The 57,671-nt window shown below is 50.3% G+C and carries 50 protein-coding genes (2 of these 50 only partly in view); 21 read left to right on the top strand and 29 right to left on the bottom strand.

The window, feature by feature from the left end:
• On the top strand, positions 1-147 hold the final stretch of the coding sequence (locus tag B5M13_RS09310; protein ID WP_080055421.1) for a hypothetical protein. It extends 294 nt beyond the left edge of the window; 147 of the gene's 441 nt are visible here — the last part of the coding sequence; its start codon lies beyond the left edge, outside the window; its stop codon occupies positions 145-147.
• Between the two features lie 37 nt (positions 148-184).
• Here B5M13_RS09310 and B5M13_RS09305 read toward each other — a convergent pair whose 3' ends face one another.
• The 6 genes from B5M13_RS09305 to B5M13_RS09280 all read right to left on the bottom strand — a co-directional run bounded on the left by B5M13_RS09305 (position 185) and on the right by B5M13_RS09280 (position 7,454).
• Positions 185-1,090 carry a hypothetical protein gene (locus B5M13_RS09305; protein WP_080055420.1) on the bottom strand — a complete coding sequence of 302 codons (906 nt, stop codon included), beginning with the start codon at positions 1,088-1,090 and terminating at the stop codon, positions 185-187.
• An 88-nt stretch (positions 1,091-1,178) separates the two neighbouring features.
• Positions 1,179-2,090 (bottom strand): hypothetical protein, encoded by a 912-nt coding sequence (locus tag B5M13_RS09300; protein ID WP_080055419.1) that lies wholly within the window; start codon positions 2,088-2,090, stop codon positions 1,179-1,181.
• A gap of 493 nt (positions 2,091-2,583) precedes the next feature.
• Complete coding sequence (locus B5M13_RS09295) at positions 2,584-3,012, bottom strand: hypothetical protein (RefSeq protein ID WP_080055418.1); 429 nt, start codon at positions 3,010-3,012, stop codon at positions 2,584-2,586.
• Between the two features lie 12 nt (positions 3,013-3,024).
• On the bottom strand, positions 3,025-4,014 hold the full coding sequence (locus tag B5M13_RS09290) for an NAD(P)-dependent oxidoreductase (RefSeq protein ID WP_080055417.1): 990 nt from the start codon (positions 4,012-4,014) through the stop codon (positions 3,025-3,027).
• A gap of 115 nt (positions 4,015-4,129) precedes the next feature.
• A complete protein-coding gene (locus B5M13_RS09285; protein ID WP_080055416.1) occupies positions 4,130-4,942 on the bottom strand; it encodes a universal stress protein in 813 nt (270 codons plus the stop codon).
• Between the two features lie 46 nt (positions 4,943-4,988).
• Positions 4,989-7,454, bottom strand: coding sequence for a phosphoketolase family protein (locus tag B5M13_RS09280; protein WP_245859901.1), 2,466 nt, complete (start codon positions 7,452-7,454; stop codon positions 4,989-4,991).
• 113 nt (positions 7,455-7,567) lie between these two features.
• Here B5M13_RS09280 and B5M13_RS09275 point away from each other — a divergent pair, with 113 nt between their 5' ends.
• Positions 7,568-10,084, top strand: coding sequence for a cation-translocating P-type ATPase (locus B5M13_RS09275; protein WP_245859899.1), 2,517 nt, complete (start codon positions 7,568-7,570; stop codon positions 10,082-10,084).
• Here the strand turns inward: B5M13_RS09275 and B5M13_RS09270 are convergent.
• A complete protein-coding gene (locus tag B5M13_RS09270) occupies positions 10,073-10,384 on the bottom strand; it encodes a thioredoxin family protein (RefSeq protein WP_080055413.1) in 312 nt (103 codons plus the stop codon). The genes B5M13_RS09275 and B5M13_RS09270 overlap by 12 nt on opposite strands.
• Positions 10,385-10,695: 311 nt before the next feature.
• Here B5M13_RS09270 and B5M13_RS09265 point away from each other — a divergent pair, with 311 nt between their 5' ends.
• Together B5M13_RS09265 and B5M13_RS09260 are read left to right on the top strand one after the other, a co-directional pair.
• Positions 10,696-12,300 (top strand): sensor histidine kinase, encoded by a 1,605-nt coding sequence (locus B5M13_RS09265; RefSeq protein WP_080055412.1) that lies wholly within the window; start codon positions 10,696-10,698, stop codon positions 12,298-12,300.
• Positions 12,278-13,324, top strand: coding sequence for a response regulator (locus B5M13_RS09260; protein ID WP_080055411.1), 1,047 nt, complete (start codon positions 12,278-12,280; stop codon positions 13,322-13,324). The genes B5M13_RS09265 and B5M13_RS09260 overlap by 23 nt, the downstream gene beginning before the upstream one ends.
• A gap of 17 nt (positions 13,325-13,341) precedes the next feature.
• Here B5M13_RS09260 and B5M13_RS09255 read toward each other — a convergent pair whose 3' ends face one another.
• Positions 13,342-14,544, bottom strand: coding sequence for an acetate/propionate family kinase (locus tag B5M13_RS09255; protein WP_245859897.1), 1,203 nt, complete (start codon positions 14,542-14,544; stop codon positions 13,342-13,344).
• A gap of 180 nt (positions 14,545-14,724) precedes the next feature.
• On the opposite strand from B5M13_RS09255, the gene glgP reads away from it, so the two are divergent.
• Together glgP and B5M13_RS09245 are read left to right on the top strand one after the other, a co-directional pair.
• A complete protein-coding gene (glgP, locus tag B5M13_RS09250) occupies positions 14,725-16,434 on the top strand; it encodes an alpha-glucan family phosphorylase (protein WP_245859896.1) in 1,710 nt (569 codons plus the stop codon).
• Positions 16,435-16,610: 176 nt separating this feature from the next.
• Positions 16,611-17,153 carry a hypothetical protein gene (locus B5M13_RS09245; protein WP_080055408.1) on the top strand — a complete coding sequence of 181 codons (543 nt, stop codon included), beginning with the start codon at positions 16,611-16,613 and terminating at the stop codon, positions 17,151-17,153.
• A gap of 24 nt (positions 17,154-17,177) precedes the next feature.
• On the opposite strand, the gene B5M13_RS09240 is transcribed toward B5M13_RS09245, so the two are convergent.
• The 5 genes from B5M13_RS09240 to B5M13_RS09220 all read right to left on the bottom strand — a co-directional run bounded on the left by B5M13_RS09240 (position 17,178) and on the right by B5M13_RS09220 (position 22,623).
• Entirely contained in the window at positions 17,178-18,461 is a 1,284-nt protein-coding gene (locus B5M13_RS09240) for an MFS transporter (RefSeq protein WP_080055407.1), read from the bottom strand.
• Positions 18,462-18,590: 129 nt separating this feature from the next.
• Entirely contained in the window at positions 18,591-19,232 is a 642-nt protein-coding gene (locus B5M13_RS09235) for a bifunctional 4-hydroxy-2-oxoglutarate aldolase/2-dehydro-3-deoxy-phosphogluconate aldolase (RefSeq protein ID WP_080055406.1), read from the bottom strand.
• Entirely contained in the window at positions 19,229-20,242 is a 1,014-nt protein-coding gene (locus B5M13_RS09230; protein WP_245859894.1) for a 2-dehydro-3-deoxygalactonokinase, read from the bottom strand. The genes B5M13_RS09235 and B5M13_RS09230 overlap by 4 nt, the downstream gene beginning before the upstream one ends.
• A gap of 10 nt (positions 20,243-20,252) precedes the next feature.
• Entirely contained in the window at positions 20,253-21,521 is a 1,269-nt protein-coding gene (locus B5M13_RS09225) for a mandelate racemase/muconate lactonizing enzyme family protein (RefSeq protein ID WP_080055404.1), read from the bottom strand.
• A gap of 67 nt (positions 21,522-21,588) precedes the next feature.
• Positions 21,589-22,623, bottom strand: coding sequence for a LacI family DNA-binding transcriptional regulator (locus B5M13_RS09220; protein ID WP_080055403.1), 1,035 nt, complete (start codon positions 22,621-22,623; stop codon positions 21,589-21,591).
• A gap of 550 nt (positions 22,624-23,173) precedes the next feature.
• Here B5M13_RS09220 and B5M13_RS09215 point away from each other — a divergent pair.
• Positions 23,174-23,884, top strand: coding sequence for a YciE/YciF ferroxidase family protein (locus tag B5M13_RS09215; protein ID WP_080055402.1), 711 nt, complete (start codon positions 23,174-23,176; stop codon positions 23,882-23,884).
• Positions 23,885-23,966: 82 nt separating this feature from the next.
• On the opposite strand, the gene B5M13_RS09210 is transcribed toward B5M13_RS09215, so the two are convergent.
• Entirely contained in the window at positions 23,967-24,656 is a 690-nt protein-coding gene (locus B5M13_RS09210; protein ID WP_080055401.1) for a DUF1963 domain-containing protein, read from the bottom strand.
• Between the two features lie 21 nt (positions 24,657-24,677).
• Positions 24,678-25,697: an ankyrin repeat domain-containing protein gene (locus B5M13_RS09205; RefSeq protein WP_080055400.1), complete on the bottom strand. Its 1,020-nt coding sequence runs from the start codon at positions 25,695-25,697 to the stop codon at positions 24,678-24,680.
• Positions 25,698-25,897: 200 nt separating this feature from the next.
• Here B5M13_RS09205 and B5M13_RS09200 point away from each other — a divergent pair, with 200 nt between their 5' ends.
• The 6 genes from B5M13_RS09200 (at position 25,898) to B5M13_RS09175 (ending at position 35,256) form a co-directional block, all read left to right on the top strand.
• Positions 25,898-27,475 (top strand): glycoside hydrolase family 32 protein, encoded by a 1,578-nt coding sequence (locus tag B5M13_RS09200; RefSeq protein WP_080055399.1) that lies wholly within the window; start codon positions 25,898-25,900, stop codon positions 27,473-27,475.
• 174 nt (positions 27,476-27,649) lie between these two features.
• Positions 27,650-28,069: a LytTR family DNA-binding domain-containing protein gene (locus tag B5M13_RS09195; protein WP_080055398.1), complete on the top strand. Its 420-nt coding sequence runs from the start codon at positions 27,650-27,652 to the stop codon at positions 28,067-28,069.
• A 179-nt stretch (positions 28,070-28,248) separates the two neighbouring features.
• Positions 28,249-28,635 carry a hypothetical protein gene (locus tag B5M13_RS09190; RefSeq protein WP_170061105.1) on the top strand — a complete coding sequence of 129 codons (387 nt, stop codon included), beginning with the start codon at positions 28,249-28,251 and terminating at the stop codon, positions 28,633-28,635.
• Between the two features lie 219 nt (positions 28,636-28,854).
• Positions 28,855-33,270 carry a CusA/CzcA family heavy metal efflux RND transporter gene (locus B5M13_RS09185; RefSeq protein WP_080055397.1) on the top strand — a complete coding sequence of 1,472 codons (4,416 nt, stop codon included), beginning with the start codon at positions 28,855-28,857 and terminating at the stop codon, positions 33,268-33,270.
• Positions 33,271-33,331: 61 nt separating this feature from the next.
• Complete coding sequence (locus B5M13_RS09180; RefSeq protein ID WP_080055396.1) at positions 33,332-34,552, top strand: efflux RND transporter periplasmic adaptor subunit; 1,221 nt, start codon at positions 33,332-33,334, stop codon at positions 34,550-34,552.
• A 2-nt stretch (positions 34,553-34,554) separates the two neighbouring features.
• Entirely contained in the window at positions 34,555-35,256 is a 702-nt protein-coding gene (locus tag B5M13_RS09175; protein ID WP_080055395.1) for a VIT1/CCC1 transporter family protein, read from the top strand.
• Between the two features lie 160 nt (positions 35,257-35,416).
• Here the strand turns inward: B5M13_RS09175 and B5M13_RS09170 are convergent, their stop codons facing one another.
• Together B5M13_RS09170 and B5M13_RS09165 are read right to left on the bottom strand one after the other, a co-directional pair.
• Positions 35,417-36,175 (bottom strand): hypothetical protein, encoded by a 759-nt coding sequence (locus B5M13_RS09170; protein ID WP_080055394.1) that lies wholly within the window; start codon positions 36,173-36,175, stop codon positions 35,417-35,419.
• Positions 36,176-36,314: 139 nt separating this feature from the next.
• A complete protein-coding gene (locus B5M13_RS09165; RefSeq protein WP_080055393.1) occupies positions 36,315-37,088 on the bottom strand; it encodes a M48 family metallopeptidase in 774 nt (257 codons plus the stop codon).
• Positions 37,089-37,270: 182 nt separating this feature from the next.
• On the opposite strand from B5M13_RS09165, the gene B5M13_RS09160 reads away from it, so the two are divergent.
• Positions 37,271-37,672, top strand: a complete 402-nt coding sequence (locus B5M13_RS09160) for a Dabb family protein (protein WP_080059855.1) — start codon at positions 37,271-37,273, stop codon at positions 37,670-37,672.
• Positions 37,673-37,749: 77 nt separating this feature from the next.
• On the opposite strand, the gene B5M13_RS09155 is transcribed toward B5M13_RS09160, so the two are convergent.
• Complete coding sequence (locus B5M13_RS09155; RefSeq protein ID WP_245859892.1) at positions 37,750-39,201, bottom strand: MFS transporter; 1,452 nt, start codon at positions 39,199-39,201, stop codon at positions 37,750-37,752.
• Positions 39,202-39,364: 163 nt separating this feature from the next.
• Here B5M13_RS09155 and B5M13_RS09150 point away from each other — a divergent pair, with 163 nt between their 5' ends.
• Positions 39,365-40,489 (top strand): acetamidase/formamidase family protein, encoded by a 1,125-nt coding sequence (locus B5M13_RS09150; protein ID WP_080055391.1) that lies wholly within the window; start codon positions 39,365-39,367, stop codon positions 40,487-40,489.
• A gap of 34 nt (positions 40,490-40,523) precedes the next feature.
• Positions 40,524-40,859 (top strand): YrdB family protein, encoded by a 336-nt coding sequence (locus tag B5M13_RS09145; RefSeq protein WP_080055390.1) that lies wholly within the window; start codon positions 40,524-40,526, stop codon positions 40,857-40,859.
• A 4-nt stretch (positions 40,860-40,863) separates the two neighbouring features.
• Here the strand turns inward: B5M13_RS09145 and B5M13_RS09140 are convergent, their stop codons facing one another.
• The 4 genes from B5M13_RS09140 to B5M13_RS09125 all read right to left on the bottom strand — a co-directional run bounded on the left by B5M13_RS09140 (position 40,864) and on the right by B5M13_RS09125 (position 44,534).
• Positions 40,864-41,586 carry a hypothetical protein gene (locus tag B5M13_RS09140; protein WP_080055389.1) on the bottom strand — a complete coding sequence of 241 codons (723 nt, stop codon included), beginning with the start codon at positions 41,584-41,586 and terminating at the stop codon, positions 40,864-40,866.
• A gap of 218 nt (positions 41,587-41,804) precedes the next feature.
• Positions 41,805-42,230 carry a hypothetical protein gene (locus B5M13_RS09135; protein ID WP_245859890.1) on the bottom strand — a complete coding sequence of 142 codons (426 nt, stop codon included), beginning with the start codon at positions 42,228-42,230 and terminating at the stop codon, positions 41,805-41,807.
• 44 nt (positions 42,231-42,274) lie between these two features.
• The gene (locus tag B5M13_RS09130) at positions 42,275-42,724 is read right to left on the bottom strand and encodes a DUF1569 domain-containing protein (protein WP_080055388.1); all 450 of its coding nucleotides are present in this window, start codon (positions 42,722-42,724) and stop codon (positions 42,275-42,277) included.
• Positions 42,725-42,869: 145 nt separating this feature from the next.
• Positions 42,870-44,534, bottom strand: coding sequence for an ArnT family glycosyltransferase (locus B5M13_RS09125; RefSeq protein ID WP_080055387.1), 1,665 nt, complete (start codon positions 44,532-44,534; stop codon positions 42,870-42,872).
• 209 nt (positions 44,535-44,743) lie between these two features.
• On the opposite strand from B5M13_RS09125, the gene pgi reads away from it, so the two are divergent.
• The 4 genes from pgi to B5M13_RS09105 all read left to right on the top strand — a co-directional run bounded on the left by pgi (position 44,744) and on the right by B5M13_RS09105 (position 48,729).
• The gene (pgi, locus tag B5M13_RS09120) at positions 44,744-46,402 is read left to right on the top strand and encodes a glucose-6-phosphate isomerase (RefSeq protein ID WP_080055386.1); all 1,659 of its coding nucleotides are present in this window, start codon (positions 44,744-44,746) and stop codon (positions 46,400-46,402) included.
• Between the two features lie 155 nt (positions 46,403-46,557).
• Complete coding sequence (locus tag B5M13_RS09115) at positions 46,558-47,481, top strand: porin family protein (protein ID WP_080055385.1); 924 nt, start codon at positions 46,558-46,560, stop codon at positions 47,479-47,481.
• A gap of 102 nt (positions 47,482-47,583) precedes the next feature.
• Positions 47,584-48,150, top strand: a complete 567-nt coding sequence (locus B5M13_RS09110; protein WP_080055384.1) for a precorrin-2 dehydrogenase/sirohydrochlorin ferrochelatase family protein — start codon at positions 47,584-47,586, stop codon at positions 48,148-48,150.
• A gap of 18 nt (positions 48,151-48,168) precedes the next feature.
• The gene (locus B5M13_RS09105; protein WP_080055383.1) at positions 48,169-48,729 is read left to right on the top strand and encodes an NADPH-dependent FMN reductase; all 561 of its coding nucleotides are present in this window, start codon (positions 48,169-48,171) and stop codon (positions 48,727-48,729) included.
• A 2-nt stretch (positions 48,730-48,731) separates the two neighbouring features.
• Here the strand turns inward: B5M13_RS09105 and B5M13_RS09100 are convergent, their stop codons facing one another.
• The 5 genes from B5M13_RS09100 to dtd form a co-directional block, all read right to left on the bottom strand.
• Entirely contained in the window at positions 48,732-49,064 is a 333-nt protein-coding gene (locus B5M13_RS09100) for an MGMT family protein (protein ID WP_080055382.1), read from the bottom strand.
• A 108-nt stretch (positions 49,065-49,172) separates the two neighbouring features.
• Entirely contained in the window at positions 49,173-49,745 is a 573-nt protein-coding gene (locus tag B5M13_RS09095) for a DUF3109 family protein (protein ID WP_080055381.1), read from the bottom strand.
• Between the two features lie 87 nt (positions 49,746-49,832).
• Positions 49,833-52,172, bottom strand: coding sequence for a LysM peptidoglycan-binding domain-containing protein (locus B5M13_RS09090; protein WP_449448529.1), 2,340 nt, complete (start codon positions 52,170-52,172; stop codon positions 49,833-49,835).
• Between the two features lie 49 nt (positions 52,173-52,221).
• Positions 52,222-52,863, bottom strand: coding sequence for an O-methyltransferase (locus B5M13_RS09085; RefSeq protein ID WP_080055379.1), 642 nt, complete (start codon positions 52,861-52,863; stop codon positions 52,222-52,224).
• Between the two features lie 95 nt (positions 52,864-52,958).
• Positions 52,959-53,411 carry a D-aminoacyl-tRNA deacylase gene (gene dtd / locus B5M13_RS09080; RefSeq protein WP_080055378.1) on the bottom strand — a complete coding sequence of 151 codons (453 nt, stop codon included), beginning with the start codon at positions 53,409-53,411 and terminating at the stop codon, positions 52,959-52,961.
• Positions 53,412-54,404: 993 nt separating this feature from the next.
• On the opposite strand from dtd, the gene B5M13_RS09070 reads away from it, so the two are divergent.
• Positions 54,405-55,787, top strand: a complete 1,383-nt coding sequence (locus B5M13_RS09070; protein WP_080055376.1) for a glycoside hydrolase family 88/105 protein — start codon at positions 54,405-54,407, stop codon at positions 55,785-55,787.
• A 261-nt stretch (positions 55,788-56,048) separates the two neighbouring features.
• Here B5M13_RS09070 and B5M13_RS09065 read toward each other — a convergent pair whose 3' ends face one another.
• Together B5M13_RS09065 and B5M13_RS09060 are read right to left on the bottom strand one after the other, a co-directional pair.
• A complete protein-coding gene (locus B5M13_RS09065; RefSeq protein WP_080055375.1) occupies positions 56,049-56,480 on the bottom strand; it encodes a nuclear transport factor 2 family protein in 432 nt (143 codons plus the stop codon).
• Positions 56,481-56,655: 175 nt separating this feature from the next.
• On the bottom strand, positions 56,656-57,671 hold the end of the coding sequence (locus tag B5M13_RS09060; protein ID WP_080055374.1) for a TonB-dependent receptor domain-containing protein. 1,402 nt of this gene lie beyond the right edge of the window; only the last 1,016 of its 2,418 coding nucleotides appear in the window; its start codon lies beyond the right edge, outside the window; the stop codon is at positions 56,656-56,658.

The raw sequence follows: 57,671 nt of genomic DNA, 5'->3' as shown, positions 1-57,671 counted from the left end.
CTAACGCCCAAGCCTACCAACACCAATGGGTTGATTGAATACTATATTCTGGCCGAGCCCGACGGCTCTACTTTATCCCTCGAACGCACCGCCGAAAGCCGCAAAACAGGCAATACCGTGAACCAGTACGCCTTAATTCCTGAATGACAGAAATAGTAGCGGGACACAGTAGCCGTAAAACGGATTAAAACCGAAAGACAAGCCCTGCACCGACGCCTATGCTGTTCATGGCGACGTTAAAGCTTAAGGCTTGATTTGGCTGGGAAGTGGTCGAGTTTACGATATTCCCTTCATTTTTGTACTCGGTTACAACGACACTCGAGACGGGTTTTCCGTTAATTACGTTGGCGTTGGTAACTTCGAGTCTTTTGGGTTTGAACGATTGGTTATAACCCACTACCTCCGCAAATCCCCGAATGGCTTCGCTCAACCGAAACTGAATCCCCAGCGCTGCCTGATACCCAAGCGCCAGCGAATTGTCGGTGTAGTTACTGGTAACATTATAGGTGCTGCTGGTGCCGTTTGTAGATTGGCTAATGGCGTTATCGACCGTCTTATAATCCAGTACGACTCCACCCACCAGCCCAAGCCGATTATAAATGTAATAGCTGGGTCGCGAAAGGGCTTTGAACGTAATGTTGGGGATAACCGATAAGACCTTCAACGTTATGGTCGATGCGTTTGTGTAGGTGTAAGTACCGTCGTCATAGCTATTCGTAATGTTTACCGGTGCCCCAAACAGGATATCCGCATCGAGTCCAATATTAATGAAATCACTAACAATCAAACCAATACCAACTCCAGCACGTGGACCGGCTCCTAAGCCTTTATTCGTCGTTTTAAATGGAAATGCAATGCCTGTCTGGCTTAGCGACTCACTATACCGGATTTGTACACCCGGCGTCAACAAGCCATACAGACCATATAGTTTCACATAAACGGGAGACTCAGCGGCTTTGGTTTTTTGAGGAGCAGCGGCTGCAACCGATCCAACCGACGGGTTCAGTGCGTTTAAGGAAAGGGTAGACTGAGCGTTTACGATTACAGCCTGCATGAGCAAGCCAATGAGCGGAGTGAGGTATCGATTCATAGGAGCAGATTAAATGATTTAGCTAAGCGTTATAGCTTAATTCTTTCAGGCTTTTCCGATCGCAAAAAACGAGTCGCTTTCGGGCTATTTAAAACCGAACGACCAGCCCGGCTCCCAGACCAACACTATTGATGGGCACGTTATAGACTGGCTGTTCGTAGGGGTTCATTTTATTGTAATCGCCCGCATCTTTAAACTGGGTAGCTGAATTCTGGACAGTTGTGGCTCCATTCGTTGTGCTGCTGTTGGTATTCTGCACCTCTCTGGGCTTGAAGGATTGGTTGTAAGCCACCACTTCGGCAAAACCCCGAATCGACTGACTTAACCGAAACTGAATGCCTAAAGCCGCCTGATATCCCAGAGCCAGTGAGTTTTTGGTATAGGTAGCCGTGTTCACAGATGTAGTGGTCGCTCCCCGCGTGGGCGTTTGAAGCGTATTGCTGAGCGTCTTATAATCCAGTACGACTCCGCCTACCAGCCCAAGTCGATTGTAAATGTAATAGCTGGGTCGTGAAAGGGCCTTGAATGTAATGTTGGGGATGACAGATAGGACCCTTAACGTTGTATTGGTGGAAATCTTGTAAAAACTAGCCGTGCTACCGCTACCCACGAAGACATCATAGGTAAGCTGTAGTGGGGTTCCGAATAGTAGATCAGCATCAACACCCACGTTGATAAAATCACTGACGATGAGGCCAACCCCAATACCAGCACGTGGTCCTGCTCCCAGATGTGTATTGACAGGTTTGTAAATCGTAGGCGATGTAATCTGGCTTTGTGTTCCGCTATAGTTGATTTCGGTTCCGGGGGTTAGCAGGCTGTAGAATCCATACGCCTTCAGAAAGAAAGGAGCCTCACTCAGCTTCCCTTTTTTGGGCGCTACCTCCACAGTAGTGGATTCAGTTGAACGTCCAATTGTATTCTCAGCAATAGCCGATTGTGCCTGAGTAGTCGAAACACGCAGGAGAAGACCAATAAGGATAAGGCTGTATCGATGCATAGTAGTCGTTGAGTTAAAAATCTGGTGTTCAACATAATCCACCCCCGATGCGATACGTAAAAAGCATTACATACATTTGCATGAAAAGTGTAGTATAAGCCAAAACGTGTTCGGCCATCGTCATGAAGGCTACGCTTTTTTACTTGAAACCTGACGATCGTATCGGTGGGAGACTCCTCAAACTTAGATCCTGTATCCAACTAAAAACTGGACTAGAAACAGGGCATTGATTCTGTTTTCGTACAGATCATTCACCAGCAAGAGTAACCTATTGACTAAACCTTTGCGAGGTGTGACTTTAAAACAGCCGTAAATTAACCTGACACACCATACAGCGGAGAAACCTTTGAGTAAACGGCAATGGTACGACAGTTCCGAAGACACTATCTCTTTTGGGTAATTAGCCTGATAATCGCACAGCCAGCCTATTTCCTGCGGATTAGACGTACTCTTTCCGTCAATGACATCAGCGCAAATGCCAACAGAAAAACCACTATTTACATGCCCAGATTTCTTCGATACGGTCGGGCCCTCCCCGCCAGCCAAAGCGTAGCGTAGTGGTGGTTAGTTCATCAATTGAATTGCTCGACGTGCCATAGTTATTCCAGGGGCGGCTGGGTAGCATAAGTTGGGTATCGGTACTGGACCAGCTACCCAATACCAGAGGTGAAGTATCCTCTCCAACGCACCTCGATCGATCCACTGTTAGCTGACCGTCCGGCCCAAATACAATACGATAACAGCCTGGGGCCAAGCCCCCAATGGATACACCGTGATAGGTTTGATCGATGGTTGACCAGCCCGTTGTGCAGCTCGTCAGTAAGGCAGAAGTAGGTGGGATTCGGTGGTCATCGCACGACCAGGGCAGAAAAGCCAATATGACTAGCCAAAGGCTCTTCGGATGACTAACCAGCGTTTTCATACTATGTAAGGATCAACATACGGATGCATGAGGAATATGAATCGTTTTCTGGTTTTCATAGAATGAAAACTGTTGGAGCAACTGCTGAGCCATCTGTTGAAGCGTTTCTTCGGTCAGGAATCCCTGGTGGGCCGTTAATAGCACGTTCGGGTGATGGCATAACCGATCCAACAAACTATCGTCAAGATCTCTGTCCGAAAAATCGTAATGGAAATAGGGCCGTTCCCGTTCATATACATCAGCCCCATAGCCAGCCAGTTGCCCAGCATCCAGTGCCTTCAGAACAGCCGCCGTATCGACAATCCGCCCCCGCGCTGTATTCACTAAGATGGCCGTAGGTTTAAGAGCTGCCAGTGTATAGTCGTTGATAAGGTATTCGGTAAGGGGAGTAAGCGAGCAATGCAGGGAAACAATATCGGCCTGTTGCAGTAGCTCCGCCAGTAATCCATACTGAACCCCGGCTCCAATCTGTGCGGGATCGCGTTGCAGGTCATAGGCGATCACCTTGCAGCCAAAGCCTAGCATGATTCTGGCAAACGCCCGACCAATACGACCAGTCCCAATAATCCCAACGGTTTTTCCATGCAGATCAGTCCCAACCAGTCCGTCGATGCGAAAGTCGGCCAGTTGCACCCGATCGTGGGCTTCGGGCAAGTGCCGAACAAGCCCTAGCACTAGTGCAGTTGCCTGTTCAGCTACTGAATAGGGCGATAGTCCGGGAATTGTCAGCAGGGTCATCCCTAGTTCGTCTATGGCCTGCTGGTCGACATTATCAAGACCAACACAGCGCATACCTACGACCGATACGCCCAGCTTTTTTAGCCATAGCAAAACGGGGCGGCTTAAGTCATCATTGGCAAACGCACAAACCGCCTGATGCCCTTTAGCCAGCTCTACAGTTTGCAGACTTAGGGGCTTGTCGATGAACGTAATTTGATGGGTAGTACCCAACTCAAACCAGGGTTTCTCGAAAGAAAATGCGCTGAAAAAAGCAATGTTCATTACGTTGCAAACGGCTACAGATGAATCCGTAAAGGTGCTGGTATGGCAACGGTCACCCTATGATATTCGTCAGGTGCCTTACTGATTTACCTCCATCGGTCAATTGGTGAACCAGCTAGATGGCCGCCAGCACCGGCACCAGACTCTGACGGGCCACATGCTGCGTATTACTTTCCATTAGGAAGGTCTGGAAACAGGTATGCGGCCTGGGCAGCATCATGATCAGGTCAACTTTATGATCGGCCCGAAAATCGTCCAGCACAATACTCAGATCATTTCCGGGTAAAAAACTAAACGTATGGGGTTGATCGGCCAGTAATTTACGGATGCCTTCGGCAGCTTTCTGGAGGGCTTCGTCCGGTTCATCTTCCATACAGACGATGTCCAGTGCGGCCCCGAAAAGTTTGGCAAAACGTTTGGCATTGGCCAGCGCCAGCGCATCAATAGGCTCCGACAGATCGACCGCCAGAATGATTGTCTGCACGCGCCGATACCGGGCTCCCGGTGGCACCAGCAGCATAGGGACTTGCGTTCGGGGAATACGTTTCGTAGCCAGACTTCCCTCCAGGCGAGCCTTCTCCGGATTTTGACCCGCCAGCCCCATCACCAGTAAATCCGGTTTTAGCCGGGCGATTTCGGTGTCAATAGCTGTTTCGGCATCACCCGGAAACGCAATAATCGATACATCAATAGCCCCTTTCGTTGCACTAGTCATCCGTGTCCGCAAACGACTAAGCTGACTGATGGCCTGAAAACGCTCCTGATCAGTAAAGGAAGCGACCGAGCCATGCATGTCGGCCAGCGTAACGGGTGTGTAGGCATGAACAATGGCCAGGTGCGTACGAAGCTGATTCGCCAGTTGGCAGGCATAGTCAGCAGCCCAGAATTCATGGTTTGAAAAATCAGTGGCCAACAGGATGGTTTTCATAAAGAATTGACTTAACGGTAACGCCTAAAAAGGCGATCAACATTGACTAGCTTCTGACTTCGGGCATATCGACTCCCTCCCGCCGAATGTAGGCTTTGTGCTGGTCCAGCTTCTGATAGCACCAGTCTGTTAGTTTCTGGGTGTCGGTACGTTTACTCAGATGCTCCAGTGCTGCCAGCACCAGTTGGTACCGGCTCATATTGTTCAGCACCAGCATATCGAAAGGGGTTGTCGTACGGCCTTCCTCCATATAACCCCGCACATGAAACCGGGTCGGATTAGTCCGATGGTGCAGCAGTTCATGAATGAGTGTTGGATACCCATGAAAGGCAAACACCACGGGTCGGCTCTCCGTAAAAAGCTGTACAAAAGCCGCTTCAGGAAACCCATGCGGATGCCGATCCGGCGACTGCATGGTCAGCAGATCAACTACATTGACCACCCGAACCCGCAATTCGGGCAGGTGTTCCGTTAAAATAGCGGCAGCTGCTACTGTTTCGTTGGTCGGTACATCGCCAGCGCAGGCCAGCACCACATCGGGTTGATGCCCTGTAGCATTACCTGCCCACTCCCAGTCCGACATACCCCGGCTGCAATGAGCGCGTGCTTCGTCAATGGTTAGCCATTGGGCCTGCCTGGCTTTAGACGCTACAATCAGATTTATATAATCGCGGCTTCGCAGGCAGTGGTCGGCCACGGCCAGCAAGCAGTTACTATCCGGGGGCAGATACACCCGCGCCATTTCGCTTTTCTTTTCAACTACCAAGTTAATAAAACCCGGCGCCTGATGCGTATAGCCGTTATGGTCCTGCCGCCAGACGTGCGACGTCAGCAGATAGTTGAGCGACGCCAAGGGTTTCCGCCAAGAGGTTTCCCTGCTCACTTTCAACCATTTGGCATACTGATTCAGCATCGAATCGACCAGCGGTATGAATGCTTCGTAGCAGCCAAATAACCCATGCCGCCCGGTGAGCAGATACCCTTCCAGCCAGCCTTCGCAGGTATGCTCGCTCAGGATTTCCATCACCCGGCCATCGGGCGACAAAAACTCGTCGGTTTCGGTCATGGTACCCATCCAGGCCCGCTGCGTAGCCTGAAAAAGAGGAGCCATTCGGTTCGACGTGGTTTCGTCGGGGCACACCACCCGAAAATTCCGGGCCGATTCATTCAGGCAAAACACATCGCGCAGGTACAATGCGAGCGTATGCGTACCTTCGTCGGTAACGCTTCCGGGCGAGGTAACCGGCACAGCATACGACGTATAATCGGGTAGTTGCAGCGGCACGAGTTGCTGGCCTCCATTGGCGTGGGCATTCATACCCATACGCCGGGAACCCGTGGGGCAGGTCGCCAGCACATTGGCAAATGGACGCCCCAGACTATCGAACAAATCCTGTGGGCGGTAACTCCGAAGCCAACCCTCCAGAACAGCTAGTTGGGCAGGCTGACCAGCCGGATCGGCAACAGGCAACTGGTGCGCATGCGAGGTATTCTCGATTGGTTTTCCATCGACAGTCAACGGGCAGGTCCATCCTTTGGGCGTTTGCAGAATGATCATTGGCCATGTGGGTACACCCGTTAGCAATCCCATACGTGCCCGATGCTGAATGGCCTGAATTTCTTCATAGGCCCAGTTTATGGCCTGCCACATAGCCGCATGAACCTGCATCGGATCGCTCCCGCCAACAAACCGAACTTGATACCCATAGCCCGTAAACAGACTGGACAACTCAGGCTGGCTCATGCGGCCATAAATGGTCGGTCCGGACAGTTTATACCCGTTTGCGTGCAGAATGGGCAATACAGCCCCCGAGGTGGCCGGATTAAGGTACTTGTTCGAATGCCAGGCGGCTGCCAGTGGCCCGGTTTCGGCCTCCCCATCGCCAACAACACAGGCAACCAGCAAATCAGGATTATCCAGAGCCGCGCCAAACGCGTGCGACAGGCAATACCCCAGCTCACCTCCTTCCTGAATCTGTCCGGGTGTGCCCGGCACCAGATGGCTCGGCAAGCCATAAGGCCAGGAGAATTGCCGAATTAGTTCGCTCATCCCGTCCATACCTACCCTAAACTCCGGGTAAAACTCACCCATTGTTCCTTCGAGGTAAAGGTTCGCCAGAATAGCGGGCGCTCCATGACCCGGCCCAACGACCATAAGCAACTCCGCGTTGGTATCCTGAATCAGTCGATTCAGATGCGTGTACACCAGGTTCAGCCCTGGCTGCGTACCCCAGTGCCCCAGCAGGCGCGGTTTAATATCGGATGCTTCCAGCGGTCGCTCCAGCAGGAAATTATCACGCAGATAAAGCTGAGCCGCACCAAGGTAATTAGTCGCCTGCCAATAACGATGTACATTCGTCAATCGTTGGGGAGAAGGCTCGACGGTAGAGGGAACGATAGTCTGGTTCATTCGTATTGAGGATGTAAAATAGAGGTAGGTTACCATTGGCAAAGTTGTCGACTGACGGACGGCGGTAGTCTGATGGACATTAGGTGCTTCTATGACTTTCATCAGTTGGTTCTCGGTGGCATCAGGTGTGAGTAAAATCAGCCTCCCGACCAATCCATATCAGTTGATACAGTGATCCGCGAGGGCAATTTTGATACACCAACCATCCGTAGTCTATGCCTTCTCCTACCCTCGGACCTATGCCCAGTTTAGCCGGATTGACAACCGATGAAGTCAATGTATCGCGAAGCCGGAACGGGGCCAACGCCTTACCTGAGCCCGAAAATCGCTGGCAACTACTGATCGATATTGTTACGGAGCCTATGTTTGGCTTACTGGCTGGAGCCTGCACCCTCTATGGGTTTCTGGGCGAGTGGCAGGAAGGCATCGTTCTCGGCATAGCGATGCTGGTTGTGGCGGGATTATCTGTTTTTGAATCCATCCGCAGTGATAAAGCGTTGCAGGCGCTCCGCCAGTTAACGCAACCCACCGTTCAGGTGATGCGCGACGGGCAACTTACGGATCTTCCGACAACCGAGTTGGTGGTTGGTGATGTGGTGCTGCTGACCGAAGGGCAAACTGTTCCGGCCGACGGGCGGCTCCTACAGGCCAATGATTGCACAGTCGATGAGTCTATGCTTACAGGCGAGTCGGTTCCGGTAGCGAAAATTGAAGAAGGCACTCGTTTATACAGTGGTACGGTGCTCACGTCCGGTCGGATATTTATCTGGATTACGGCGGTTGGCCAACAGACCGAACTCGGTCAGCTGGGGCGTTCGCTCCAAACGATAGTTGCCGAAAAAACACCACTACAACAGCAGATTCACCACTTCGTAAACCGCATGGCCTTCGCAGGACTTGGGGCCTTTTTGCTGGTTTGTAGCATCAACTTCGCCCGTTCTGGCGATTGGGTCACATCACTACTGTTTGGCCTAACCATGGCCATGACCATCCTGCCCGAAGAAATCCCCGTAGCCTTCAGCAGTTTTATGGCGTTAGGAGCGGCTCGAATGGCCCGGTTCGGTGTGCTGACCAAACAACCGCAGACCGTTGAAAGTCTGGGATCTGCGTCGGTCATCTGCGTCGACAAAACCGGAACGATTACGCAGGAAGGGATGCTCCTAACCCATATTTACGCGAACGGCGAAACGACCCTTATCGCTGCTGACAACAAGCCCCACCTGCCAATGGAAGCCTGGGAGGTGTTGTCGTATGCCCGATGGGCCAGCGAATCGGAACCGTTCGACCCAATGGAAAAAGCGATTCTAACGGCTTATGTAGCGCATAGCTCCCCAAGCGATCCGGTTCAACGACCCATGGTACATGAGTATCCGCTATCGGGCACTCCTCCCATGATGACGCATGTGTATGACCCAGCCACGGGGAACGCTCAGGTAGCCGGAAAAGGAGCTGTCGAACGAATCGTTCAGAGTTGTCGGCTACCCCCTTCCGAAGCCAACACCATTTTGGAAACGGCTCGTCTGCTATCGGCCAAAGGCTATCGCGTACTGGGTGTTGTGGGTAGCCATTGGTCAGAGGCTGCCTATCCGGCCAATCAGGACGATTTCCCGTGGACATTTAAAGGGCTGATCGCGTTCGAGAATCCGCCCAAACCCAACGCTGGTTGGGTCATTGACCAGTTCAAACAGGCCGGTATCATCGTCAAGCTCATCACCGGCGATGCTCCCGAAACTGCCCTCGCCATTGCCCGGCAGGTCGGTCTGGACGAAGGAATAGCCTGGCTGACGGGCGAACAGGTAATGGCCCTGTCGGATCGTGAACTTCGCAAAAAAGTTGACCAGATAAATGTATTTGCCCGTATGCTGCCTCAGGCTAAACTGCGGGTGGTCGAAGCGTTAAAGGCCAACAAACAGGTGGTTGCCATGACCGGCGACGGAGTGAATGATGGCCCCGCCCTAAAAGCAGCCCATATTGGCGTGGCTATGGGCCAACGTGGTACTGAACTTGCCCGCCAGGCGGCCTCCCTCATTCTGACCAACGACGACCTGGGTAGCATGGTCGATGCGATTGCTCTGGGTCGGCGCATTGATCAAAACCTGAAAAATGCAATCGCCTATATCGTTGCCATTCATATTCCCATCATCCTGACCGTAACGCTTCCCTTAATCGCCAACTGGCAGTATATCAATCTACTTAACCCAATTCATGTCATCATCCTGGAACTCATTATGGGTCCAACCTGTTCCATTGCCTTCGAACAGGAACCCGCCGGAGCCGGATTGATGCAGCAACCACCCCGCCCATTGAATGCTACTTTTTTTACCTCGCAGGAATTAACCCTGAGTCTCATCCAGGGATTGGCTATCACCCTGACTACGCTCGGCATCTATTATGTGACCATGCAACTTGGTTATTCGGCTAATCTGGTTCGTACGCTTACGTTTACCAACCTGGTCATGAGCAACATCTGGCTAACCTTCATCCGTCGATCAAACCAAGAGCCGCTGATTCGGTCAGTACAAAGGCCAAACCCAGTTTTGTGGACTGTTGTCGGCGTTACGGCCCTTATGCTGGCCGCTGCACAAGGGATTCCGGGGATTCGGGATCTCATGCAGTTTACGCCACTGACCGTTGCTCAATGGGGTCAATGTTGCCTGCTCTCCCTGGCGGGAACCGTATGGGTGGAAGGGTATAACGCGTGGCAGCGACCGTCTAAGGGGTTAGGCCTGTAGCAAATTTCGAGGCAACAGATCAAGCAAACTGGTGTTGGGCATTCCCTCCTGTCGCCACAACTCGGTTCCCTGAAGCAGCAATATGAAGGCCGGAAGTCTCTGCAACCCAAAACTACGAACGATAGCCGGATGAGCTGCCGCTTCAATTTTTAGTACCCTGATTTTTCCCTCAAGCTGATATTGCAACTCACTAACCATTTCCTGCACTGCCGAATAGGGTTTATCGTCTGTAGGAATAAATGTCAGTAACACGGGCAATGTCACGCTGGGCACTAACCGTTTTGGGCGGCCTGTATTCATAAGCGTATTGTTTCCTGAATCGGCCTGATCGATTCATAATGGGGTGAAGATGGCGGTTTATTCGGCGCAAAAAAATGACCTCAATCAGGTAAGGAACTAATATTAATAGAATAGCCAGATGGGCTATCGATCAACGCCCCAGTCAAGCCTCCCGAAAGCATGACATCTCCGCATGCTCATACGCACCCAGTGCTAGTTAATACAGCGTGGATAGTGGCAATTTTATTAGCCGATAAGTTGCATCAACATAGCTTCATTCCCGTACTTTGTTCCCAACTACCCCTAACCATAAACTTCTCCAAGATCCTTCCATGTTTAAAGGCATCGATGCCACAGCCCTGATGAACATCCTGTTCGAGCAGGAAAATGACTTCCTGGGCGTGTATGATTTCCAACAGAATCACTACATACGCATCAATCGGGCGGGGGTGCAAATGCTCGGCTATCCTTCCGAAGAGCTTCTGCTGGGTCAGCCTCAGCTTTCGTTCAGAAGTCATCCCCTTTCGTCAGACGAGTGGACAGATCTGGTTGGGCGCCTGAAACTGAAAGGGCACGTCGACGAAGAAACTGAAATCCGACGGTACACGGGGGATACATTCTGGGGACGTATAACCCTGAAGTTATTTTCCGGCGACCAGATGATGCTGGTGCGTATCGCCAATCTGGACCGACTACACCGTACCGAACGTGAGCTGGACCACAGCGTTCGGCGGTACGAAGCCGTTTTTACCAAGGCTACGATTGGGATCATTGTTGCCAATGAGCAGGGGCAGATTGTGTCTGCAAATCACATGGCCAATCAGCTATTCGGATACGCGGATGATGACCTGATGGGCGTGTCGATTGAACAACTTGTACCCCGGAGCGTCAGCCAGTACCACGAAAAGCTCCGGCATTCGTTCAATAGCAATCCACAGTCCCGACCGATGGGGCACAATCGGGATCTGTATGCCCAGCGTCAGAATGGCACCCTGTTTCCGGTCGAAATCAGCCTGGGCTATTTCCGGCTCGACAATACACTCTACGCCGTAGCCTACATCGTCGATATCACGTTCAAAAAAGAAGCCGAACGGCAACTGCTGGAACAAAAAGCCAACGTAGAACGGCTCAATACTGAACTCGAGCAGAAAGTAGCCGACCGTACCCAGGCTTTGATGGATACGCTGGAGCAACTGGAGCAATCGAAAGATGAACTGGCTCAGGCCCTGAAAACAGAGCGGGAACTCGGCGAACTTAAATCGCGCTTCGTATCGATGGCATCTCATGAGTTTCGCACACCACTTACGGCCGTACTTAACTCCACCTCGCTGATCGAAAAGTACCCCAACGCCGACCAGCAGGACAAACGCCAGAAACACCTGCAACGCATCCGGGCATCGGTCAAACACCTCAACGATATTCTGGAAGAGTTTTTATCGGTAGGCCGACTTGAAGAAGGAAAAATTACGGCGCATCCTGCTCAGGTAGATCTTGTTCTTCTGGTGGAAGAAGTGGTGCACGACATGAGCAGTTTATTGAAGGCCGGGCAAACGGTTGACATAGCGATACAAAGTCCGTCTTCGATCTGGCTCGACCCCTCGCTGCTTCGTAAAATCATGGTCAACCTCCTGTCGAATGCCATTAAATATTCGGGCGAAGGCACTTTGATACAAATAGAAGGGCATTGCGCTAACCAACAGATAACCGTAGCGGTGATTGACCAGGGTATTGGCATCTCACCCGACGATCAACAACACCTGTTTGAACAGTTTTTCCGGGCTAAAAACGCAACAAATGTATCGGGTACCGGCCTGGGACTACACATTGTGGCCCGATATGTCGAACTCATGCAGGGGACCATCCATCTGCAAAGTGAATTGAACAAAGGGACCACCATAACCTTCAGCTTACCGTATGAAAACCATCCTCTTGATTGAAGATAACGAAGCCATTCGCGAAACAACCGCCGAAATACTTGAACTGGCCAACTACCATGTCCTCACCGCCGAAAATGGCAAAATCGGAGTTCAGATTGCTCTGGAAACCAGACCCGATCTGGTTATTTGCGACATCATGATGCCCGTTTTGGATGGCTACGGCGTTTTGCAGGTCTTCAACCGGAATCCAGACCTATCGGGCGTGCCCTTCATTTTCCTGACGGCCAAAACCGAGCGAAACGATTTTCGGAAAGGCATGGATCTGGGGGCCGACGACTACCTGACCAAACCCTTCGAAGAGAGTGAGCTACTGAGCGCCATAGAAGGCCGTCTGAATCGGTTTACGCATTTACGACCCGATTATGACCTGAAACAGGATGGCCTTGCGCAGTTTCTGGACGATGCCAAATCCGTAGGGAATCTGAACAGCCTGTCGGTCGATCGCAAACCACATAACATCCGCAAAAAGCAGTACGTCTATTCGGAAGGTGACGACCCAACCCGACTGTTTTTCGTTAAGTCGGGTAAAGTAAAGACGGTGCGCAACAACACCGATGGCAAGGAATTTATTACGGGTATTTATGGGCCGGGTGAGTTTTTCGGTTATTTCGCCCTGTTGGAAAACCGCGACTACACCGATTCGGCCGTTACGCTGGAAGATTCTGAACTGCTCTACATTCCCAAAGACGATTTCCTTCAACTAGTCTCCAGCAACCCCGATGTCAGTCAGCAGTTTATCAAATTGCTGGCCGGGCGAGTTGGCGAACGTGAACAGCAGCTACTGGGTATGGCCTATAGTTCGCTCCGCCGTCGGGTGGCCGACACCTTACTTCGCCTGCACAACCAACAGCCCGACACGCTGATCCAGTTCTCCCGCGATGATCTGGCCGCTCTGACGGGTACGGCCACTGAATCGCTCATCCGAACCCTCAGCGAGTTCAAACAGGACGGGCTTATCGAGATCAATTCATCGGGCCATATTCGGGTGGCGCAACCGGAAAAACTACGCCGGGCCAACTGGTAAGTTTAGCTAAACTACTTCTAAAAAGTTACGTCTCTTAAATGTAGCACCTGCCGGGTGTAACGAGCGATCATGACCTCTTCATCGGTAGGAATAACGCGTACTACGGGCCAATGGCCGTTGGGGGAGATAATGGCTTCGCTGGCCTGGTTTCGGGCTGGATCGAGCATGACACCCAGATAGGCCAGACGCTCGCAAATCCGGGTGCGAATAGTCGGTGCGTTTTCGCCAATACCTCCGGTAAATACTAATGTATCGAGTCCATTCAGCACAGTAACCAGTGCGCCCAACTGTTTAGCCGCCAGGTAACCAAACAACGCTATTGCTTCGGCTGCGGCTGGCTGGTCTGGCTCCAGTTGAAGCAACATCTGCATATCAGAACTAGTCCCTGAAACGCCCAACAGTCCCGACTCATCGTTCAGCAACCGACTGAGTTCTGAGCTTTCTACCTCCCGATGGTTCAGCAGGTAGAGCACGACACCGGGATCCAGATCGCCTGTTCGGGTTCCCATCATCAAGCCACCCGTGGGCGTAAAGCCCATTGTTGTATCCATACATTTGCCCTGCCGAACAGCCGCCATACTGGCTCCATTGCCCAGGTGCGCCAGCACTACGCGTCCATTGGCGACGTCGTCTCCGGCTTCCTTTCGTAGTTGATCCAGTACATACGCATACGACAATCCGTGAAACCCATAGCGCATAACGCCTTCCTCGGCCAGATAGCGGGGTAAGGGTAATCGTCGGGCTAGCGCAGGCATACTGTGATGAAACGCCGTATCGAAGCACACAACCTGAGGCAACTGCGGATACTGAGCCGCTACCGCTTCAATCAGGCTGATTTCGGCGGGCAAATGATCAGGCGCCAGTGGGATCAGTAAACGTAGATCAGCCAGTAGCCGGGCTGTTACCCGCTCTGGTGTCCAGTAGCGTTCGCCCCCATGTACTATACGATGGCCAACCGCTCCGATGTGCAGATGGCTTTGCTGATGAAGCCAGTCGAACAGAACGTTCAGGGCAGCCATATGGTTGGGCAATGCCAGCGCGTCCGTGTTGGTCTGGTGCCCATCGGTTCGTTCAAACGCTCCCGTAGTCTGCCCGATTCGGATCAGTTTACCCGACGCTATCTGTTGTTCGGCCAGATCATAAACAGCAAACTTAATACTCGATGAACCACTGTTTAGCACAAGTAGTTGAGAGGGCATTTCCGGTTGGGAAGTATTCATGCAGTGCTTCGGTATAGGTCTGGCAAAACTCCCCATCGGAGGCCCAGTCCCCCATGACCACACTCAACAAAACAGCTGTTTGTGGTCAATTGTCTGATAAGAATCAGCCTTTGGGCTGTTTGGTTTCAGCCCGATGCGCAAAATGATTACCGACCTTCGGGCCATCATCAACCTGATTCTATGGATTCTACAACCGCAATCGCTTCGGAGCGTATGCCCTTGGTGGCTTATTTTTCAATGGAATATGCCTTTGTCCAGTACCTCAAAACCTATTCAGGGGGGCTGGGTTTTCTGGCTGGTTCGCACATGCGTAGTGCGTATGCGCTTCAACAGCCGATGGTAGCCGTCGGTATTCTCTGGAAATACGGCTATTACGATCAGGTCCATAAAGCCGATCAAACTATGGATGTGCTGTTTATGGAGAAGCACTACAGCTTTCTTCAGCCAACCAACCTCCGCTTTCAGATTCAAATCAATCAGTCGCCTGTCTGGGTAACAGCCTATTACCTGCCGCCAACCGCCTTCGGCACTGTACCGACGTATTTTCTGTCGACTGATCTGCCCGAAAATGATTATCTGGCGCAAACCGTCTGCCATCGGCTCTACGACCCAAACCCTGAAACCCGGATTGCGTCCAGTATTTTACTGGGCATTGGGGGCGCCAAACTCCTGGAGCAGCTTCAATTCAAACCAGACGTTTACCACATGAACGAAAGCCATCCGCTGCCACTTGCCTTTTATCTCCTTCGGCAATTAGGCAGCCTTGAGGCCGTTCGGGAGCGACTGGTGTTTACGACACATACGCCCGAAGAAGCCGGAAATCCCCGCAGCGATTGTCGGTTACTGGATCGTATGGGCTTTTTCGACAACCTCCCCCTGGAGGATGTCCAGCGAATCACGGGGATGTATGACGAGTCATTTAACTGGGCGCTGGGCGCTTTGCGCATGGCCGGACGTGCCAATGCGGTTTCGAAACGCCATCAGGAAGTAAGCCAGCAAATGTGGCAAGGCGCCCCAGACGTTTGCCCCATCATTGCTATTACCAATGCCCAGAATCACCAGTTCTGGGGTGATCCGGTACTGGACACGGCAGCCGCTGCTCAGGATGATGCCACACTGCTTTCGCGAAAACGAGCCAGTAAACAGGTTCTCTTCGAGCTGGTTGCCAATCAAACGGGTGATCTGTATGACCCAACTGTATTTACCATTGTCTGGGCACGACGCTTTGCAGGCTATAAACGCGCCGACCTGCTGCTATCAGACCCGGCCCGATTTGACCGTCTGCTGACAAATCCAAAATACCCGGTGCAAATTATATGGGCCGGAAAACCCTATCCGTTCGATTACGCCAGCATCGGCACCTTCGACCGTCTGGTTCATGTATCGAAGCAGTATACGAATTGCTCAGTGCTGGTAGGATATGAACTCTACCTGTCGAAATTACTCAAACAGGGAGCCGATTTATGGCTTAACACGCCCCGACTCACCCGCGAAGCTTCGGGAACCAGTGGTATGACAGCGGCCATGAATGGTGCGATCAACTGCTCAACCAACGACGGCTGGATTCCTGAATTGGCCCGATCTGGCGAGAACAGTTTTGTATTGCCCGAAGCGAATCTGGCCTGGCCCGCCCATCAGCAGGATGACTTCGACGCGGAAAACCTGTATACATTGCTGGAAACAGTCATTTTGCCCATGTACTACGAACAACCGAACCAGTGGCTCCAGCGAATGAAGAACAGCCTGCACGACATACTTCCCTATTTCGACGCCGACCGAATGGCGCGGGAGTATTACGAAAAACTCTATTCGCTCCCCCAACCTATTCACATGGCTGCTGCGAAGCCCAGAGAGATTGCTGTCCGGGTGCCGTCAGATGCTCACATCTGACGGCAGCGAGGTTGCTCAAAAATCGAACGGTTACCATCAACTCGGTTTTAAGAAACCTCACTGGGCACGTTCTTCAACCTGCCCACACAGCGGGAATGGCAATGTTCTTTACAAATCATCAAAACAGAATCATCATCCTGCGGTTTTTAATCTCAAGACAACCCCATTCATTATCGATGACATCCATTCGCTCCCGTCTGTTTCACGTATTGCTGCTGCAACTAAGTACAGCTGGTTTGCTGATGGCTCAGCAAACGCCGGATATTCGTCAGGTACGTTGGGGGTTCTCGCCCAAACAGGTCAAAGAAGCAGAAAAAGAAAAACGTACATCGTCGAAAGCCGACAAGCTGGTGTATGCCCGAGTGCCGCTGATTAACCGAACCGTTGGGCTTGAATATGGCTTCAACGGCGACTCGCTGCTTTCGGCCTCCTATTACTACTACACCACGGCATCGATCTCGGAAGCCGATGTAACGGCCGCATCGAACGAACTGGAAGGGCTACTTCGCGAAAAGTATGGCCCCGGAAAGGTAAAGCGTGTGGGTGAACTCCAGACGGTAAACTGGCTCACTCCTCGCACCCAGATTACACTTTCGCTCGGCAAGGTAGACAGGGGCTGGTCGATGGAGTTGATGTACCTATGCCGGGTCTGTTCGGGCGATCCAGGTCCCAAAACCAATCAAGCCTGGAAACCGCTTAAAGAGATACCGGACTTGTAGGCAATCTGTCTTGTGTATTCCCTACTATACCGTAATTGGTCGAATAGAACGGGTAAGCAGATGGATAATGCCCCAGGCAATCAGGTAGGTAAAGCCGCAGATGGTAAACAGAACATTATACCCTCCCGACAGATTCCCTTCGGCCCGGTATCGGTCCAGTAAACTACCTACCAGTATCGGAAAGAGAATGCCACCTACAGCACCGGCCATACCGCCAATACCCACCGCTGAACTGACCGCCTGTTTGGGGAACAAATCGGAACCCAGCGTAAATACGTTTGTGGCCCATGCCTGATGAACCGCTACCGCCAGACTGAGCAGCCCAACCGCCATCCAGACGTTGGTAGCCAACTGGAGCGAAATCACTGACAGTTCAATCACAGCGAATGCCAGTAGTACCGTTTTGCGGGCTTTCAGCGTAGACCAGCCACGCCTGATGAGCTGTGATGACAAGTAACCACCCCCAATACTACCCAGCGTAGTAGCCAGATAAATAACCATCAGTTCCCAGCTTGGCTTTTTCAGGTCGAGGGCAAACATGGCCGAAAAGTAGGATGGCAACCAGAACAAAAAAAACCAGTAGATAGGGTCGATCAGTCCTTTGCCAACGATGAGCACCCACGTTTGACGATAGGCAAACAGGCTGGTCCAACTAACGGATACAGTCTGTTTGCCTTGCATTTCCTGCCCTGCCAGAATATAGTCCCGTTCGGCTGATGATAGTCGTTGTTGGCGCGCTGGTACGTCATAAAAAATCCACCAGGCCACGAGCCAGACAAATCCCAACGCCCCGGTAATCCAGAATACATCGGGCCAGCCATACGTACGCAAAATATAGGGCACCAACAGCACGGCGACAACCACCCCAATACTCGTCCCCGCATTAAAGAGTCCGGTTGCCAGTCCCCGTTCTTTCTTAGGGAACCATTCGGCCACGGTTTTCATACCCGCCGGGTAATTCCCCGCTTCACCGATCCCCAGTCCGATCCGCGCCAGGCCAAAGCCAACAGCACTGCGAGCCAGCGCATGCAGCATACCAGCCGCGCTCCAGATAATAATCATGACCGCATAGCCTACTTTAGATCCCACCTTATCGATAAACCAGCCCGACAGCAGTAACCCAACGGCATAGGCCGCCGTAAAGGCCATGACGATGCGGGCAAAGTCGGTTTCGGACCAACTGAATTCTTTTTCCAGAATCGGTTTTAACAACCCAATAATCTGCCGGTCAAGGTAATTGATCGTGGTGGCAATAAACACCAGAAAGACAACGAACCAGCGGTAATTTGTCATACGGGAAGCAGACATAGGGGAATTGATTAATACGCTACGCGGTCATTTGGTGGTCTTTTAATAGTTTTCTCATCGCTCGTCCGTGCTTGTAACGCGGGTGTTAACCCGCGACTTTTAGCCAATTGTCGTGGGTTAACACCCGCGTTACGACACGGTAAATGCCCTTTTTACAGCTACAAAATGGGCTTTCAGACCTAACCAGTCACGTTGCCGGATCAGAGCTTTGTCGATCAGTTGGCTCCCCATGCCTACCCCATCGGCGCCTGCTTTTCGATAGTCGCTTATAGTAGATAGATTGACGCCCCCCGTCGGTAGCAACTTCACATCGTCTAGGGGTGCTTTTATATCGCGGATGTATTCAGGACCCAACATACCTGCCGGATATACCTTGACCATCGTAGCGCCCAGCATCCAGGCCCGTTCAATCTCGGTCGGGGTAAACGCGCCCGGAAAAATAGGGACCTGCTGCTCAACACATCGCTGAACAACCAGTTCATTGAGCGTAGGCGTAACAATAAACTGAGCGCCCGCAGCCAGCGCATTTTCCAGATCGGTCAAGGTTCGGACCGTACCGGCCCCAATATTGAGCTGGTCGGGATACTGAGCCTGGGCTGCCTGAATCATTTCCGCAGCGCCCGGTGTGTTCATCGTGACTTCGATGGTTGTCAGGCCGCTTTCTATATAGATTGGGAGCATTTCCGCAACGTCTTCGGCGGTCAGATGCCGCACAATGCCCACAATAGGGCATTTCATAAATAAGTCCCACGAAAACGGGCGTTGATTCATGAGTCTGTTTCGGCTAAGGTGAGTTGATGATTCATGATCTTGCGATGACCCGCAGTAGCCGCATACCGGATGTGCCCGGCATCAATGCGGGTTGTATACTGCCAGAGCCCAAGAACAGTAAGGGCTTCTGTATAAAAATCGACTAGGTTGTTATCACAGCAAAGTACTAGCCGCCAATCCGGTTTTTGAAGCAACTCCCGTAATTCGGCCCCGATCAATAAACCACTTAGGTAGAGAGCATTCTGCGGTCGGGTGAGTTTACCAAACAGTTGATTCGTTCGAACGGCAAACAGCGTATGCAGCAAAGCCGTTGATTCTGAAGCCCGCACCCCTTCCTGAAAATTGGCCCGGTACAGTGTTAAACCATTGGTCAAGTCAGCCACATCGGTCGACTCTTTCAGGATGGAATAGCTCGTCAACACACTGAACACCTCGCCCGTCATGAAGGTCTGGAAGTCAATAAGTTGACCATTTTCTATATACATATGCTTGGAATGCGTACCGGGAAAAATCAGCACCGAGCGATTTGTTTCCGTAAGTAAGTCGCTCAGGCCGATCATCTGCGTTTCTTCACCCCGCATGACATCCTGCGACCCTCGCACACCTGAAATCAGCAGTAAGCGATGGTTGAAACCAGGTCGGGGGGCAAACCAGTAAACACTTACCTGAGATCCATCGAGCGAAAAGGGCAAGTTCGCATAAGGCAACTCAGCCATCCCGATCGACGACGACGCCATGCCTGACAGTACCACCGGCACCTGCTCCAGCGAAATAGCCAGCGAATCGGCCAGAGCGTTGATCTGTGTTTTTAGAAATTTACTGAAAAAGGTTTCCCGTTCAATCTCAGTCCGGTCGTGCTCAACTTTCCAGGTATCGAACGTAGCCGCTACCCCTGTCGGCAACAGTTGCTCGCCCCATACCTGACCACTCCGGGTGTCGACCAGCCGAAGCCGGAACGACGATGTACCCCAGTCGCAACTAAGCAGCAATTCGTTCATAACTCGATTCATCCGATCTTATCTACCAGTTATGAATCGACCCGTCGGGTGCGCGCAAAACCGGATGTGGATACTTGGTATTTTCTTTTATCTCGGTAATGAAGGTAGCTTTTTTGGGGTCGAAGCGCACACCCAACCCTGGATTCGGATTCAGGTAGAGCTTACCATTTTTGAAATTCAGATAGTCCTCGTTGAAATAGGCTGGCTTTTCAGGTTCACCCCCAGCCAGTTCCATCAGGCATCGCACGGGGCTACTGGCCCCCAAAACATGCACCAATGCCGCCGTTGAAAGGGGTCCGGTAAAGTGCGGAATCATGCCCACGTAATGCGTTTCGCAAATGGCCGCCAGCTTCTGAAATTCATGAATGCCACCCGTATTGGGCAGGGTAAACCGCGTGTAGTCGATCAGGTGATTTTCAATTAGTTCGTTCGAATCCCAACGGTCGCCAAACTGTTCACCAACGGCAATGGGTACTTTCAGCATAGGCCGTAACGTTCGGTAGACCCCCGGATTTTCGGAGCGAACAATATCTTCCACAAAATAGGGTTCCATCTCCTCCAGGGCCTGACAAATCTTGATGGCTTCCTGGGTGTCGAAACGGGTATGCAGGTCAATGGCCCATTTACCGCCCCCACCTACTGCGTCGTTGATCCGTCGACTGAATTCAATCGTCTTTTTCGCATTCTCATAGAAGTCGAAGGGTTGTTCGCCATTGCCACCGGTTGGCCCGATGCGATAGGCCCGAAATCCGGCTTCGATACAGTCACGCGCCCGTTCTTCTTCGGTTTTGGCTTTCGAGGGTCGGAACCCCGTGGCATAACACTCCACATAGTCGCGGGTAGCCCCGCCGAGGAGTTCATACACCGGTACACCCAACGCTTTGCCTTTCAGGTCCCAAAGCGCCATTTCAATAGCGCCCAGAGCATGTAGTTTTTCCCGTCCGGGTGGATAAAACATGCCCCGGTAGAGGTACTGCCAGAGGTGCTCAATTCGGAAGGGATTTTCACCGATAATCATTTGGGCACACTGCTCAATGGTGTCTCTGGCACCCCCTTCGCCAATCCCAATCAGCCCTCCATCGGTTTCGACTTCCACAATCCCCCGCGCCTGGTTAAACAGCGGCTTGGTATAGTCAGGCGCTGCGTAGTACCGAATTTTCGTGATCTTGAGCTTTGGCAAAGCGGCTGCCGACAATGAAGTCAAGCGGGAAGTAGCACCAACGCTATGCAGCCCAGCCAGAGCCGCTAACGAGCCTGACGCCAGCGATTGTAGAAAACGTCTGCGTTGCATACGACGGATGAAACGGGAATAGGAGAATGTTTTCGCTTAAACGATTAAGTAAAGACCAACTAGCTCTTTACCTAATCATCCGTCTTCGCGACGACTCCCGCACCACCAGTTGCGCTTCGATAGTATACTGCTGACTTTCAGACATTTCCCCTTTCAATCGACTCATTAAGATATCAACAGCTTTTTTGGCTAATACGTCGATAGGTTGTCGCATGTAGGAAATGGGGCAGTAATACAGATCGAATACTTCGGCCTGCCCGAAACTGACGATACCTAGATCTTCAGGAACCCGTAAACGCCGTTCGTTGAAATATTTAAGTCCGTTCACGGCCAGGCCGTAGGTGGAGAATATCAGCGCATCGACGGGCGATTCGGCCGATACCAGTTCGTCGATGGCCGTTCGGATCTCGGTTTCAATAGCCTGAAACGATACCCGCTTCAGCCAATTGGCTTCGACCTGGATTTGCCGGTCGCGCAGGGCTTCCTGATAGCCGCGAATCCGTTCGCTGACATGAAACATAGCCGACTGATAAGCAATGAATCCGATGCGTTGGTAGCCATTCTCGATGAGGTGGAGACCCGCTTCGTACGAAGCCCGCGCATTGTTGGTGACTACAAAGTCGGTATCGAACTGGGGAAAGTGACGATCCAGTAAGACAAACGGCAACCGAATCCGTTGCAGATGTTCGACCAGCCGTTCGGAGTGTTCGGATGATACAATAATGAACCCATCGACCTGCCGATTAATCAGCACATTCATCAGATCCCAGGCTTTATCGGCATCTTCGTCGGAACTGCCGATAATCACGGTGTACCCATGCCGCCGGGATTCATCTTCGACCTCACGAGCAATGTTGGCAAAAAATGGATTGGAAATATCGGCAATAATCAGCCCGATGGTAAATGTTTGTCCTTTCCGAAGGCTTTTAGCCAACAGGTTTGGCTGATAGTTCAGTTCTTTGGCAATGGCCCGAATCTTCGCGGCAATCTCCTGCCCTACCCGGCCCTCTTTTTCCTTGCCACTCAATACGTACGAGACCAGGGCGGTAGATACACCGGCCAAGCGGGCAATATCACTAAGCGAGACTTTGTCGGATCGCATACCCTATAAATACCGTCAAAGATAGACGCCATCCCTGACTAACTGCAACTATGCGTTCATTTTACACCCATTCGGTTAGCCAGGCCTGATGGGAATTATTCATGTCCCCACCAAGCCTGTTGACGTACCACCAAGATCCGACGCTTTGTTGGACGGACGGGTCTCGTGATCAATTTTTTAAATAGCCGTTTCATTGTGTTGTTGTTTATCTGTTCGTCTGACCAGTTTCGGCCATTGAGAAGCCCGATCTGGTGCTACAAAATTGAAATTCGGTAGGGAATGTCCCATGCCGAACCCAGACGGAATGATAAAACAGCGAAGTGAACTAGCGATAATCCGGTTTCAATCGTAGACGGGGACGCTACGTAAAACACAACTCTTCGAAAATAATGTAGATTATTTCATGTGTAATAATCTACTTATTCTGTAGAAAAATAGAAACACTGATAATATTGAGAAAACAGGTAACCTACAGAGTCTCAGCAGTTGGCCCGAAATTGGCAATTCAGGATAACGTTTTAACAAGTACTAATCACAAAACATCAGAATCATGGCAACATTTGGAGAACGCATCGCCAATTTTTTTGGAGGAACGGACACCGAAACACAGGAAGGTCTGAAAAGTCTGTTCATTACTGAGCTTCAGGATATTTATTACGCTGAAAAGCAGGCTGTCAACGCTTTGGGCGAACAGGCCGATGCTTCTACAACGGATGAGGTTCGGAACGCGTTTCTGCAACATCAGCAGGAAACGCGTAATCAGGTAGCCCGGCTGGAACAGGTATTCAGTAGCATGGGCATTGATGCCGACGAAGGCACCTGCAACGCAATAGACGGTCTGGTCGATGATGCCCACCGTGTAGTATCTAATACGGACTCCGGTTCATTAACCCGCGATGCCGGATTAATCATTGCCGGTCAGAAGGTTGAGCATCACGAAATTGCATCGTATGGCTCGGCCGTAACGCTGGCCCAGGTATTAGGCTATCATGAAGCGGCTCGTCTGCTTCAGCAAACCCTGGACGAAGAGAAAAATGCGGACAAGAAACTGACCACGCTGGCCGAATCGTTCGTCAACAACCGGGCTGCTGGTGAATCGAATGATAACAATTCCGATTGGAATTCGTCCAGCAACTATTCGGATCGGGACAGTACCAGCGATAGCATTGTGAACCCAGATGGCACCCGTTATGCTGACTCAAGCCGTGGCATGACAGGTCTATCGAACGAATCGACGTCTGGCAGCGTCATTGGGTATTAATTCCGTTTTGTAGCGGATAGTGTTACAGTTAGGGTTTCAGGCTGGCTAAATCACATTGTAGCCAGTCTGAAACCCTAACCTTTTAAAAACATTGCCACGAAAACGACCATTCGTCGGTATTTTCCAGACAGCGGCCAAAATAAGCTACCCCATTGTCGCCCCACCACCAGCGGGCCTTTTCTACACTGTCGATCTGAAAAGCAAATTGTGGCTGCATTTGCGCATTGGCTTCCCAAACGATCTCACCCTGAATCAGGGTCGGCCATCCGCCGAACTTAATTCCATCTACAGTACGATATCGTTCAGGGTACTCATCGTCATTCAGCCAGGATGGAATCGGAACCGGGCAATCTTCCAGCATTGGATAATCAATCTCAATAACTTCAGGGATCATCTGAAGCGGTTTAATCCCCGGTCCACTGGTAGCATTAGCCTGAGTAAGTGGCACCAATTCATCAAGGGATGGATAAGTTCGCAGGCACCAGCTCATTCCGTTTTTATCGGTGGGGTTAGGGATTTCATCAGCGTCGATGAATAAGGTTATAAACGCCAGATCCTGAACCGATTCCGGTTTAACTGGAAATTCCTGTAGATTGATCTGACAGATGGCCCGCATAGGCTTTCCATTCGACATCGGCCATTGTTCATCAACGCCTGCCAACAACACCTTACCAAACCACGATGCCTGTGGCTTATCGACGGGTCGAAACCCACCCACTTTCAATCGAATTGCCTTCTGGCCAATTGCCTCACGGAATGCTTTCTGCGTCATGCTTATGGAATAGTTTGCGTGCTACTTTTTTGATGATGTGTGGGCTAATACATGTTGCAACGTCTGCTGCATAGTCGTAAACGACTCATTTTGCGTCCCCATCTGCGCATGAAGGTTAGCCTGATGTACTACATATTCAGTGAATACGAAATGCTGTGGACCTTCTCGACGTGGGTCCGCTCCTTTTTCCAGTAAAACCCGGCAAACCTCCCATAACGACTGACGGGCCGCTGCCTGAAGCACCGTATGCCCGGCCAGCCAACTACGGGCCTGTGCCGGATACAGACCGTTTGGATCGGCTCCATACGCTAACAGTAGCTGCACTTTTTCAGTAGCAGAGCCCCTGTAGGCAGCCATCGTCGAAAAAAGCATCGGCGCGTACTCATTTTCAGGGTCTCTGGCGTTCGGATTCGCTCCCTTTTTCAGAAACCATTCAAGCAGGGTCGGCGTACATCCCCGGCCTATCCGAACATGCGTCGGGATATGATGGGCATCGGTGGTTTCGATAGTAGCTCCCTGATCCATCAGGGCCGAGAGAATGGCTATCGATACGGCTTCGTCCGGGTGCGTAATGGCAAGCATGGCCGCATAATCGAGCACAGAAACATGATCCGTTCCAGGCGCACTCAAATTAGGGATTGGCAATTGTAACAGGCTGCGTACCTGTTCTACATCCTGGATGGCAATAGCGTTTGCCAGGTTTTGCCGGTCCCGATCTGCAAAGTAGTACCGACCATCGAAGCGTTTCTGCTCGCGTTTAGCCTCGTTTACTGCCGAAGACAGCCTCAGAACTAACTGAGGCAGCATACCCACTATTGGCAGGCAGAGTAGGACAAAGACGGTAATACGCACCCAGTTGAACGGCAGACAATTGGCCAGTAATAAAACTACCAGTATGATCAGACCGAGTAGAGAATAGGCATTGGCTAGTCCCTGTCCGGCGGGGTCATTACCAAACGTTTTTTTACTAATCAGCACGTAGGTCAACAACAGTATACCCAGGCCCAGTATCGTCCAATTGAGATTGACAATGATTTTCATGCATGCAGCTAGTAATATCCCGTTTCTTCTTAGGAATAGGGCAAGAATAGGCAGGATTTTTTCGACGGAGAAGGGGTAATGCACAAAAGGCGATTCTGAGTGTGCTACAGGCGGGCATCTGTCAATAGGTGGCTGTTGGTATTGGATGAAAGCGATGCCGCTTATCTTTGCTCTATTTCGAACCCTGAACCGCCGATCCAATGACGCTGAACGTGTGTAGACTAACCTCTTTGTTTTCGAATCCCTACCGCAAGCCTCCTAAACAACTTGTTCTGGCCATCCTTTTTATCGTTTCAGGCTATCCGCTTTTCGGTCAGGCTACCACCCAAACGGAACCTTACCGACCTCAATACCACTTCACGCCCAAAGCTCACTGGATGAACGACCCCAACGGGATGGTATATCTGAACGGCACCTACCATCTGTTTTTTCAGTATTATCCCAACGACACTAAATGGGGGCCGATGCACTGGGGCCATGCCACCAGCAAGGACATGGTACACTGGCAGGAACAACCGATTGCTTTGTACCCAGATAAATTGGGCTATATTTTTTCGGGCAGCGCCGTAGTCGATGTCCACAATACCAGTGGATTCGGCAAAAAAGGGCAGACGCCACTGGTTGCTATTTTTACGCACCACAATCCCGAGCTGGAAAAGAAAAAGTCGGATAAGTTTCAGTATCAGAGTATCGCCTACAGCCTCGACGAAGGTAAAACCTGGACGAAATATGCAGGTAATCCAGTACTTCAAAACCCAGGTATTGTCGATTTCAGAGACCCCAAAGTGCGGTGGTACGAGCCGCAAAAAAAGTGGATCATGACCTTGGCGACTAAAGACCGGGTCACGTTTTATGCCTCGCCCGATCTGAAAAAATGGTCGAAGGAAAGTGAGTTTGGCTATAATCTGGGCGCACATGGGGGCGTTTGGGAATGCCCGGACCTACTCTCACTGGAGCACAATGGCAAAAAAGTCTGGGTATTGCTGGTCAGTATTAACCCCGGTGGGCCAAACGGGGGTTCGGCGACGCAGTATTTTGTGGGCGATTTCGATGGCAAATCCTTCAAACCGTATTCAACCCAAACCCGGTGGATGGATTATGGCACCGACAATTATGCAGGGGTGACCTTTTCCAATACAGGCAACCGTACAATCCTGATGGGCTGGATGAGCAATTGGCAGTATGCCCAGGTGGTACCCACATCGGCCTGGCGTAGCGCAACCACAGTACCCCGTTTACTCCAGCTAAAGGAAGTCAACAAAGAATTTTATCTCACTTCGACGCCCGTAAACGAATTGGATGTATTGAACGGGCAACGATTTACCGAAAAAAATATAACAGTAAAAGGAGCGTATGATCTGACCCGTAAAGCAAAGAATGCGTCGGGGTTATTCCGATTGAACCTGACCACGCAAACAGCCAACGACTTTTCTATTATACTGGTGAATGAGCGGGGAAACGAACTGGAAATTGGCTACGATAAATCAGCTAACGTATATTACATAGATCGAAGCCGGTCGGGCAAAATCGATTTTGAAAAAGGCTTCGGCAAACGGCATACCGCCCCTCGCCTGTCGACCGATAAAACTTTGTCGATTAGCCTGTTAGCCGATGTCGCTTCGGTCGAATTATTCGCCGACGGTGGATTAACAGTAATGACTGATGTATTTTTTTCAGACAAGCTAATGAACAAGTTGACTATCAAATCGGCCACCGGTATAACCATTCCTACGCTGAACTACACCCAACTGAAATCGTCTATAAATACCAAGCATTGAGCCTGTCGCTCTTTCGCAAGCCCCGAAAGCCATCAACTACTTGCGACAAAAATTTTCAAAAAAGGGATATCTTACCGTTACATCCAGACTTTTTATCGTCTCTATACTATCTATGAACGGCCCGTCTATTGGCAAGGCGGGCCATTTAGTATTTTCGAAAATTATTAACGGTGTATGCAGTTGCTTGATTCAGATATTCTACCCACTCAAACACTAACCAACCATTTCCTGCAAAGCCCCCTCATTAGCCGGGCAAACCAGATTCGCCTGCCTGGCCTGGATAGACCGATCACTCACAATTCAATCATTCGTCTGATGGGATTTGGCAATTATACCTGGGTTTATTTAACCGAACCCTCTAAACCCGTTCTGATCACGCAGACGCTCAAATGGTTTGAACACCAGCTTAGCGATTTTATACGGGTGCATAAATCCGAGATGATCAACCCCCTGTTCGTCCAAACACTCAACAACCCCAACAATGCAACGCTTGAAGTTTGCTTAACCAATGGCTATACAGCTCGTATTTCCCGTAGACGCATTCATATGGTAACCAAAAAATTAGCCCGGGCCAATCAATCGGTAAATCCCTAACAACTACCAATAGGCTGTATTGGTTTGCCTCTTCCAAAGCAACCTGCTGGCCAGTTCGTCCAGAAACATTCCATTAAAGAAGAAAGCCTGGATTATTTCTAAATAAGCATTGACGCTTGGGGTCTTTAAACTTTCTGACCAACTTTACGTTAAGGGCTTAAACAAGTAAGGCAGGATTCATGAAGTCGGTGGTTGTGTTTTTACTGGCATTGCTGATAACGGGAAGCAGTTTGCTTCCTGGTTTTGGCATTGATCAGACCAGCCGACTCATTGAACTGGCCCAGCATTACCGCGAGCATCGGCGGCAACAGCCGAACCTGAGCTTTCTGGATTTTATGGAAATGCATTACGGTGCCAACTCCGAACACCAGAAGCATCCCAATCATAGCCACCACAACCTGCCAGCGGTGGGCCATGCTGCTCCGGTATTCTCTCCAAATCCTTTTTTATTGTTTGCCTTTGCTTCGCTGGCGATTCTTATCCTGGCCCGGACGGCTTTTTTCCGGTACGCCAATCTCTATTCGTTTCTGAGCGTCTCGTCGCTGATCAACCCACCCCGACGCTAAGCCTGCGTACAGACAGGGCGCAGTGTGCCCAAACGGGTCAAATCCGTTTTGTATTCCCCCATGTTTTTGATTCTTCTTACGCTTTCGATCAATCGATAGGATTGATTCGGACCGATTATTCAGGCACGTATTTCCGGGCAATCGCTTCTATCGACCGCCAAGTCGGGATTAATGTGATTTCCCAACCGTTTATAGCTGGCTTATGATCCTTGAGTAGCGATGCTGAATGCGATTATTCATTTCTCAATTCATAATAAATTAATTATTGGCCTGTTTACCCTGGCCCTGATCATTTGGGGAGGCTGGTCGGCCACTCAACTTCCGATCGATGCCGTACCCGATATTACGAACAACCAGGTGCAGATTATCACCAGCAGCCCATCGCTGGCGGCTGAAGACATTGAACGACTGGTTACCTTTCCGGTCGAAGTGGGGTTGTCGAACATTCCGGACCTAATCGAAATCCGGTCGTTTTCCCGTTTCGGCCTGTCGATTGTTACCGTTGTTTTTACAGATGCTACGGATATATACTGGGCTCGCCAGCAGATTGCCGAACGGCTGATTGCTGTCAACACCCAAATTCCGCCGGGAGTAGGTACACCCACCCTGGCCCCTGTTACAACAGGGCTGGGCGAAATTTTCCAGTATACCGTTGTTCCGAAAAAAGGCTATGAAAACCGCTACACCCTCAGCGATCTGCGTACCATTCAGGACTGGATTATCCGCCGTGGACTGCTCGGAACACCCGGTGTTGCTGATGTCAGTGGCTTCGGTGGACTGTTAAAGCAGTACGAAATCGCCGTAGATCCAGACCGGCTTCGCAGTTACGGCATCACCATCAATGACCTGTTTACGACCCTTCAGCAGAATAATCAAAACACGGGTGGCGCTTATATCGACCAGAAGCCCAACGCGTATTTCATCCGCGCCAACGGGCTAATCGGATCGACCGACGACATCGGTAACATCATGGTCAAACTGAATGCACAGGGTTTACCCATTCGTATACGCGATGTGGCTCAGGTCGGCACGGGTTCGGCTGTGCGCTACGGAGCTGTTACGCGGAATGGTCAGGGCGAAACGGTTGGGGCTGTCGTCATGATGATCAAAGGGGGCAATTCGTCCGAAGTGATTAAGCAAGTAAAAGCCAAGATCACCGAAATTCAGAAAACCCTGCCGGAAGGAGTACAGATTATCCCGTTCCTCGACCGAACCAAGATGGTTAACAGCGCCATCAGTACCGTCGAACGAAACTTACTGGAAGGAGCGATCATCGTCATTATTGTACTGGTGCTGCTACTGGGTAACTGGCGGGCGGGTGTCGTAGTAGCTTCCGTTATTCCGCTGGCCCTACTGTTTGCTATTTCGATGATGAATCTGTTTGGCGTATCGGGTAACCTGATGAGCCTGGGCGCTATCGATTTCGGGCTGATTGTAGACGGCGCCGTCATCATCGTAGAAGCTACCCTGCATCATATCATTATGCGGAATAAAGATCAGGTGCTTACCCAGGAACAGATGGATGATGAAGTATTTGGCTCAGCCAGTCGGATTCGGTCGTCGGCTGCCTTTGGCGAAATCATCATTCTGATCGTATACCTGCCTATTCTGGCCCTTTCCGGCATCGAAGGCAAGATGTTCCGACCCATGGCCTTAACGGTTGCCTTTGCCATTCTGGGTGCATTTATCCTCTCGCTAACCTATGTACCAATGATCTCGGCCTTACTGCTGAACAAAAACGTGGTTCATAAAGAATCGTTTTCCGATAAGTTGATGAAACGGCTGCATCGATTCTATGAGCCTGTCCTGCTCTGGGCCCTTCGGCATCGAATCCCTGTTTTAGGAACAGCCATCGCCATGCTGGTAGTGACCGGGTTTCTGTTTACACGCATGGGTGGTGAATTCATTCCGCAGCTTGACGAAGGCGATTTCGCGGTCGATACACGCACACTCACCGGTAGCTCACTGTCCGAAACGGTCGATGCCACCCTGAAAGCCGAGCGGATTTTGTTAAAGCAGTTTCCCGAAGTCGAACAGGTCGTCGCCAAAATTGGATCAGGCGAAATACCTACCGACCCAATGGCCATCGAAGCCGCCGATCAGATGATTATTCTGAAGCCCAAAGACCAATGGACTTCGGCTACTACCCGCGACGAACTGGCGAATAAAATGGCCGAAGCCCTCTCGGTGATTCCCGGTGTTACGTTCGGTTTCCAACAACCCGTTCAAATGCGCTTCAATGAGCTGATGACCGGAGCGCGGCAGGATGTAGCACTGAAAATTTATGGCGATGATCTACAGCAACTCGAACGACTCGCTGGTCAGGTAGGGCGCATTATCCGTACCATCAGCGGAGCTAAAGACCTGTATGTGGAGCAAGTGGCCGGACTGGCCCAGATACAGATTCAGCTCGACCGATCAAAACTAGCCCGGTTTGGCCTCAACGTGACCGATGTGAACCGGACCATCAACACCGCTTTTGCCGGACAATCGGCGGGGCAGGTCTTTGAAGGCGAAAAACGATTCGACCTGGTGGTCAGGCTAGCAGCCGACAAACGCCAGCACATTGAGGATGTTCAGAATTTATATGTAGCAACGCCACCCGGCCCGAATGGCATGACGCAGCAAATCCCTCTTTCCCAACTAGCTCAGGTTAGTATGCAGCAGGCACCCAACCAGATTCAGCGCGACAACACACACCGTCGGATTACGCTGGGTTTCAACGTTCGTGGTCGCGATGTTGAAAGTATAGTGACCGAATTGCAGCAGAAAGTGAGTCGGCAGATCAAGCTTCCGCCGGGCTATTCGGTCACCTATGGTGGGCAGTTCGAGAATCTGGTGGATGCCAAGCGTCGACTCGGTATTGCGGTTCCGGTAGCCCTGGCACTCATTTTCGCGCTTCTGTTTTTTACCTTCCATTCGATTCGGCAAAGTCTGCTGATTTTCATGGCCATTCCACTGGCCGCTATTGGGGGCATTTTCGCGTTATTGATTCGGGATATGCCGTTTAGTATTTCAGCAGGTGTCGGCTTCATTGCCCTTTTCGGGGTATCGGTCTTGAACGGTATTGTGCTTATCGCGGAGTTTAACCGACTTCGCCACGATGAAGGGCTAACCGATTTAGTCGAAATTATCCGGCGCGGCACTGAAGTTCGATTACGTCCGGTTATTATGACGGCTTTAGTCGCTTCGTTTGGTTTTATCCCGATGGCGCTGTCCAATTCGGCGGGGGCCGAAGTCCAGAAGCCACTGGCCACCGTCGTGATCGGTGGCCTGTTGACCGCTACCCTACTGACGCTCCTCATTATTCCCATTCTGTATTCGATTCTGGAGAAAAAATCCATTGAACGTGAGATGAAGGCAGTCCAAAAAGGACCGACAACCATTCCGGCGACTGTCATCCTGGGCTTTATGCTAATGGGTGGGCTTTATATACCACAAACATCCAACGCGCAGGCACCCCAGCTAGTATCCCTGGAACAGGCCATCCAGTTGGCTACAACTCGCAATGCGCAGGTACAGCTTGCGGAGTTAAGCGTGAACCAACAGCAGGCGCTCCGACGAACGGCCTATGATCCGGGTCGGTTATCGGCAGTACTGATGTTGGGGCAATACAACAGCCGCCGGTTCGACAATAACCTGACACTGACGCAAACCATTCCGAACCCAACCCTGATGCAACGATTGGCCAAACTCAATGATCAGACGGTGTCGGGGAGGCAGGCAACTGCTCAGGTAACCCGCAACGACGTCGTGTATCAGGTAAAACAGACATACTACGATCTGCTCTATCTGGCACAGCGTAACCGCCTTTTTCAGCAACAGGACACCTTGCTGACAGCCTTCGTCAAGGCAGCTACCGTTCGGTTACGCGTAGGCGAAACCAACACCCTGGAAAAAGCAACGGCCGAAAGCCAACTGGCCGACCAGCGAGTTCGGCTGGCTCAGAATCAGGCAGCCCAGATCGATGCCCAATCGCGGTTACAGACGCTACTGCTCCGTCAGGAACCCGCTACTCTCCCCGATCAACCGTTGCCCAAACTGACCCTCACCTTACCGACGGATAGTTCGCTGCTGGCCCAAAACCCATTGATCCGCCAGTTGCAGCAGCAAATCCAAATTGCTGAACAGAGTCGACTGGTGGAACAGGCCCGGCTGAAACCTGACTTTCTGGTTAGTTTTTTCTCACAGACCCTGACGGGCAACCAGCTTATCAATGGGCAGGAGTTGTATTTCGGGCCAGGGTATCGGTTTCAGGGCGGGCAAGTTGGGGTGATGTTCCCGCTGGTTGGCGGAGCTGGACGGGCACGGGTCGAAGCAGCCCGTGTCGGTGAACAACTGGCGCAAAAGGAGCTCCAGGCCCAACAGACTGCACTTCAGCAACAAGTAGCGAAAGCCGTGGCCCAATACAACCAATACCGCGATGCGCTGACCTATTACGAACAAACGGGTCTGGCCCAGGCCCAGGTTATCCAGAGTCAGGCGCAACGAGCGTTCAGCGGGGGCGACATTGGCTATGTTGAGTATTCGCTGGCTCTCCAGCAGGCACTTACCATCCGGCTAAATTACCTCGATTTGCTCTATCAGTACGACCAGTCGGTGCTGTATCTGGGCTATCTGGCGGGTACGCCTTAAAGGGACCTTTATAACCTGATCACTCAAACCATCCATTTGCATTTCACGGTATACGTTTCGCATGAATACGCAACACAATCTTTTCTCCCATACAATTTCATTCGCCCTGTTCCTGGCTGGAGCGAGTCTGGCGTTCAGTTGCCAGTCTGGTTCAACGAACACCAATGAAGCTCAGGAAACCAAAACGGATTCGACCCATTCAGAAACGACGGGTCCGGTTCAGGTAACGCTCACGCAGGCGCAATACAGCATGGCCGAGATTCAGTTGGGCCAGCCGGAATCCAGACCCATGCAGACGATGTTGAAGGTGACCGGTATGCTGGAAGTCCCCGCTCAAAACGAAGTATCGGTATCGGTACCCGTTGGCGGATACATTCGAAAAATACAGTTGGAGCCCGGTATGCAAATTCGGAAAGGGCAACCCCTGGTGATCCTCGAAAATCCTGAATATGTACAACTTCAGCAGGATTATCTGGACACGAAAGCTAAACTAGGCTATGCCGATGTCGAATATGCCCGGCAGCAGGAACTAAGCCGTGATAACGTAGCTGCTCTGAAAGTTTTCCAGCAAACCAAAGCCAATCGCCAGAGCCTGCAAGCCCAACTGGCAGGTCTGGGGCAACGACTAAGTATGCTGCACATCAACCCGGCTACCCTCACGCCCGAGCAACTGACTCGTACCATAACGATCCCGTCGCCAATTTCGGGTTTTGTGACCAATGTACCCGTCAATAATGGTCGTTTCGTGAACCCGGCTGATGTCATTGTGCAACTGACCGACATTAGTCACATGCACCTTCAGCTAAGTGTTTTCGAAAAAGATCTGAGTCAGATTCATATCGGGCAGGCCGTCCGCTTTGCACTGGGGGGCGATACGAGTGCCCAGGTGAGTTCGTTCCCACACAAGGGGTCAATTTTTTTGATCGGAAAGTCCATTGCCGCCGACCGAACTGTTCCAGTGCTGGTACACCCAGAAGGTCGGTCAGGTGATTTTATCCCAGGTAGTTATGCAGCCGCCCAGGTATCAGTTCGGGCACAGCAACTAGCTACTGTACCCGAATCGGCGGTAGTCAATTTTGGGGGTAAATCGTATGTATACGCGCTTGAGCAACGGTCGAAGGACAGTTATGTATTCCGGCAGATCGACGTAAAAACGGGTATCCGTGAACGGGGTTACGTAGCCGTGACAATCCCTGCCGACCTTGACCCACAAAAAACACCTTTAGCTGTAAAAGGGGCCTATAACCTACTGGCAAAACTTAACAATAGCGAAGAAGAATAATCATGGCCGACTTATATCTGCATCATCAGGAAGAGCACCTGCAAAGCTCCGACTTCATTTCCGACATCGTAATTGGCATGTCGGATGGTCTTACGGTCCCCTTCGCGCTGGCGGCTGGTCTGAGCGGGGCCGTCGCCGATTCATCGCTGGTCGTTACGGCAGGTATAGCCGAAATTGTAGCGGGTTCCATTGCAATGGGGCTGGGGGGCTATCTGGCGGGTCGTACCGAAGCCGATCACTATACATCCGAACGTCGTCGCGAAGCCCTGGAAGTAGAAACCGTTCCCGAACGCGAGAAAGCAGAAGTACGTGAAATATTTGCCGATATGGGACTTAGTCCAGCTTTACAAACCGTTATTGCCGACGAACTGGCGAAGGACAAAACCAAGTGGATCGACTTCATGATGAAGTACGAACTTGGCCTCGACGAACCCGATCCAAACCGAGCGACTAAAAGTGCACTGACCATTGGCTCGGCTTATGTAGCTGGTGGCCTGATTCCGCTCACACCCTATTTTTTCATTAATCCTCCTACACTGGCCCTCATCTATTCCTGCTTGTCAACCCTGATCTGCCTGTTTATTTTCGGGTATTTCAAGAGCAGCGTAACCGGGCAACCACCCATCGCCGGAGCGTTCAGAGTAACGCTGATTGGTGCACTGGCTGCAGCCGCAGCCTTTGGTGTTGCCCGTTTTTTTAGTTGATATATCCTACCAAAAACCGCAAGAGCGCAAAGACGCGAGGGATAAGATAGTAGGCCTCGCGTCTTTGCGCTCTTGCGGTGGAGATGACAGTGAATACCTCAGTTGTACGATGCCCATTTGGTCAAAGATGCGTGTTAATTCGCAGCAACGTCACCTTTTCTCAGGGTTTCCAGATTCGACTCGCGGTCAGGTTAATCAGTGCATTGATGATAAAGCCGATTCCGAAGGCGACAGCGACCGAAAACTGGTTAAGCAAAAATGCCTGTAAAAAGAGAAAGGTTGTAAACCCGAGCAGGCCCATCACCAGGCCGCGCAAGGTCATAATGGTAGCCCGGCTACCTTGTAACGTATGCGAAAAAATAGCCAGAATGGATGTCAGGATTGGGAACGGCGTTAGAATACCGCTCCAGGTTGGCCCGAGTATACTGGCCAGCCCCGTAATCACTAGCACAAACAAGGTAGCTACCAGCATCCGAATTGGAATCTCGAACGGCAAACGTCGGACCTTAACGGCCTGCATAGGCGGAGTCGGAAATACCCGGATGACCAGGAATACGAGCGCAATAACCAGCCCATAACTCACCCACAAACGCAACTGTAAATAATTGAACACTAGCGCCGTAGCGGTATAAATCACATACGACAGCATCAACGTAGGGAACCAGCCGTGATTTCGGCACAAGGCCGAATAACTATAACAAAAGGCGATTAGGGCCAATATGCCGGTCATGGTCCCCTGAATGGAATGAATACCGAATTCTTTTCCCTGCTCCAGTATAAAAAACAGCAGAATTGGCCCAGCTATCCAGGGCATACTTCCGATTAGCCCACCTAGTTGATTTCCCCATTTTCTGGCTGCCAGCGTGACCAGAGCGATCACCGATGGCATCAGGGTTACTTTCAACAGAAGAATATTCATAGGCGGGCAAATTCTAACTAGTCCGCAAATTAACCCGAAATGCTATACAGAACGACTGTGACCCCACCGAGGTGGAATGTTTATGGCCTACATAACTTCTATAGACATTTGCCCTTAATGAGGTCGTACTTTTGCTTGATTAACGAACTAACCCCTCTCGGCGGGCACGGTCGCGGACCCGCTGTGCCCGAGCCTTACTGTCGGGGTGACTCGACATGATCGTTGCTACTTTCCCACCTTGTCCTCCGCCACTCAGTTTAGCCAGCTTCTCAAAAGAGGTAGCCAGTGCCAGCACACTATATCCGTTTCGTTTCAGAAAACTATAGCTGTAATCATCCGCTTCGGTCTCCTGCTTTCGGCTGAAGGAAGCCCCTACCAGATAATCGGCCACGTCGCCCAACTGCGAGCGTGATACCTTACCGATTACGCCTGAATTGGCCGACGCTACATTCCGGATCGCCGACTGCTGTAATGATCGTTTCATGGCATCGCGTACATCATGATTGGCAACATGACCGATTTCATGGCCCATTACGGCCAGTAACTCTGTATCGGTCATGATGTCCATAAGCCCCTGAAACACCCGAACGCTTCCATCAGCCGTAGCAAACGCGTTGACATCCTTTACTTTATACACTTTATAGTTGAGTGGTATGCCACTAATGGTATGATGGCGTTTAACAATACGGTTCAGTCGTACTGTATAGGGATCGGTAGGGCCTGCTACCGGATTTTGCGCATCCATCTGAACCATGGCTTGCCGTGAATAATCCGCCACCTGTGCATCCGACAAGGTAGCCGAACCCAATAGGGCCATACCCGCTTTCACCAGATTCGAATCTAGTCGGATTTGTGCCTGAGTGATCAACGGGAGGCTAAGCAGCCAGAAAATTAGTTTTGTTATTCGTTTCATCGTTGAGTGAATTAAGTGTGAAAACACTCTATCAGATATAGAGCTTATTAAAAGACTAGTCAAGGGATTGAAAGGTTTAGTGAAGCTCTGCTCTGAAATCAGATGTAAATTTGCGGGGGCACAAATCGTTCGACATTTTTGCTGACGAATCAACCTGTAAAAACGCAATAGCCCGCATTCTGATGAGCCATCAATCAAGACGAAATTTTGTCAAAAACAGCGTAGCTGCCGGACTGGGAGTCGGTTTACCGGCTATAGCGCCCGAAGCTGGGCAGCTATTTGTGCACCATGTACTGTTTTACCTCAAAAATCCTGGTAGCCAGGCCGATAAAGCAAAATTACTGGAGGGGCTGAACAAACTGGCCAAATGTCCTACCATTAAACTGGTTCACATTGGCACACCCGCAGCTACCAACCGCGATGTGATCGAACGTAAGTATACCTATTCTTGGCTTTGCTTTTTCGACAGCCCCGCCGACGAGGAAGCCTATCAGAAGCATCCCATCCACGATGATTTCCGAAACAACTATGCCCATCTCTGGGAAAAAGTTGTCATCTACGACTCAATCGGCCCTAAACGGTAGTGTAATGCGGCATCGTGTCGGCTTGGGAGTTCCAAGAAAGCTACCTCTCAGGCCGATAAGATGTCCGCGTTACTACATCACGCTTCTGAAACAGTAACAGGCGGTGATGGCTTTGTAGCTCGCCCCCGGCTGAATGAAATAATGGCCCCTGTTAATACCAGCCCCGCCATAACCCGATATGCATAATGCATACCTAGTAACTGCGCAGCAACGGTTTCGTAGGTTACCTGATGCGCCATCGCATATCGGTTGCGTGTACTGTACCAGACCGCAGCCGCCAATGCAATGCCAACCACAAACCCCAGATTCCGCATAAAGGCAATCATACTGCTGGCAACTCCCCGCTGATTCATCGGAGCAGCGTTGAGAGCACTGCTGCTATTAGGCGACTGGAATAGACCAAATCCCATGCTAACCAGCGCACTCCGCCAGACCACATCGTTCCAGTCCCAAGCGGTATCCAGAAACGAAAAGGCAAAATAGCCACCAGCGGTGATCAACAACCCGAAACTGGACAGCCATCGCGTACTGACCCGGCTCGACAAATAGCCCCCCAATGGTGCCACCAGACTGAGTGTCAATGGCCCAGCGAGCAACACCAACCCAGCCCGTTCGGGAGTTAGGCCAAGTAATTGCTGCAAAAAGAATGGAATCACAAACAGGTTGCCGCCTGATGCAACAAACCCACAAAAAGCCGCTAATATAGCCGAGGTAAACGGCCAGATTCGAAATAAGCCCAGTCGTAGCATGGGCTCACGAATCCGCATTTCCCAGAACAGGAACAGAGCCAGTAGCACAGCGCCGGTGGTGAGCAGAAAAATCACTAGCGGGTTATCCCAGCCATAGCGGGGTTCAGGACCAAAATCAAGCCCAGTCAGCAACGAAATTACCCCCAGCAGGAACAGCCCTGCTCCGACCAGATCAAAACGTTGTCCGCTTACTTTGGGGGTTTCGGGCAAAATGGTCCAGGCTCGCCAGATGGCAATGAGGCCGATGGGAACATTTACAAAAAAGATACTGGTCCAGCCAAATTTTCCCAGCAATAAACCACCAATTACCGGACCGGCGCTGGAGCCTGCGGCTACAATAGACCCCATAAATCCCAAAGCCTGTCCTCGTTCATTTGGCGCAAACGCATCACCGATAATAGCCGGTCCAATGGCGAAGATCATGGCGGCCCCTAACCCCTGCACGACCCGAAACGCTACCAGCGACCATAAGCTCCAGGCTAGTCCGCAAAGCAACGATCCTAACACAAAAACACAGAAGCCGGTAATATAAAGCTGTCGACGGCCGACCCAATCCGATAGTTTACCCATAATCAGCAGGGTGCTGGTGGTCGTCAGCAGGTAACACAGCACGATCCATTCCACGCTGTCGCCAGCCGCCAGTTCCCGGCGAATTGTCGGTAGGGCAATGTTGACAATACTGCTATCGAGCGTCGACATGAACGTGCCGAACATGACCGTTCCCAGAATAATCCATTTATTGGGCGATGATGAGGTGGCGGAGGTAGTGGGCGATGACACAGGCAATTCAGGTTACTTCGGGAAGGTAACAGGTTAATACAACGGGTTGTTTCGGACAATTCTGATTAAAATCGACAACAAAATGCCTGGCGACTAAGCAACTGAGCGTCGATTTTTTATCTTAGTACACTCATCTTCTGAGACAACCTATTATAGCAACCTGATGAAAACAACCCGACGTTCCTTCCTCCAAATCACCCGCAACGGATTGGCGGCTTTATCGACCAGCCAGCTAACGGCCATGTCTTCTCCATTGGGGTCAGAGGCCCCCTCCAGCACCCTGCCGATAAAGCCCGATCACATCGTTCGGTCATTGCCCGAAAACATGGTATGGGGCTACTTTGGTGCCGATGTGCCACCTGTCGCTAAAGTGGCTGATGGGGCTGTCGTTGAAATACAGACGGTCAATCCGTCGGGTGTTAGTCGGACCAATCCCGAAGAGTTTTATACCAAAAACAAGTTGCCCATCGACCAGCATGCGCAGGAAGTGATTGCCATTCTGAAGAATGTAAAACCGGAACCATCCGGCATTCGCGGCCATATGCTGACGGGGCCGATCTACATTGAAGGCGCTCAGCCGGGCGATAGCCTCGAAATCCGCATCCTTGATCTCACGTTTCCAGCACCCTTTGGTGTCAACAGCGTCTGGCCGGGTGGTGGCGGGATTCCCGACGAGGTAAAAACCCGCGAAACGTTTGTGTATCGATACGACATGAAACGGAAAACCGCCACGTTTAAAGAAGGCATCGACATTCCACTAAAACCGTTTATGGGCGTCATGGCCTTATCGCCCCCTGCCGACATGGGACACCAGAGTTCGATACCCCCCAATTTTTACGGCGGCAATCTAGATATCAAACACCTCACGAAAGGGACAACCTTATTTCTGCCGGTATCGGTCCCCGGCGGATTGTTCACGACTGGCGATGGGCATGGCGCGCAAGGCAATGGCGAAGTGAGCGGAGTTGCCATCGAAACGGCCATCAACCTGACGGTAAAGTTTATTGTGCATAAAGGTAAAACGTTGAAAAACCCACGCGCCGAAACATCCACCCATTTCATCGCCGTCGGGCTGGATAAAGACCTAAACAAAGCCATGAAAAACGCCCTTTCGGAAGCCTGCGCCTTTATTCGCGACGAACTGGGCTTTACATTTAATGAAGCCCTGTCCATTGCCAGTACCGCCGTCGATTTTGAAGTCAGTCAAGTGGTCGATCAGACGTTGGGCGTTCATGCCATGATCCCCAAGTCGATCTTCACAAAAAAGAAATTTACCTTCTGGGTTTAACTTTTGCCTACCAAAAGCCAATCAACCCCCGTTTATGCAACTTCTGAAAGGTCTGCACCAAACCCTGTATTTTCTGCTGGAACTCTGTATGCTGGGCGCTTACGGCTATGCGGGATTCCACCTGAGCCAGCACCCATATGGGAAATACCTACTAGCGATCGGTCTACCACTGGCTGCCGCAACAATGTGGGGTATTTTTGCGGCACCCCGATCAGCTCACCAGCTTGGCTTTCCCTATCATACGCTGTTTGTACTACTTATGTTTGGTCTGGCTTTTTTTCTATTATACCGAACAGGCTATACCCAACTAGCCATTATACTGGGCGCATTGGCCTTAGTAGCCGAATCAACCGCCCTGGCACTTCGTTAATTCCTTAGCCTGCCTGCCCCAAAAAGTACATAAAGGCCAGTAAGCCTACGACCAGCGCAATCCATCCCATCAGGTTCCGGGTACCCGGCCAGGAGCCTGTTTTCAACACATCGATACCCAGTGGCACCAAGGCAATGCAAAGGCCACTCAACGCTAGAATGGACACGGGTGAACTCCCTTTGAGTACTCCGAGCATTAACGATGACATAAGCCCCAGCGAAAACGAACGAACTAGCGAAAGCGTGCGCGATCGATAAGCGCCAATAGCCAGAATTACCCAACCAAATAAGATAGTGCCTGATAAAACTGAAACAATGTGAAACGCTCCATATGAATCGGCAATGGCTTTTGTCGCTTGCGTAAGACCCTGAACATTAACCAATTGAAAAGCCAGATGATTTATTCCATAGTGGAACGTCCGGGCAAACAGGCCTAACATGACAAAGGTACCTCCCCACAATGCCCAGTCAGGTTCTGTACGACCAATCCGATGTATAAGCGTCAGTATAGCAGGAAACAGCAGAATATTCCCCGCCAAAAAAAGATTGTAAGCAACCAGTATCTGAGTAGGATGGGATACAAACGCCCGAAGTTGCTCTGGAAAAAAGTAATCGTAGGGCAGGCGAACCAAACCACCTGCCAGGAGTAATAATGGGCCAATTAGTAACGCTATGCCTCCTATCCATCGGCCCGGAAACCAAAAATCATCCGACTCACTTAATCCCATGGTACCTTGTATTAGTTTATGAGAGTAAGTTTAAACTAATACAAGGTACCATGTATAACATATTACACAGATGGCATTTTAACTCAATCTACGGATATGATTGATCTGCGTCTTCGTACCAAACAACCAGAATATCGTAGAATACACCCTATAGAAATACGGATAGAGTCTATTGGCCGGGAAGCTCTTTCACCTTAGGCTGACTAAATCTGTTGCTGCTACTTCGCTTTCACCTGCACCACATAGGTACGAACAGGCTGCCCAGCGCCGGATTGATTTAGGGGCTTTGTCGAGAATACAACGTTAGCGGTGCCAACCGTAACACCTTTGATCTGAAATACTGTGGGGCCATTGCTGGCTTGTTTCAACGTATCCACGGCGGGCGCAAGCTGCTGCCGGGATACATCGACGACTTCCTGATTATCCGACGTACCGATCAGTTCCGATGTACCATCGCCCCGGATGGGTATAGAAATTTCCTTGATCTGCCCCACGTCGATGGTCAATCGTTTTTTTGTACCTGTATCGGAGCGACTACAGGCCGACAAACACAGCAAAAAGATGAAAAGCCAGCTGTAGCTGACGGTTAACCGGTAACCCCAGCATAAGGAGGAGCGTCGAGTTGATTGTAGAGAGGTAGCCATGCTCCCTATAACGAGCTAGTTGCCTCAACAGTTTTCCAAAGCGATCAAACACCAAACTGCCGCAGATGATGATCCAGGTGCTTATACATCCCAATACTCCATTGTTCGGGAGTCAGCTCCCCAAAAAATGAGTGAGGATGCGTTGTACACGCTGCAGGGCCACCTGCCGAAAACTGTTTAACGAGTTGAACCAGTTTTTCTTTCTCAGCTTCAAATACACGCTGGTCGGCCACAACAAAGTCCTTATGCGTAGGCCCGTTTCGATTGAACGGTTTCTCGTTGTAAAAACTGGTTTTAACGAAAGGAGCCAGTATACGGCCAATGAATAATCGTGGCAGTTTTTTCTGCCCAGTCGCCGTTTCCATCCCTACGGAGCAATGCGCCAGCATCTGAGCCACATCCATTTTGCCCCACTGGCGCTGAGAATCAGGCCGCAGCCTATCAATACGACTCAGAATTTCGGCCACAGAATTGGTTTCGTACAGGCTTCTCATAGTATTATTAGCTCTTTTACGGAGTTGCAGAAAAGTTATCGCTAAACGAATTAAACACGAAGGCAAAGCGTTCACAGCGGAAAAATAAACTTTTCTCTATGAACGCTTTGCCTTCACGTCGGTGCTCCGATGCGTTTAATCAAGCCTATTTCGCCTGACGACGATAAAAGACGAAGCCATTCTCCTGCCCTGTTTTCTTCACATCAGGCAATGAATCGAGGAGGGTGGGTTGCTCGGATGCATGACGAATGAACAGCACATCTTTGTCGATCTTACCCCGTAGCAGCCAATCGTCGTTATAAGCATTCGGATTGGTTACGGGCGGTTTCATTGTATAAAAAAATGGTCCATAGCTGTGGTAGCCGTAGGTTTTTACGTACACGTTCTGCCCCTGCGCCCGTTCAAAAAAACGCATAGCAGCCGCCTGCGAGATGCCTTCAATCCGACCAATAAACGCCCAGAGTGTCAGGGTTATGAATACAGCTACCCCACCAAACAGCACGACGGATGCCTGTGCGGGTTCGTGGTGGTTATACCACCGAATCACCAACACCAGAATAATCAGCAGCCATACACCGGGAATCAGCGTCCAGTACGGCCAGTCGATGTTGGCATCCAGATTACCCTGTGAAAACGCATCCTGATCGGCAAACTGGCGAACAATATCCATCCGATGGGCAATCAAAGGTAAGCCCCCCACCGCCAGTACGAAAATACCCCCAACGATAATCAGCCCGGTCCGGAGCCAGTTGCTGAACTGAATTTTCCGGTCCTCCAACTGCGATAGCGTTAACGCAGCAAAGTAGGTCAACGGGAAATAGCAGAGCGATGAATAATGGACGATTTTCGACTGGACAATGCTGAATAAAATCAGGACTACCCAAAACAAAATGAGCATCCACTGCCGGAAATCACGCTGGTAATTCCGTTCAATGAACAGTGGACCAAACGCCCGAAGCGCAAAAATGGAGGCCGGAAAGCAGCCCACCAGCAGAATAATGAAATGGTAACCCGGAAACCCCACATGCCCCGCATCGGGCGTACTAAGCAATCGAATACTATAAGCCAGAAACTCCCGTACCAGCGTCGGGCCATGCAGATAAATATCGAGCCCATACCACAACAGTGACCCCACCGAAGCTGCCACCGAGAAGCCTATAAATTGGAAGGGCGTAATAAACCAGCGGAATCGGTTGAGCGCCCAATAGGCGACCAGTACAAGAAAAATAATCAGGTAGGCTACCGGCCCTTTGGTCAGAATGGCCAGGCCCAGCACAAAGCCCCCGATCAGGATGTACGTCCACTCCGGCTTGGGAACGGTCATGGCGCCACCGAGTCGTTCGCGCTTCCAGGAAGCAAAAATCAGATTGACTAACCCAATGAAAATAAATAGGTTGAAAAACGGATCGATAATACCTGAGCGAAAATACAGATGGGGCGTTACCGACCCCAGATAAGCCAGCGACCACAGCAGCCCAAACCGATGGCCATGCAGTTTCTGGCCCAGGTTGTAGAGATAAACCAGTGTGATGATCCCACAGATGGCATTCGGTAGCCGGGCCGAAAACTCATTGATGCCAAACAGGTTCATCATCATCGACTGAAGCCAGAAAAACAACGGTGGTTTTTCGTAAAATGGTTTAAAATCAATATGTACGTGTAGATAATCGCCCAGGGCAATCATCTCGCGGGCACACTCTGCAAAGTTAATTTCGTCCCAGTCAAACAAGCGTACCCCGCCCAGAAACGGGATAAACAACAAGGCTCCCACCACCGTAAGGACGAGCGAATAGAAAAGTTTTTGATTCATTCAGCAACGTAGTCAGCAACACAAAGGCTATAAAAGAATGGCAAAAATAGCCGAAAAAAGATTGCCGGGATTCACGATATTCGCGCCGATAAGTCAGTTATCGGTATATAGGTTTCAGATTTCGGTGAGCTGGTCTATTATTTCACCTGTGAGCGCCAACCGTTAAACACCTGAAAACCAATACCGGAATCATAAATCAGACGCCCTCTATGCTTGCCAACCATCGATTTACCGAGCTAGCCGCTTATGCCCCGTTACAGGCCCATTACGACCGTTTAAAAGACCGTCATCTACGGGATTTATTTGCCGAAGATCCACAACGGTTTGCGACCTTTTCGCGACAGTTTGAGGACATTCTTCTGGATTTTTCGAAAAACCGAATTACAGCCGAAACCCTGGATCTGCTCATTCAGCTCGCTAATCAGGCCGAGCTGCAAGACGCTATTGGCAAACTATTTTCTGGCGATAAAATCAACCGCACTGAAGATCGGGCCGTATTGCATATAGCGCTCCGAAATCGGTCCAACACCCCGATTCTGGTCGATGGGAAGGATGTGATGCCGGATGTAAACGAGGTATTAGCCCACATGAAATCGTTTACGGAGCGAATTCGCTCGGGCGAATGGAAAGGCTATACGGGCGAAACTATCACCGACGTTGTGAATATCGGCATTGGTGGCTCCGATCTGGGTCCGGTTATGGTTACCGAAGCGCTGAAGCCCTACGCCGACGATAAAAAACTACGCGTTCATTTCGTTTCGAACGTCGATGGCGTTCACATCTATGAAACGCTGCAAACCGTTAGGCCCGAAACCACTCTCTTTCTGATCGCTTCCAAAACGTTCACCACGCAGGAAACCATGACCAATGCCCAAACGGCCCGTCAGTGGTTTCTGGATGCTGCGAAAGACGAAGCGGCCATCGCCAAACATTTTGCGGCTTTATCGACCAATCAGAAAGACGTCGAGAAATTCGGGATCGACCCCAATAATATGTTCGGTTTCTGGGATTGGGTTGGTGGCCGTTATTCGCTCTGGTCGGCGATCGGGCTGTCGATTGCGCTCTACATTGGCTTCGATAAGTTTGAGGAATTGCTGGATGGGGCTCACGCGATGGATAACCACTTCCGCGATACACCCCTCGACCAGAACCTGCCCGTTATTCTGGGCTTGCTGGGCATCTGGTACAACAACTTCTTCGGCGCACAAACGGAAGCTATTCTGCCGTACGACCAATATATGCACCGCTTTGCGGCTTACTTCCAGCAAGGCGACATGGAGAGTAACGGCAAATCGGTTGACCGCGACGGCAATCCCGTTGATTATCAGACCGGGCCAATCATCTGGGGCGAACCAGGCACCAATGGACAACATGCGTTTTACCAGTTGATCCACCAGGGCACCAAGCTGATTCCCTGCGATTTTCTGGCACCCGCTATCAGCCAGCGACCCATTGGCGAACATCACAAAATTTTAATGGCTAATTTTTTCGCCCAGACCGAAGCGTTGATGAATGGCAAAACAGAAGCCGAAGCGGCCGAGGAATTGCGCAAGTCAGGCAAGAGCGACGACGAGGTGAAGGTACTGACACCTTTCAAAGTTTTTTCGGGCAATCGGCCTACCAATTCGATCCTGTTTAAAAAGCTAACGCCTTACACGCTGGGTAGCCTGATCGCCATGTATGAGCACAAAATCTTTACCCAGGGCGTTATTTGGGATATTTTCAGCTTCGATCAGTGGGGCGTAGAGCTTGGCAAACAACTCGCCAACCGCATTCTGCCTGAACTTCAGGATGAGGCAACGGTCAGTTCGCACGATAGCTCGACTAATGGCCTAATGAATACCTTCAAGGCGATGCGAACGGAATAAATTATAACGTCGGTTAGCCCCAGATCCTGATGACGTTAGGGGATTAAAATTTATCCGAAACCGTCGTTCGCCAAAACATTGCTCATAATACGTCTGTTAATTGGGTGTAATTTCGATTACACCTTTTTTATGCAACTCAACGACATAAGCAAATTATGAAAAAGCAATTCTCATTCCTGGCAATCTGCCTGTGTGGTTTTGGCCTGGCTAATGGGCAAACCACATCCACTACGTATTCAACTACGACAAACACAAGCACTTCGACTCCTGCGTACTCAACACAGACGACAACGGACACCACGAATTCGATGAATAATTCGAACTCGATGAACAACTCTATGTCGACTAACAATATGTCGGATAGTTCGTCGATGAATCAGATGAACAACGCGAATACAGTACCAAACAGCACGTATTCGACCAACAGCATGTCGCCTGCCGACAATACCCAGACGACAACCGTGACCACCACCGAAACAACCCAAACACGGGATAAAAAAGCAAAGGATTACAAAAACTTCGTATTTGGTATTTATGCGGGTCTGAACACGACCAAGTTTAAAGGTGAAAGTGTTAACACAGGTGGCGACCTATCGGGCCGACTAGGTTATCAGGCAGGTTTCTTTGTGCGTGGAGGTGGCCGTTTGTTTGGTCAATTGGGTGCTGAATATTTTGCTTCTAGCTCTAACTACTTTACAAAAGGAGACGGACAGAGCGCACAAAACATTCAGGATCAGATCAATATCCAGTATATCCAGATCCCGGTTTATATTGGTTATAAGCTTCTGGAATCGGATCGGGGAATTTCGGCCATTCGCTTACAGGCGGGGCTTGAATACGCCAACCGGATCAGTTCCAGCAGTGGCCGATTTAATCTGACCAATGCCGAAATCAAAAGTGGTACGTTCAATGCGCTGGGCCAGATCGGTTTTGATATTGGTCCGCTGTTGATCGACCTGACTTACCACCACGGCTTAAGCAACTCGATCACGAACCCAACCAATGGCAATACGACCACAACGGGTTTTAATGGCTCGCAACGTCGGGTTCTGAGCGCCAGCGTAGGCTTTAAGTTCTAAAAAACGAATCAGTCATTCGTCGTTGGTCGATAGGAGTTCGTTTGCAAAGTAGATTTGGCTTCCCAAATTTGCTGGCAACTCCTATCGACTGACGATTTTATTATGAATACACTGTTTCCCATATTCGTTAAAGCCGACCATCTACACATTCTGATCGTTGGTGGCGGGTACGTGGGCCTGGAAAAGCTGACCGCCTTACTCAGTAACTCGCCCGATGCCCGTATTACGCTCATAGCGCCTGCCATCCGGGAGGAAATTCAGACACTGGCGACTCAATACCCGAAGCTCCAGTTGATCCATGAATCCTACCAGTCTGCTCACTTATCGGATAAAGACCTGGTGATTGTCGGGACAAACGACAAATCAGTAAATCAGCAAGTTCAGGCCGATTGTAAACATCAACGCATTCTGGTCAATGTAGCCGATACGCCTGACTTATGCGATTTCTACCTGAGTTCGGTCGTAAAAAAAGGGGATCTGAAAATTGCCATTTCGACCAACGGAAAGTCGCCAACCTTCGCCAAGCGTTTTCGGGAAGTCCTGGAAGACATTTTACCTGATAGTTTGCAGGAAACCCTCGATAACCTGACAGCCATCCGAAATCAACTCAAAGGCGATTTTGTTCAGAAAATGGAGAAACTAAACGAGATCACGAAGGTGTTGCGTTGATACGTCGACAACAACACCATGACCATTCTCGCCATTTCGGGCAGTCTTCGCGCTGCTTCGACCAATACATCCCTCCTTCGCGCAGCCGCCAGACTAACTCCGGCAGGTGTAACGATCAGCCTTTACGATGGCCTGGACGATTTGCCCCATTTTAGCCCCGAGCGGGATGTTGATCCAGCGCCCGAATCGGTGAGTGCCCTTCGAGCTCAGCTCCGCCAGGCCGATGCAGTCATGATTTGCACACCAGAATACATTCACGGAATGCCGGGTGTGCTGAAAAATATGCTCGATTGGCTGGCTTCGTCAGGCGAGTTCGTTTACAAACCAGTCAGTGTAATTAGTGCAGGACCATCGGCATCGGGCGGTTCGCGGGCACATGCGTTGTTATTGCATACGATGGACGTTCTGACGGCCCATTTACCCGAAGGGACTTCGCTGATTGTGCCTTCTGTTAAAACGCGCTTGAATGCCGCTGGCGAAATCACCGACCCAGTACTGGCTCAGGAACTTCAGGCAGTCATTGCTTCGCTGGTCAACGCTGTACAGCGCTCCTCAGCAAAGTTTGAATCAGACCAATGAATTTACAGGGCCAGTTCGACAGTTGGGTCCCAGTAAACAGTTTTGAAGTCTACCACTTTATCATTCTTCACCCGAACACCTTCATCTTCCAGCAGTTGCTGCATGATAGTCGGCCCACCGAAAAAGTGTTTGCCGGATAAGACGCCCACGCTGTTTACAACCCGGTGGGCAGGTACATCCGGGCGGTTATGGCAACCGTTCATAGCCCAGCCGACCATGCGTGCTCCCGCCCGAAGACTCAGATACCGAGCAATCGACCCATAGGTGGTAACTCGCCCTTTCGGCACCAGCCGTACAACCTCGTACACCTCTTCAAAGTAATCGCGCTGCTCCATGATAAAGGAGTTATCACACAGCGATTCACGGAAAAAAGGAAATACACCGAGTTACTTCTATCGTCTGTCTATCTCTTTTTAATCCGTGAATTACTGTGTAATAATCAGTTAATCAGTAGTTTTTTCCTCAACAGCCCTCACTAATCGGTTGTACCAGTCGTCGCCGTAGGCCCGGATGAGCGCTTCACGGACAAATTTGTAGATAGGCACATTCAGTTGCTCGCCAAAGCTACAGGCAGGGTTACAAATGGGCCATCGGTCGTAGTTAAGCGCGTGGAAGGAATCGTATTTAGTAACCCGAATGGGGTATAAATGGCAGGAAATCGGTTTTTTCCAATCAACTTTACCATCGTTGTAGGCTTCTTCGATACCACATTTAAGAATTCCCCGCTCATCCCAGATCGCGTACACGCATTCGCGTCCGCCCACGGTGGTGGTCACATACCCCCCATGCCCATCAGGTTCGTAGCCTCCCTGTTGTTCGATGGCCCGGATGCCTTCGGGAGACAGGTACGGTTTGATGTCGTCGTAAATCCGGTCGAGGATAGCCGGTTCGTCGTTTTCCAATGGTGCACCCATGTCGCCTTCTACGCAGCAGGCACCTTTACACTTATCCAGGTTACAGACGAAAAACTTCTCAGCCACATCGTCGCTGATACAGGTATGGTCAAGCAGAATCATACAGTAAAGATACAAAAATATGACGAGGCCGGGTTATCATCCGGGTAAACCCCTGACAATAACCCGGCCTCTGTACTGGGGAATCCGTTACTTCATGATCTTTATCTTCTGCCCTTCACGTACGGTCACATCTGACAGGTTATTCCAGGACTGAATCTGCTCAATGGTGACGCCATAATTTTTCGAAATCCGAAACATAGTTTCTCCTTTGGCCACCGTATGGTAGGTCGCAGTCGGCTGAGTCGATTCAGAAGCTGATGGTTTAGCCGACAGAGTGGGTTGTACAGCCCGACTGCCAGGTGCTGCTTTCACAATCAGTTGCTGACCTACTTCCAGTACGTTATCCCGCGTCAGATTATTCATTGACAGCAGCTCGTCGACCGTTAGTCCGTATTGTTTGGAAATACTGTAATACGTCTGCCCTGGCTCAACGGTATGGCTGGCGGTCGAGCGATTCGCAGCCCCGGTTGTTGGCGAAACGGGTTTAGGCTCTACGGATGTGCTGGTCGAGGCATCGGGGCGCGTGTCGTTTTTAGCAACAGGCAGAGCCGCCGGCCGGGGAGGAGCCTTCGTAGGAGTAACAGGGGTTACTGTCGTTAGGGAACCATCGGCCTGTTGTTCGCGAGCCCCCTCATATTTACTCGTTTCAGGACGGCCCATATCCATATCCGATGCCGAAGCTGGTTTCGATTGTGGGGTTGCTGTTGGCTTCTGATTCGACGCAACTGGCTCCTCGGTTGGTTTAGCACGCTCAGGTGTTGTGGCAACAGGAACCGTTTTGGTTGGCTGCGAACTATCGGGCGTCCGTACAATTACCACCCGCTGTGAACCATCCGAACTACCCGATGGGGTACTACTGGCTGGAACAGACCGGCTCGTCGTGGGCGGTGTTGTTGACCGAACCGGCTCAGTACGTTGCGGAGCCGCCGGTTCCGACGTACCGTCGTTGGGCGTAACGCCACCCCCTACCAGTTTTGGCTGATATAGTTTACGTTCCGATACGTTCCGTGGCACACTCTCCATACCACTTACATTCCGGTTGCCACCCGCTAAAGGTGTCGTCACAACGGCCTCAGTCCGTCGTGGCGGGGTTGGCGTTGGATCGTAAACAGGTGGTGTTGGCCCATTGATCACTTCAACCGGTTTGTTACTGGGTCTACGTTCACGCAGCCACATTACCCGGCCAGTCACCAGCTTCTGCACCCGGTCCAGTCGGTTATACCGCATCAGTTTTTTCAGTCGCAGGCCATACCGCTGCGAAATGCTGCGTGCCGTTTCGCCATCTCGAACGGTGTGAAACGGAACCAGCGCTTTCTTCCGCTTTTTGGCCAGATAATACACATCATTGACAATGATAGGATCGCGATCGGTCATATCGTTATACCGTAGGAAGCTCGACAGGCTAATTTTTGCTTTTCGAGCCAGCGACCCGGCATCATCACCCGCCTGCGCCTGTATACCCGGCAATCCGTTGATTTCGTATAATATAGGCTCATTTTTACTACTTAAGCCGGTCGTTACACGACGTAAGACAGGAAAACCCACATCATTCTGAACGAAATCGGGCGTCTTCTTCCCACTTACCGTGACGATTTTCTGCCGTACATCGTTAATCTGGGTATTTACTACCGGAACAGCCATAACGTACGGTTTATCGGTTGGAATAGCATCGCCCAATACCCAGCGGTTGTATTTACGCAATTCAAATTCATCGACCCCAAGCTCTTCAGCAATGCCCTTCAGGGTCTTGCCTCCTCCGTTCGGGTACTCAATCAGGGCGAAGCGATTGCTGGTCTGGTGTGTTTGCAGGGCATTCTCAATGGCAATCTTATGCGCAAAGAACCGCAAAATGTAACGATCCGTACGACCGTCCAGCGCTACTTCCCGGGCATATGACCAATCGGGTGGAATTAATTTAGCAATCCCTCCGGCACCCAGATAGTATGAGTACAGCGAGGCAACCCAGTTATTAAATTGGGCATTACTGCGTTTCAGATATTTGGCGGCCCCATGCGTGGAGGCCGTAATGCTTTTACGCTCATCAATTTCATCATCCACCCGCATGCCATGATCAAGAGCGGTTTCGCGTTTGAACTGCCAGTACCCTACCGCCGTTGACGACGAGACCGCATCCGGCGTAAGCGAGCTTTCCTGAACAGCGAGGAATTTGAAATCAGTTGGTACGTCTTCGTCGATCAGAATAGCTTCGATCATCGGGAAGTAAAGGACTACCCGATCCAGTTTAGCCGTCCAGTACTGCCGATTCGACAGGAGTGCGTTCACATCCTGCTGAACGATGCGCCGGGCATCGGGGTCAAGCCGTACCGAGATGTCGGCAAAAGTGAGTTGCTCTGGCACGACAGGCACACTTACCTGCGCCGATGCCATCATGCCCGTCAGCAGAAAAAGAAGGGTTAGGATATGCATTCGTTTTTTCATACTTCATACCGCTTCGGCGGCTCCTTTTCAAGCGTAATTATCGTTTTCGAATCATCATAATCCCGTCTCGTACGGGCAACAGCACATTTTCTACGCGCGGGTCGTCCTGAATTTTCTGGTTAAATGCCAGCACTGCCGCCGTATCCAGATCCGATGGTTTTACTAACTCAACAACCTTGCCACTCCATAAGACATTATCGACCAGTATGAAGCCTCCTGGCCTCAGCTTATCAAAAATCAGGTCGAAATAGGTTGAATTGTTCCGTTTGTCGGCATCAATGAATACCAAGTCAAACGTTTCATTGAGGGTCGGCAGTATATCGGTAGCCAAGCCAACCCGAAAATCAATTTTGTTATAATAAGGCGATTGCTGCCAATACGACCGCGCAAACTCCTCCAGTTCCTCGTTCTGATCGATGGTAATGAGCTGGCCGTCGTCGGTCAGGCCCTCAGCCAGACATAGCGCCGAGTAACCCGTATAGGTACCTAATTCAAGAATCCGTCGCGGACGAAGCATATAGGAAATCATGGCCAGAAAACGGCCCTGCAAATGCCCCGAGAGCATGCGGGGAGCCATAATGTGCGCACGCGTATTACGGTTTAGCCGATAAAGCAACTCGCTTTCGGGCGAGGTAAGGGCTTCGGCATACGCAGTGATATTGGGGGGCAAAAAATCCATTCGGCAATTTACCTGACCGGTCTATCGACCGACAGGCAAGGACTGGTTTTAGTAAAATTAGCGGATCGTTCAAATAAATCGACAAACCTGATCTACTAAATCCGATTTTTCGAGTCTATGACGATCGTAACGGGGCCATCGTTGAGCAACGAAACCTTCATATCAGCTCCAAATTCGCCTGTCTGAATTGGTTTCCCCAGATCGGCTGTAAGCTGCGCAATCATCGCTTCATAAAGTGGAATGGCCACTTCAGGTCGGGCGGCTTCAATAAAACTAGGCCGATTCCCTTTTTTGGTACTAGCATGCAACGTAAACTGGCTAATGAGTAAAATACTACCATCGACGGCAGCCAAATCCAGATTCATTTTAGCATCGACATCATTAAACACGCGCATACCGACAATTTTTCGGCTCAGCCACGTCACATCATCGTGCGTATCAGTGTGTGTAATGCCTAATAAAACCAGAAAGCCAGTTCCTATCTGGCCTTTTATCTGTTCATCGATCGTAACAGAAGCATGGGTAACCCGTTGAATTACAACAATCATATTGGCATCAAAATGGTTATAAAAACCGTTGCGTCAAAATTGACACTTTATAATTAAAAGAATTACTATTTTCTTTACTTTATCCCTTTATTTTACCACTTAAGTTGATAACTATCCCAAAAAAGAAGGCGAAATTGCGATTGGCAAAAGTTTTGTTCAAGCATTGACGAAATCAGGTGATTTGCGTCTAATTCCATAATGCATTTGTTAGCTGTTTTTTTTACCAGTTACTAAAAAAAAATACAGGTCAGCTTAAACCCAATTACTCAATTGTTATCATACCCTACATGAATGACGAAAACAACATTGAGACATCCAACTAACTCAAAAAAATGGACAAGCGATTACTGTTAACGTTAATTATACTAGCCATATTAGTTGCCCCTATTGGGTATATTGCCCTGATAATCAATTGGTTTAAGAATTATACTAGTGGTATTACTTCTTACAATTCAACTGAAGTAGTTTGTGAAACCATAGCTGTGCTGATTTATACGTATTTCGGTATTCGTTTTTTTAACCGGCATATAAATTCGCTACACTAAAATTAGCTTTCACTACTATTAGATGCTCTGGATTCTACTGGTCTTACCACCTATAGATTCCAGAGCATTGATTTATCATCTGGACGGTTTCTTAATCGCTATTAGCTCTTGCCGCCCTCAAATGCAATATACGATACTGAAAAAATCTCACTATGCCTATTGAAAACAAATTTTCATTTGTCGATATACTGGTAGTTGGCAATCAGAAATTTTTGTTTCAATTGTCTTCGTTTCTGGCATCAGTAACCCTCTTTATTACCTCTCCAAAATTCCATATATACGTTCAGTTATCCTTTTATTTTAGGCAGTAAGGTGGCTGAAAGCCAAGGCAGGCCTGTGTAGGATGAGCAATAAACAGGTTTTTGTAAACTATGGAGTATTCGACGAAGCAATTCGCCTATTTATATGGTGATGCCGTTGATTGCCAACCTAATTCCAATTCAGTTTTATGCCTGTTTCCCCTATAACTCCTCCCTTCACCAACCGATTTTTTGGTCTCTTATTGGTGGGATTATCTGCTGGAATCCCTCTTTACGCCCAGCAGCCTAAAGCCAATGATTCCACCACTCCGCTACATCTGCTAAAACCCGATTATCCTGTACCATATGGCCAGCCAAAGGTTGAGGAGGTAACCAGCGTACTTCACCGAATCTACAATTATCTGGATGCGAATACGCCTACGCAACTTATCGATAGGGAAACGAAGAAAGATATTCCTTCGGGTGGTTCTTTTAATGCCAATGCCATTTTCAAACCCGGTGACTTCCGACTGATCAGTTACGAATGGGGCGTCACCTACATGGGTATGTTGCTCGCCAGTCAGGCTACAGGCGATGCGCGTTACGCCAACTATACCCATAAACGGCTTCAGTTTATTGCTGAACAGGTCCCCTATTTTCGGGCACAGGTAACGGCCGACCCCCACGCGAATACGCCTATGCGATCAGTGCTGGCCCCGCACGCCCTCGACGATGCCGGTGCAATGTGTGCAGCCATGATTAAAGCCAGCCGGGCCGGAGGAATCAAAACCGACCTGCGCCCCATAATCGACAACTACATCAGCTATATCCAGACAAAAGAATTCCGGCTGGCCGATGGTACCCTGGCGCGTAATCGACCACAACCGAATACACTTTGGCTCGACGACCTGTTTATGAGCGTACCGGCACTCGCTCAAATGGGTAAACTTACTGGCGACCGGAAATACTACGACGAAGCCACAAAACAGGTTCTCCAATTTTCGAAACGGATGTTTAACCCCCAAAAAGGGCTTTACATGCACGGCTGGGTCGAAGGCATGAGCATTCACCCCGAGTTCCACTGGGGTCGCGCCAATGGCTGGGGTATTTTGACGGCCGTGGAATTACTGGATGTACTGCCCGAAGACCACCCCAATCGTCCGGCCATTCTGGAACTGCTACGAGCCCATGCCAAGGGACTGGCGGCTCAGCAGTCGGGTTCAGGCTTCTGGCACCAGCTTCTCGACCGACACGACTCGTATCTTGAAACCTCCGCCACAGCCATTTATGTGTATTGTTTTGCCCATGCCATCAATCAGGGCTGGCTCGATCCACTGGCCTATGCTCCTGCCACTCTATTGGGCTGGAACGCTGTAGCTACCAAAGTCAATTCAACGGGTCAGGTCGAAGGCGTTTGCGTTGGTACGGGTATGGGCTTTGATCCGGCTTTTTATTACCATCGGCCAATTAACCCCTATGCCGCTCACGGCTATGGCCCTGCCTTACTGGCGGGTGCAGAAGTGATCAATCTAATTAAAAGCCATACGTTCGAGATCAACGATAGTTCGCTGCAACTGGTGAAAAAGAAATAGGGCTTTAAAGATAAAGCCTTTGCATGAGTTTGAAGATACCCAAAAGCAAATTGTCAGCTATCGCCAGCCAAGGTTAATCAATTGGCTCTGACAATAACTGACAATGTATGAACGGCCTATCAATACTGTTTTGAGAATCAGGCAGGTGAGTTCAGGAGAGTTAGTCAAAAAATACTGACTTATTTTGACTAATACGTTTTATCATAGGTTTTGCAGGATAGGCCCACCAGAGTTCTGATGGGCCTATTTTTTGCTTACCGTCTAGATTTTCACGGCTTGCCGGGCCAGTAATTTCCAACTGCCTTTTTGCTTGACCCACACCAGCAGGACCGATAACTTTACCTGCCCTGGCTTGCCTTTGTCGAGCGTTTCGCCCGTCAGTTTGTGCCGAACCAGAGCCGTATTATCGACCACTGTAATCACCTGGTCGGTCAATTCAATACTAACAAAATCAGATGCACCACTGACCAACGCTTCTACAAAAGCAGCTTTGTCTTCAATTTTCCCACTCGAGTGGCCATAACTTAACTGGTCGGCAGCTAGTGCTTCCAGCTTGGCTTTATCGGGCGAGATCATCAATACACGCAGTTGTTCAACAGCCTGGCTAACAGCGTCCTGGTCTCTTGCGGGTGAAAAACTGGTTAGCGTTAAAATGGTACAAAGAGTTACGAGGGCAAGCGCAATTGATTTCATCTACCTATATGATTTATTAACAAAAATTGATTGAACAGTAACAGCGAACGGTGGTGTTGCTGTTCAGTCAAAAGCTTACTGCAATCTTTTTTACCGTAAGTGACTTCCAAATTTACTAGATGGTAAATTGATTACACTGACGTTGAAATTCAGACGTTTTGAACCACAAAACTAGTTAAAAATCAGCCTCACTCGCATCTTTCATTTTCTTTTTCGCCTGCCGTAGGCGATAGTTGAATGTCAAATTGAACTGTCGCAGCCGTCCCTGGGAGTTGCTTTCTGTATAAAAATTGGCCCCTTCGGTAATAGAGCGATATCTACGCGAGTTAAACACATCGATTATGTTAAAAACCAGAGTCCCGTTATTGTTTAGAATATCTTTACTAATGGATACATCGAGTGTAGCAATGGCCCGCCGGCTACCTTGTGGTGTTTTCTGAGGGGCTTCGTAATTGGCGCGTAGTTGGGCATCCGTGTTTTTCCAGAACGTAAACCGGGAACTTGTCCGGGCAAACCAGCTATAGGTGTCGCTCTGATAACTGGCATCCAGGTTACCTCCGTTGGTAATGGCCCGGAAAAAATTGAGGCTCCCATCAAGTTTCCACCATTTATAAAGGGCATATGAGCCAGCGAACTCCGCCCCGTATGAATGTTCGGTAGCCAGATTTTCGGGCCGGGTAGTCGAATTGCCCAGTGTATCGACCCGGCGGATGCGGATAATTTTGCCGGTCGTATATCTATAATAAACCGATGAGCTAAACGAGCCTTTTTCTACGTATTTGATATGGCCTAGCTCAAAAGCATCCGTAAATTCAGGATTCAGATCGGGGTTACCACTGAAAAAATTCCGGCTATCACTGAAGGTCATAAACGGACTCAAATCATTGTACTGCGGCCGCCGAACCCGCCGACTGTAACTAGCCTGCAACGCATGTTGGTGAGGCAAATCGTAGGTGGCATGAAGACTCGGAAACAGATTGGCGTAACTACGTGGATTTACATCGTTGGTCTGCTTAAGCGTAGTGGTCACATCCGTCCACTCCGCTCGCAGGCCTGCCTGATACGAGAATTTTCGAATCTTATTCCCAACAATTCCGTACAGGGCATTAATCTTTTCCTGGTATAGAAAATCGTTTGTCAGATTCGGTAGAGCGAACCAGCTTCCATCCGAATTCTGCTGCGTAACGGTAT

Source organism: Spirosoma aerolatum, from assembly GCF_002056795.1.
Taxonomy (GTDB): domain Bacteria; phylum Bacteroidota; class Bacteroidia; order Cytophagales; family Spirosomataceae; genus Spirosoma; species Spirosoma aerolatum.
Note: the sequence above shows the minus strand (reverse complement) of the source record. Positions and strands in the feature narration are given on the sequence as shown.

What these genes read in the sequence shown, in the direction of transcription:
- B5M13_RS09305 (WP_080055420.1), bottom strand. Translation starts at nt 1,090, where the DNA reads ATGAATCGATACCTCACTCCGCTCATTGGCTTGCTCATGCAGGCTGTA.
- B5M13_RS09300 (WP_080055419.1), bottom strand. Translation starts at nt 2,090, where the DNA reads ATGCATCGATACAGCCTTATCCTTATTGGTCTTCTCCTGCGTGTTTCG.
- B5M13_RS09295 (WP_080055418.1), bottom strand. Translation starts at nt 3,012, where the DNA reads ATGAAAACGCTGGTTAGTCATCCGAAGAGCCTTTGGCTAGTCATATTG.
- B5M13_RS09290 (WP_080055417.1), bottom strand. Translation starts at nt 4,014, where the DNA reads ATGAACATTGCTTTTTTCAGCGCATTTTCTTTCGAGAAACCCTGGTTT.
- B5M13_RS09285 (WP_080055416.1), bottom strand. Translation starts at nt 4,942, where the DNA reads ATGAAAACCATCCTGTTGGCCACTGATTTTTCAAACCATGAATTCTGG.
- B5M13_RS09280 (WP_245859901.1), bottom strand. Translation starts at nt 7,454, where the DNA reads ATGAAAGTCATAGAAGCACCTAATGTCCATCAGACTACCGCCGTCCGT.
- B5M13_RS09275 (WP_245859899.1), top strand. Translation starts at nt 7,568, where the DNA reads ATGCCTTCTCCTACCCTCGGACCTATGCCCAGTTTAGCCGGATTGACA.
- B5M13_RS09270 (WP_080055413.1), bottom strand. Translation starts at nt 10,384, where the DNA reads ATGAATACAGGCCGCCCAAAACGGTTAGTGCCCAGCGTGACATTGCCC.
- B5M13_RS09265 (WP_080055412.1), top strand. Translation starts at nt 10,696, where the DNA reads ATGTTTAAAGGCATCGATGCCACAGCCCTGATGAACATCCTGTTCGAG.
- B5M13_RS09260 (WP_080055411.1), top strand. Translation starts at nt 12,278, where the DNA reads ATGAAAACCATCCTCTTGATTGAAGATAACGAAGCCATTCGCGAAACA.
- B5M13_RS09255 (WP_245859897.1), bottom strand. Translation starts at nt 14,544, where the DNA reads ATGAATACTTCCCAACCGGAAATGCCCTCTCAACTACTTGTGCTAAAC.
- glgP (WP_245859896.1), top strand. Translation starts at nt 14,725, where the DNA reads ATGGATTCTACAACCGCAATCGCTTCGGAGCGTATGCCCTTGGTGGCT.
- B5M13_RS09245 (WP_080055408.1), top strand. Translation starts at nt 16,611, where the DNA reads ATGACATCCATTCGCTCCCGTCTGTTTCACGTATTGCTGCTGCAACTA.
- B5M13_RS09240 (WP_080055407.1), bottom strand. Translation starts at nt 18,461, where the DNA reads ATGTCTGCTTCCCGTATGACAAATTACCGCTGGTTCGTTGTCTTTCTG.
- B5M13_RS09235 (WP_080055406.1), bottom strand. Translation starts at nt 19,232, where the DNA reads ATGAATCAACGCCCGTTTTCGTGGGACTTATTTATGAAATGCCCTATT.
- B5M13_RS09230 (WP_245859894.1), bottom strand. Translation starts at nt 20,242, where the DNA reads ATGAATCGAGTTATGAACGAATTGCTGCTTAGTTGCGACTGGGGTACA.
- B5M13_RS09225 (WP_080055404.1), bottom strand. Translation starts at nt 21,521, where the DNA reads ATGCAACGCAGACGTTTTCTACAATCGCTGGCGTCAGGCTCGTTAGCG.
- B5M13_RS09220 (WP_080055403.1), bottom strand. Translation starts at nt 22,623, where the DNA reads ATGCGATCCGACAAAGTCTCGCTTAGTGATATTGCCCGCTTGGCCGGT.
- B5M13_RS09215 (WP_080055402.1), top strand. Translation starts at nt 23,174, where the DNA reads ATGGCAACATTTGGAGAACGCATCGCCAATTTTTTTGGAGGAACGGAC.
- B5M13_RS09210 (WP_080055401.1), bottom strand. Translation starts at nt 24,656, where the DNA reads ATGACGCAGAAAGCATTCCGTGAGGCAATTGGCCAGAAGGCAATTCGA.
- B5M13_RS09205 (WP_080055400.1), bottom strand. Translation starts at nt 25,697, where the DNA reads ATGAAAATCATTGTCAATCTCAATTGGACGATACTGGGCCTGGGTATA.
- B5M13_RS09200 (WP_080055399.1), top strand. Translation starts at nt 25,898, where the DNA reads ATGACGCTGAACGTGTGTAGACTAACCTCTTTGTTTTCGAATCCCTAC.
- B5M13_RS09195 (WP_080055398.1), top strand. Translation starts at nt 27,650, where the DNA reads ATGCAGTTGCTTGATTCAGATATTCTACCCACTCAAACACTAACCAAC.
- B5M13_RS09190 (WP_170061105.1), top strand. Translation starts at nt 28,249, where the DNA reads ATGAAGTCGGTGGTTGTGTTTTTACTGGCATTGCTGATAACGGGAAGC.
- B5M13_RS09185 (WP_080055397.1), top strand. Translation starts at nt 28,855, where the DNA reads ATGCTGAATGCGATTATTCATTTCTCAATTCATAATAAATTAATTATT.
- B5M13_RS09180 (WP_080055396.1), top strand. Translation starts at nt 33,332, where the DNA reads ATGAATACGCAACACAATCTTTTCTCCCATACAATTTCATTCGCCCTG.
- B5M13_RS09175 (WP_080055395.1), top strand. Translation starts at nt 34,555, where the DNA reads ATGGCCGACTTATATCTGCATCATCAGGAAGAGCACCTGCAAAGCTCC.
- B5M13_RS09170 (WP_080055394.1), bottom strand. Translation starts at nt 36,175, where the DNA reads ATGAATATTCTTCTGTTGAAAGTAACCCTGATGCCATCGGTGATCGCT.
- B5M13_RS09165 (WP_080055393.1), bottom strand. Translation starts at nt 37,088, where the DNA reads ATGAAACGAATAACAAAACTAATTTTCTGGCTGCTTAGCCTCCCGTTG.
- B5M13_RS09160 (WP_080059855.1), top strand. Translation starts at nt 37,271, where the DNA reads ATGAGCCATCAATCAAGACGAAATTTTGTCAAAAACAGCGTAGCTGCC.
- B5M13_RS09150 (WP_080055391.1), top strand. Translation starts at nt 39,365, where the DNA reads ATGAAAACAACCCGACGTTCCTTCCTCCAAATCACCCGCAACGGATTG.
- B5M13_RS09145 (WP_080055390.1), top strand. Translation starts at nt 40,524, where the DNA reads ATGCAACTTCTGAAAGGTCTGCACCAAACCCTGTATTTTCTGCTGGAA.
- B5M13_RS09140 (WP_080055389.1), bottom strand. Translation starts at nt 41,586, where the DNA reads ATGGGATTAAGTGAGTCGGATGATTTTTGGTTTCCGGGCCGATGGATA.
- B5M13_RS09135 (WP_245859890.1), bottom strand. Translation starts at nt 42,230, where the DNA reads ATGGCTACCTCTCTACAATCAACTCGACGCTCCTCCTTATGCTGGGGT.
- B5M13_RS09130 (WP_080055388.1), bottom strand. Translation starts at nt 42,724, where the DNA reads ATGAGAAGCCTGTACGAAACCAATTCTGTGGCCGAAATTCTGAGTCGT.
- B5M13_RS09125 (WP_080055387.1), bottom strand. Translation starts at nt 44,534, where the DNA reads ATGAATCAAAAACTTTTCTATTCGCTCGTCCTTACGGTGGTGGGAGCC.
- pgi (WP_080055386.1), top strand. Translation starts at nt 44,744, where the DNA reads ATGCTTGCCAACCATCGATTTACCGAGCTAGCCGCTTATGCCCCGTTA.
- B5M13_RS09115 (WP_080055385.1), top strand. Translation starts at nt 46,558, where the DNA reads ATGAAAAAGCAATTCTCATTCCTGGCAATCTGCCTGTGTGGTTTTGGC.
- B5M13_RS09110 (WP_080055384.1), top strand. Translation starts at nt 47,584, where the DNA reads ATGAATACACTGTTTCCCATATTCGTTAAAGCCGACCATCTACACATT.
- B5M13_RS09105 (WP_080055383.1), top strand. Translation starts at nt 48,169, where the DNA reads ATGACCATTCTCGCCATTTCGGGCAGTCTTCGCGCTGCTTCGACCAAT.
- B5M13_RS09100 (WP_080055382.1), bottom strand. Translation starts at nt 49,064, where the DNA reads ATGGAGCAGCGCGATTACTTTGAAGAGGTGTACGAGGTTGTACGGCTG.
- B5M13_RS09095 (WP_080055381.1), bottom strand. Translation starts at nt 49,745, where the DNA reads ATGATTCTGCTTGACCATACCTGTATCAGCGACGATGTGGCTGAGAAG.
- B5M13_RS09090 (WP_449448529.1), bottom strand. Translation starts at nt 52,172, where the DNA reads ATGCATATCCTAACCCTTCTTTTTCTGCTGACGGGCATGATGGCATCG.
- B5M13_RS09085 (WP_080055379.1), bottom strand. Translation starts at nt 52,863, where the DNA reads ATGGATTTTTTGCCCCCCAATATCACTGCGTATGCCGAAGCCCTTACC.
- dtd (WP_080055378.1), bottom strand. Translation starts at nt 53,411, where the DNA reads ATGATTGTTGTAATTCAACGGGTTACCCATGCTTCTGTTACGATCGAT.
- B5M13_RS09070 (WP_080055376.1), top strand. Translation starts at nt 54,405, where the DNA reads ATGCCTGTTTCCCCTATAACTCCTCCCTTCACCAACCGATTTTTTGGT.
- B5M13_RS09065 (WP_080055375.1), bottom strand. Translation starts at nt 56,480, where the DNA reads ATGAAATCAATTGCGCTTGCCCTCGTAACTCTTTGTACCATTTTAACG.